General features: G+C 67.5%; 46 protein-coding genes and 1 pseudogene (1 of these 47 running past the window's edge). 15 read left to right on the top strand and 32 right to left on the bottom strand.

What is annotated here, in order from left to right; all coding sequences use genetic code 11:
- Both BGO47_RS10070 and BGO47_RS10065 read left to right on the top strand, forming a co-directional pair.
- Window positions 1-438: the 3' portion of an acetylxylan esterase gene (locus BGO47_RS10070; RefSeq protein ID WP_292711497.1), read on the top strand. It extends 537 nt beyond the left edge of the window; the window shows 438 of its 975 coding nt (coding positions 538-975); its start codon lies beyond the left edge, outside the window; the stop codon is at window positions 436-438.
- Window positions 435-1355, top strand: coding sequence for a BadF/BadG/BcrA/BcrD ATPase family protein (locus BGO47_RS10065; RefSeq protein ID WP_292711494.1), 921 nt, complete (start codon window positions 435-437; stop codon window positions 1353-1355). Before BGO47_RS10070 ends, BGO47_RS10065 begins: the two co-directional genes overlap by 4 nt.
- Window positions 1356-1612: 257 nt before the next feature.
- Here the strand turns inward: BGO47_RS10065 and BGO47_RS10060 are convergent, their stop codons facing one another.
- The gene (locus BGO47_RS10060) at window positions 1613-3832 is read right to left on the bottom strand and encodes an NADP-dependent isocitrate dehydrogenase (RefSeq protein ID WP_292711492.1); all 2220 of its coding nucleotides are present in this window, start codon (window positions 3830-3832) and stop codon (window positions 1613-1615) included.
- A gap of 132 nt (window positions 3833-3964) precedes the next feature.
- Between BGO47_RS10060 and BGO47_RS10055 the strand changes: the two genes are divergently transcribed.
- Window positions 3965-4417, top strand: a complete 453-nt coding sequence (locus tag BGO47_RS10055; protein ID WP_292711489.1) for a GNAT family N-acetyltransferase — start codon at window positions 3965-3967, stop codon at window positions 4415-4417.
- Between the two features lie 218 nt (window positions 4418-4635).
- Here BGO47_RS10055 and BGO47_RS10050 read toward each other — a convergent pair whose 3' ends face one another.
- The 4 genes from BGO47_RS10050 to BGO47_RS10035 all read right to left on the bottom strand — a co-directional run bounded on the left by BGO47_RS10050 (window position 4636) and on the right by BGO47_RS10035 (window position 10608).
- Complete coding sequence (locus BGO47_RS10050; protein ID WP_292711486.1) at window positions 4636-6450, bottom strand: ABC transporter ATP-binding protein; 1815 nt, start codon at window positions 6448-6450, stop codon at window positions 4636-4638.
- The gene (locus tag BGO47_RS10045; RefSeq protein WP_292711484.1) at window positions 6447-8270 is read right to left on the bottom strand and encodes an ABC transporter ATP-binding protein; all 1824 of its coding nucleotides are present in this window, start codon (window positions 8268-8270) and stop codon (window positions 6447-6449) included. Before BGO47_RS10045 ends, BGO47_RS10050 begins: the two co-directional genes overlap by 4 nt.
- Window positions 8271-8563: 293 nt before the next feature.
- Complete coding sequence (locus BGO47_RS10040; protein WP_292711481.1) at window positions 8564-9088, bottom strand: methylated-DNA--[protein]-cysteine S-methyltransferase; 525 nt, start codon at window positions 9086-9088, stop codon at window positions 8564-8566.
- The gene (locus tag BGO47_RS10035) at window positions 9085-10608 is read right to left on the bottom strand and encodes an AlkA N-terminal domain-containing protein (protein WP_292712141.1); all 1524 of its coding nucleotides are present in this window, start codon (window positions 10606-10608) and stop codon (window positions 9085-9087) included. Before BGO47_RS10035 ends, BGO47_RS10040 begins: the two co-directional genes overlap by 4 nt.
- A 252-nt stretch (window positions 10609-10860) precedes the next feature.
- Here BGO47_RS10035 and BGO47_RS10030 point away from each other — a divergent pair, with 252 nt between their 5' ends.
- On the top strand, window positions 10861-12279 hold the full coding sequence (locus BGO47_RS10030; RefSeq protein WP_292711478.1) for an NAD(P)/FAD-dependent oxidoreductase: 1419 nt from the start codon (window positions 10861-10863) through the stop codon (window positions 12277-12279).
- On the opposite strand, the pseudogene BGO47_RS15125 reads toward BGO47_RS10030, so the two are convergent.
- The 3 genes and pseudogenes from BGO47_RS15125 to BGO47_RS10010 form a co-directional block, all read right to left on the bottom strand.
- Window positions 12264-13198, bottom strand: a pseudogene (locus tag BGO47_RS15125) (alpha/beta hydrolase). The gene BGO47_RS10030 and the pseudogene BGO47_RS15125 sit on opposite strands and share 16 nt — an antisense overlap.
- An 89-nt stretch (window positions 13199-13287) precedes the next feature.
- A complete protein-coding gene (locus tag BGO47_RS10015; protein ID WP_292711473.1) occupies window positions 13288-13617 on the bottom strand; it encodes an antibiotic biosynthesis monooxygenase in 330 nt (109 codons plus the stop codon).
- 89 nt (window positions 13618-13706) lie between these two features.
- On the bottom strand, window positions 13707-14627 hold the full coding sequence (locus BGO47_RS10010) for an AraC family transcriptional regulator (protein WP_292711471.1): 921 nt from the start codon (window positions 14625-14627) through the stop codon (window positions 13707-13709).
- Between the two features lie 123 nt (window positions 14628-14750).
- Between BGO47_RS10010 and BGO47_RS10005 the strand changes: the two genes are divergently transcribed.
- Genes BGO47_RS10005 through nhaA form a run of 4 tightly spaced genes read left to right on the top strand, consistent with a single transcriptional unit; the run spans window position 14751 to window position 18965 of the window.
- On the top strand, window positions 14751-15545 hold the full coding sequence (locus tag BGO47_RS10005; RefSeq protein ID WP_292711469.1) for an SDR family oxidoreductase: 795 nt from the start codon (window positions 14751-14753) through the stop codon (window positions 15543-15545).
- Entirely contained in the window at window positions 15542-16375 is an 834-nt protein-coding gene (locus BGO47_RS10000) for an SDR family NAD(P)-dependent oxidoreductase (protein WP_292711466.1), read from the top strand. Before BGO47_RS10005 ends, BGO47_RS10000 begins: the two co-directional genes overlap by 4 nt.
- Window positions 16372-17118: an SDR family NAD(P)-dependent oxidoreductase gene (locus BGO47_RS09995; protein ID WP_292711463.1), complete on the top strand. Its 747-nt coding sequence runs from the start codon at window positions 16372-16374 to the stop codon at window positions 17116-17118. The genes BGO47_RS10000 and BGO47_RS09995 overlap by 4 nt, the downstream gene beginning before the upstream one ends.
- Window positions 17115-18965: a Na+/H+ antiporter NhaA gene (gene nhaA / locus BGO47_RS09990; RefSeq protein WP_292711461.1), complete on the top strand. Its 1851-nt coding sequence runs from the start codon at window positions 17115-17117 to the stop codon at window positions 18963-18965. The genes BGO47_RS09995 and nhaA overlap by 4 nt, the downstream gene beginning before the upstream one ends.
- A 6-nt stretch (window positions 18966-18971) precedes the next feature.
- On the opposite strand, the gene purH is transcribed toward nhaA, so the two are convergent.
- From purH to BGO47_RS09950, 8 genes are all read right to left on the bottom strand, one after another.
- Window positions 18972-20579 (bottom strand): bifunctional phosphoribosylaminoimidazolecarboxamide formyltransferase/IMP cyclohydrolase, encoded by a 1608-nt coding sequence (gene purH, locus BGO47_RS09985; protein WP_292711458.1) that lies wholly within the window; start codon window positions 20577-20579, stop codon window positions 18972-18974.
- A gap of 85 nt (window positions 20580-20664) precedes the next feature.
- Window positions 20665-21249, bottom strand: coding sequence for a phosphoribosylglycinamide formyltransferase (gene purN / locus BGO47_RS09980; protein ID WP_292711455.1), 585 nt, complete (start codon window positions 21247-21249; stop codon window positions 20665-20667).
- A gap of 4 nt (window positions 21250-21253) precedes the next feature.
- Window positions 21254-22510, bottom strand: a complete 1257-nt coding sequence (locus tag BGO47_RS09975) for a DUF6350 family protein (RefSeq protein WP_292711452.1) — start codon at window positions 22508-22510, stop codon at window positions 21254-21256.
- Window positions 22511-22553: 43 nt separating this feature from the next.
- On the bottom strand, window positions 22554-24143 hold the full coding sequence (locus tag BGO47_RS09970) for a polysaccharide deacetylase family protein (protein WP_292711450.1): 1590 nt from the start codon (window positions 24141-24143) through the stop codon (window positions 22554-22556).
- On the bottom strand, window positions 24140-24679 hold the full coding sequence (locus BGO47_RS09965; RefSeq protein WP_292711448.1) for a hypothetical protein: 540 nt from the start codon (window positions 24677-24679) through the stop codon (window positions 24140-24142). Before BGO47_RS09965 ends, BGO47_RS09970 begins: the two co-directional genes overlap by 4 nt.
- A gap of 229 nt (window positions 24680-24908) precedes the next feature.
- On the bottom strand, window positions 24909-25694 hold the full coding sequence (locus BGO47_RS09960; protein ID WP_292711445.1) for a glucose 1-dehydrogenase: 786 nt from the start codon (window positions 25692-25694) through the stop codon (window positions 24909-24911).
- Window positions 25695-25834: 140 nt separating this feature from the next.
- On the bottom strand, window positions 25835-26401 hold the full coding sequence (locus BGO47_RS09955; RefSeq protein ID WP_292711442.1) for an SDR family NAD(P)-dependent oxidoreductase: 567 nt from the start codon (window positions 26399-26401) through the stop codon (window positions 25835-25837).
- Window positions 26402-26434: 33 nt separating this feature from the next.
- Window positions 26435-27814 (bottom strand): NtaA/DmoA family FMN-dependent monooxygenase, encoded by a 1380-nt coding sequence (locus tag BGO47_RS09950; protein ID WP_292711439.1) that lies wholly within the window; start codon window positions 27812-27814, stop codon window positions 26435-26437.
- Window positions 27815-27981: 167 nt separating this feature from the next.
- Here BGO47_RS09950 and BGO47_RS09945 point away from each other — a divergent pair, with 167 nt between their 5' ends.
- The 3 genes from BGO47_RS09945 to BGO47_RS09935 all read left to right on the top strand — a co-directional run bounded on the left by BGO47_RS09945 (window position 27982) and on the right by BGO47_RS09935 (window position 30445).
- The gene (locus tag BGO47_RS09945) at window positions 27982-28560 is read left to right on the top strand and encodes a MarR family winged helix-turn-helix transcriptional regulator (RefSeq protein WP_292711436.1); all 579 of its coding nucleotides are present in this window, start codon (window positions 27982-27984) and stop codon (window positions 28558-28560) included.
- 150 nt (window positions 28561-28710) lie between these two features.
- Window positions 28711-29784: a sugar ABC transporter substrate-binding protein gene (locus BGO47_RS09940; RefSeq protein ID WP_292711433.1), complete on the top strand. Its 1074-nt coding sequence runs from the start codon at window positions 28711-28713 to the stop codon at window positions 29782-29784.
- Window positions 29785-29875: 91 nt separating this feature from the next.
- Entirely contained in the window at window positions 29876-30445 is a 570-nt protein-coding gene (locus tag BGO47_RS09935) for a flavin reductase family protein (RefSeq protein WP_292711430.1), read from the top strand.
- Between the two features lie 88 nt (window positions 30446-30533).
- Here the strand turns inward: BGO47_RS09935 and BGO47_RS09930 are convergent, their stop codons facing one another.
- The 5 genes from BGO47_RS09930 to BGO47_RS09910 all read right to left on the bottom strand — a co-directional run bounded on the left by BGO47_RS09930 (window position 30534) and on the right by BGO47_RS09910 (window position 38378).
- The gene (locus BGO47_RS09930) at window positions 30534-30968 is read right to left on the bottom strand and encodes a nitroreductase family deazaflavin-dependent oxidoreductase (protein ID WP_292711427.1); all 435 of its coding nucleotides are present in this window, start codon (window positions 30966-30968) and stop codon (window positions 30534-30536) included.
- A 68-nt stretch (window positions 30969-31036) separates the two neighbouring features.
- Complete coding sequence (sucD, locus tag BGO47_RS09925) at window positions 31037-31939, bottom strand: succinate--CoA ligase subunit alpha (protein WP_292711424.1); 903 nt, start codon at window positions 31937-31939, stop codon at window positions 31037-31039.
- A gap of 27 nt (window positions 31940-31966) precedes the next feature.
- Window positions 31967-33133: an ADP-forming succinate--CoA ligase subunit beta gene (sucC, locus tag BGO47_RS09920; RefSeq protein WP_292711421.1), complete on the bottom strand. Its 1167-nt coding sequence runs from the start codon at window positions 33131-33133 to the stop codon at window positions 31967-31969.
- Between the two features lie 116 nt (window positions 33134-33249).
- Window positions 33250-34830 carry a carbohydrate-binding protein gene (locus tag BGO47_RS09915; protein ID WP_292711418.1) on the bottom strand — a complete coding sequence of 527 codons (1581 nt, stop codon included), beginning with the start codon at window positions 34828-34830 and terminating at the stop codon, window positions 33250-33252.
- On the bottom strand, window positions 34827-38378 hold the full coding sequence (locus tag BGO47_RS09910; RefSeq protein WP_292711415.1) for a glycosyltransferase family 2 protein: 3552 nt from the start codon (window positions 38376-38378) through the stop codon (window positions 34827-34829). Before BGO47_RS09910 ends, BGO47_RS09915 begins: the two co-directional genes overlap by 4 nt.
- A gap of 209 nt (window positions 38379-38587) precedes the next feature.
- On the opposite strand from BGO47_RS09910, the gene BGO47_RS09905 reads away from it, so the two are divergent.
- Window positions 38588-39265: a TetR family transcriptional regulator gene (locus BGO47_RS09905; RefSeq protein WP_292711413.1), complete on the top strand. Its 678-nt coding sequence runs from the start codon at window positions 38588-38590 to the stop codon at window positions 39263-39265.
- Window positions 39266-39346: 81 nt separating this feature from the next.
- Here BGO47_RS09905 and BGO47_RS09900 read toward each other — a convergent pair whose 3' ends face one another.
- Window positions 39347-40426, bottom strand: a complete 1080-nt coding sequence (locus tag BGO47_RS09900; RefSeq protein WP_292711410.1) for a linear amide C-N hydrolase — start codon at window positions 40424-40426, stop codon at window positions 39347-39349.
- A 339-nt stretch (window positions 40427-40765) separates the two neighbouring features.
- On the opposite strand from BGO47_RS09900, the gene BGO47_RS09895 reads away from it, so the two are divergent.
- The 3 genes from BGO47_RS09895 to BGO47_RS09885 all read left to right on the top strand — a co-directional run bounded on the left by BGO47_RS09895 (window position 40766) and on the right by BGO47_RS09885 (window position 44577).
- Window positions 40766-42229: an NAD(P)/FAD-dependent oxidoreductase gene (locus tag BGO47_RS09895; RefSeq protein ID WP_292711407.1), complete on the top strand. Its 1464-nt coding sequence runs from the start codon at window positions 40766-40768 to the stop codon at window positions 42227-42229.
- 97 nt (window positions 42230-42326) lie between these two features.
- The gene (locus tag BGO47_RS09890; protein WP_292711405.1) at window positions 42327-43484 is read left to right on the top strand and encodes an AI-2E family transporter; all 1158 of its coding nucleotides are present in this window, start codon (window positions 42327-42329) and stop codon (window positions 43482-43484) included.
- A 46-nt stretch (window positions 43485-43530) separates the two neighbouring features.
- Window positions 43531-44577: an ATP-dependent DNA ligase gene (locus tag BGO47_RS09885; RefSeq protein ID WP_292711403.1), complete on the top strand. Its 1047-nt coding sequence runs from the start codon at window positions 43531-43533 to the stop codon at window positions 44575-44577.
- 16 nt (window positions 44578-44593) lie between these two features.
- Here the strand turns inward: BGO47_RS09885 and BGO47_RS09880 are convergent, their stop codons facing one another.
- From BGO47_RS09880 to BGO47_RS09835, 10 genes are all read right to left on the bottom strand, one after another.
- On the bottom strand, window positions 44594-45088 hold the full coding sequence (locus BGO47_RS09880) for a nitroreductase family deazaflavin-dependent oxidoreductase (protein ID WP_292711400.1): 495 nt from the start codon (window positions 45086-45088) through the stop codon (window positions 44594-44596).
- A complete protein-coding gene (gene ligD / locus BGO47_RS09875) occupies window positions 45085-46149 on the bottom strand; it encodes a non-homologous end-joining DNA ligase (protein ID WP_292712139.1) in 1065 nt (354 codons plus the stop codon). Before ligD ends, BGO47_RS09880 begins: the two co-directional genes overlap by 4 nt.
- Window positions 46139-47221 carry an SseB family protein gene (locus BGO47_RS09870; protein WP_292711397.1) on the bottom strand — a complete coding sequence of 361 codons (1083 nt, stop codon included), beginning with the start codon at window positions 47219-47221 and terminating at the stop codon, window positions 46139-46141. The genes ligD and BGO47_RS09870 overlap by 11 nt, the downstream gene beginning before the upstream one ends.
- 103 nt (window positions 47222-47324) lie before the next feature.
- A complete protein-coding gene (locus tag BGO47_RS09865; RefSeq protein ID WP_292711393.1) occupies window positions 47325-48908 on the bottom strand; it encodes a TrkA C-terminal domain-containing protein in 1584 nt (527 codons plus the stop codon).
- Window positions 48909-49033: 125 nt separating this feature from the next.
- The gene (locus BGO47_RS09860) at window positions 49034-51421 is read right to left on the bottom strand and encodes a UvrD-helicase domain-containing protein (protein WP_292711390.1); all 2388 of its coding nucleotides are present in this window, start codon (window positions 51419-51421) and stop codon (window positions 49034-49036) included.
- 147 nt (window positions 51422-51568) lie between these two features.
- Window positions 51569-52657 (bottom strand): peptidase C39 family protein, encoded by a 1089-nt coding sequence (locus BGO47_RS09855; protein WP_292711388.1) that lies wholly within the window; start codon window positions 52655-52657, stop codon window positions 51569-51571.
- Window position 52658: 1 nt separating this feature from the next.
- Window positions 52659-54227, bottom strand: a complete 1569-nt coding sequence (locus tag BGO47_RS09850) for an ABC transporter ATP-binding protein (protein WP_292711386.1) — start codon at window positions 54225-54227, stop codon at window positions 52659-52661.
- A complete protein-coding gene (locus BGO47_RS09845) occupies window positions 54224-55081 on the bottom strand; it encodes an ABC transporter permease (protein WP_292711383.1) in 858 nt (285 codons plus the stop codon). Before BGO47_RS09845 ends, BGO47_RS09850 begins: the two co-directional genes overlap by 4 nt.
- Window positions 55078-56016, bottom strand: a complete 939-nt coding sequence (locus tag BGO47_RS09840; RefSeq protein ID WP_292711380.1) for an ABC transporter permease — start codon at window positions 56014-56016, stop codon at window positions 55078-55080. Before BGO47_RS09840 ends, BGO47_RS09845 begins: the two co-directional genes overlap by 4 nt.
- Window positions 56017-56092: 76 nt before the next feature.
- Window positions 56093-57671: ABC transporter substrate-binding protein (locus BGO47_RS09835; protein ID WP_292711376.1), on the bottom strand; the 1579-nt coding region annotated here is incomplete at its 5' end.

The raw sequence follows: 57671 nt of genomic DNA, 5'->3' as shown, positions 1-57671 counted from the left end.
CGTGTGGCAGTCACCGGGGGAAGCCAGGGCGGCGGCATCGCCCTGGCCGCGGGCGCACTCTCGGAGGGGCTCGTCGCCGTCATGCCCGACGTGCCCTTCCTCTGCCACTTCTCCCGCGCCGTCGGGCTGACCGATCGCGAGCCCTATCAGGAGCTCGTCCGGTACCTGAGCGTGCACCGGAACGCCCGCGAACGCACCTTCGCGACGCTCAGCTACTTCGACGGCGTCTCGATGGCACGCCGTGCGAGTGCACCGGGGCTCTTCTCGGTCGCACTCATGGACTTCACCTGCCCACCCTCGACGGTGTATGCGGCCTTCAACGCGTTCGCTCACGAAACCAAGCGCATCGTGGCCTACGAGTTCAACGACCACGAGGGCGGCGGTGCGCACCAGTGGACCCAGCAGGCCGCGTTCCTCGCTGAACTGGGCATCCAGTGAGCTCTCGCACCGCTGCCGTCGTCGCGATCGACGCCGGCCAGACCGGCATGAAGGTGCGCGTGCGCACTGACCAATCCGTCGGTGAGGCCCTGCTGCCCGGCGTTCGCACCGACCAGCCGGTGCTCCCGCAGATCAGCGTGGCAGCACGACAGATCGCCGACGAGTTCGAACTCGACATCCGTCACCTTGCCGCGGGGATCTCCGGGCTCACCGACGGGGAGACGACTCCGGACGCCCTCGCAGCGCTGGCGCGCAGCGCCGGGGCCGCGCACGCGGTCATCGCGCACGATGCGACAACCTCGTACCTCGGGGCCCGCGGCATCGCCCACGGTGCCGTTGTGGCCGCCGGGACGGGTGTCGTGACTCTGGGAGTCGGCCCGAGCGGCGCCGCGCGCGTCGACGGCTGGGGTTACCTCATGGGCGACGCCGGCAGCGGCTTCTGGCTCGGCCGTGAAGCGCTGGTCGCCGCGATGCGCGACCACGACGGCCGGGGCGCCGCGACCGCGCTCACCGGTGTGGTGCGGGATCGTTGGCCAGACCTTGAACAGGCCTACATCGACCTGCAGGCCGATCCCGCTCGGGTGAGCATCGTTGCATCCTTCGCGGCTGAGGTCGCACGGGCGGGCGACGCCGGCGATGCCGTGGCTCTCGACATCCTGAGGCGCGCCGGCGATCTGCTGGCGGAGAGTGCACTGACCGCACTGCGTCGCGTCGACGCGGAGCCGGCCGTGTGCACGATCGGCGGGGTCTTCCGGTCCGAGGCTCTGCGCGACGAGTTCACGCGGGCACTGGTGGCCGAGCGGCCCGATGCCCGGGTCGTCGAGCCCGCCGGGATCGGCATCGACGGCGTCGAGGCGCTCATCGACCTCCCCGCCGATCACCCGCTCGCACCCCTGACCTGGTCAGCCCGCGCCTAGCTCCCAGCCCCATCGCGTCCAAACCCTTTCGTTCGGTCGCGCCCTGATGCGGGTGTGATGCACCTCGCCCCGCAAAACAGCGCGACCGAAATCTGTGAGACCGAAGCCTGCCAGACGCGGCGGATGCCTGCAAGGAATGCGTGCGACGCACCCGAAGAAGTGCTTCGGTCGCGAGCGCGGATGCCGCGACGGATACCGGAAACGACTCGGGCCACCCCGCGAGAGCGGAAGCGGCCCGGGTCGAGATGGAGTCCGGCTCAGCGCAGCGCGTCGATGACGGCGTTGAAGGTCGCTGACGGTCGCATGACCTCGTTGACCAGTTCGCCGTTCGGGCGGTAGTAGCCACCGATCTCGACCGGCGACCCCTGCGCTCCGTTGAGCTCCGCGACGATCGTCGCCTCCTCAGCAGTGAGCTTCTCGGCAACCGGCGCGAAGATCGCCGCAAGTTCGGCATCCTCTGTCTGCTTGGCCAGCTCCTGCACCCAGTAGAGGGCGAGGTAGAAGTGGCTGCCGCGGTTGTCGATGGTGCCCAGCGCACGACCCGGAGACTTGTCGTTCTCGAGGAAGGTGCCCGTGGCGGCATCCAGTGTGTCGGCGAGGATCTTGGCCCGCGCGTTGCCGGTCGTGTCGGCGAGGTGCTCGAGGGATGCCGCGAGCGCGAAGAACTCGCCGAGCGAATCCCAGCGCAGGTAGTTCTCGCTCAGCAGCTGCTGCACGTGCTTCGGGGCAGAACCACCCGCACCCGTCTCGAACAGCCCACCGCCGGCAAGCAGCGGCACGATCGAGAGCATCTTGGCGCTCGTGCCAACCTCGAGGATCGGGAACAGGTCGGTGAGGTAATCGCGCAGCACGTTGCCGGTGACCGAGATCGTGTCCAGGCCGTGGCGCATGCGCGCGAGGGTGTACCGGGTGGCTTCCTCGGGCGAGAGGATGCTGATCTGCACGCCCTTGGTATCAAGCAGCGCGAGCCCCTGGTGCACCTTGGCGATCAGCTGCGCGTCGTGCGAGCGGTTGACATCGAGCCAGAACACAGCGGGAACCCCGGTCGCTCGGGCGCGGGTGACGGCGAGCTTCACCCAATCCATGACCGCGATGTGCTTGGTCTGCGTCGCGCGCCAGATGTCGCCCGCGCCGACCTGGTGCTCGAGCAGCACCTCACCCGACGAGTCCAGCACCTGAACCACGCCCGGTGCGGCGATCTCGAACGTCTTGTCGTGGCTGCCGTACTCTTCGGCGGCCTGGGCCATGAGGCCGACGTTGGGAACCGTGCCGATGGTCGTGGGGTCGAGCGGGCCGTTCGCGATGACGTCATCGATCACGGCCTGGTAGACGCCGGCGTAGGAGGAGTCCGGGATCACGGCGAGCGTGTCATCCTCACCGCCGTCGACTCCCCAGAGCTTGCCGCCGTTGCGGACCAGGGCAGGCATGGATGCATCGACGATGACGTCCGAGGGAACGTGCAGGTTCGTGATGCCCTTGTCGGAGTTGACGTACGAGAGCCGGGGGCCGCGCTCCAGGTCGGCGTCGATCGCCGCAGCGATCTCATCGCCACCCTCGACCGACGGCAGACCCGCGAGGATCGACCCGAGTCCGTTGTTCGGTGTGAGGCCCGCTGCCGCGAGCTTGTCGCCGTAGCGCTCGAAGACATCCGCGAAGTACGTCTTCACGACATGACCGAAGATGATCGGGTCGCTGACCTTCATCATCGTGGCCTTCAGGTGCACGGAGTACAGCACGTCCTCCGCGGATGCCTCGGCCAACGTTTCGGCAAGGAAGGCATCGAGGGCGGATGCCGAAAGGAAGGTCGCATCGATGATCTCGCGCGGAAGGACCTTCAGTCCCTCCTTGAGCACCGTGACGGTGCCGTCGGTGGCGACGTGACGGATGGAGAGCACGTCGTCGTGTGCTGCGACCCACGACTTCTCGTTGCTCTTGAAGTCGTCGTGACCCATCGTCGCGACCCGGGTCTTCGAGCCCTCGGGGAAGGGCTTGTTGCGGTGCGGGTGCTTGCGCGCATAGTTCTTGACCGACAGCGGCGCTCGGCGGTCGCTGTTACCCTCGCGCAGGACGGGGTTGACAGCCGACCCCTTGATGCGGTCGTAGCGAGCGCGGACATCCTTCTGCTCGATCGTCTGCGGCTCGTCCGGGTAGTCGGGGATGTCGTAGCCCTGCGACTGCAGCTCGGCAATGGCGGCCTTCAGCTGCGGAATGGATGCCGAGATGTTCGGCAGCTTGATGATGTTGGCCTCGGGGAGGGTGGCCAACCCACCGAGCTCGGCGAGGGCGTCACCGACCGCCTGCTCGGGCGTGAGCTGCTGCGGAAAAGCGGCAAGGATGCGGCCCGCGAGAGAGATATCACGCGTCTCGACATCCACACCGGCCTGATGCGTGATCGCCTGCACGATGGGAAGGAAGGAAGCTGTGGCCAGGGCCGGGGCTTCATCGGTGTACGTGTAGATGATCGTGGATTCGCTCACTCGCCTGTCTTTCCGCTCGGGTCGCCGGGCAAGCCTACCGCACCCCGATAACTATCTCGATATCAAGATAAATTCCCCCGAAGAGAATGCCTCGGGATGCTGAACTGCAGCATCCCGGCTAGCCTGTGTGACATGGCCGAACTGCGACTTGCTGAACTGTCCGCCGCCACGGTGGAAGCTGTCAACAATATGTCGCTCAAGCCCGGGCAGGCAGAGTTTCTCGCCCCCGAGAGCTATGAGGTAGCGGCAGGAGATGTGGATCCGCAGACCATGTGGCAGCGGGTCGTTCTCGACGGCGACGACGTGGTCGGGTTCATCAGCGCGAACTTCGACGGCGACAGCGTCTCGGAGTACTTCCGCTCGGTGCTGTGGCGTATCAACGTCGACGCCGACGACCAGGGGCGAGGGATCGGTCGATTCGCCGTAGAGAGCCTGCTCGCCGAAGCCCGTGAGCACGGGGTCGATCACGTGAACGTCATCTATGGTGCGGGCCAAGAGGGCCCTCAGGCATTCTTCGAGCGTGTGGGCTTCACACCGGTCGGAGAAACCGAGTACGGTGAGGTTATCGCCGAGATCCGGCTCTGATCCGGCGAGTCCCACCTTAGTATTCAGCCCCCACCCGAGGGGCTTGTCGGCTGGCGGCGGGGCCTCGGATTCCCCTCCCCCACCGAGGCCCCGTCGCCTTTTTCGACGGCCGCAGGTTCGCTTCGGAGGGGCTGGCCGCTCGGGAGGGCCGGGCGCGGCATCCATCCCCTCCCGAACGGACATCTCCTCCCGGGTGGTCAGGCCCGGCGTCGCTGCCGTCAGACGAGCGACTCCCGCCACGCCGCATGGAGCTGGGCGAACTTGCCCGTGCCCGCGATCAGTGTCTCGGGGGTGTCGTCCTCGATGATCCGCCCGTGCTCCATGACCAGCACCCGGTCCGCGATGGCCACCGTAGACAGGCGGTGCGCGATGATGATCGCCGTCCGGTCTGCCAGCAGCGTCTGCAGGGCATCCTGAATCGCGCGCTCTGACGGGATGTCGAGCGACGCCGTTGCTTCGTCGAGGATCAGCACCGCCGGGTTTGCCAGGAATGCCCGCGCGAACGAGATCAGCTGACGCTGCCCCGCCGAGACCCGGCCGCCGCGCTTGTTGACGTCGGTGTCGTACCCGTCGGGCAGGGCGCGGATAAAGGCGTCAGCACCCACAGCCTTCGCCGCAGCCTCGATCTCGTCGAGCGTGGCATCGGGCTTCCCGAGCGCGATGTTGTCTGCGACCGTGCCGCTGAACAGGTAAGCCTCCTGCGTGACCATGACGATCGCGCGCCGAAGGTCCTTCGGGTGCAGGCGCCGCAGGTCGACGCCGTCGAGGGTCACGGCGCCGCGGGTCGGATCGTAGAAGCGTGAGACGAGCTTCGCGAGCGTCGACTTGCCGGCTCCCGTCGTCCCCACCAGGGCAATGGTCTGCCCTGCGGGGATGTCGAGCGAGAAGTGCGGCAGGATGACGCGGTCATCCGCGTACCCGAAGGTGACGTCCTCGAACGCGACGTGTCCGCGCGCGGTCCACAGGTCGACGGCATCCGTTGGGTCGGGAACCGTCGGCTCCTCCTCCAGCACCCCCGAGACCTTCTCGAGCGCCGCGGTGGCAGCCTGGTACGAGTTCAGGAACATCGCGACCTCCTGCAGAGGTGCGAAGAAGTTCCGCACGTACAGGACGCTTGCCAGCAGGATGCCGATGGCGATCGCCCCGTCGGCAACCCGCAGGCCTCCCCACAGCACGACGAGCGCGATCGATACCGAGGCGACTGCCATGAGGCCGGGCTCGAACGTGCCGAACAGGCGGATCGAGCGCATATTCACGTCGCGGTAGTCCTCGGCGACGTCACCGAACTCGTCGTCGTTGCGCGGTTCCTTGCGGAAGGCCTTGACGGCACGGATGCCGGTCATGGTCTCGACGAACTTCACGATGAGCTTCGCGCTGATGACCCGCGACTCGCGGTAGACGACCTGCGAGCGCCGGTAGAACCAGCGCATCAGCAGAAACAGCGGCACGCCCATGACGGCGAGGATGACTCCCGACTGCCAATCCAGCAGCAGCAGCGCGATGAGGGTGAACCCGCCGTACAGCAGTCCCGACACGAGCTGGTTGAGCCCACCGTCAAGGAGTTCCCGGATGGATTCGAGGTCGCTCGTCTGGCGCGAGATGATGCGCCCCGACGTGTAGGACTCGTGGAACTCGAGGCTGAGCCGCTGCGTGTGCAGGAAGATGCGCTTGCGAAGATCCAGCATCACGGCCTGCGTGAGGCGAGCCGCAACGACCGCGAACCATCCCACGAGGCCCGCGCCGCCGAGCCCCGCGGCGAGGTACACGGCGACGACACCGATGGTCGGCATCCAGTTCGCCTCGTCGAGCACTGCCGGAAGCGCCGTGTCGATGCCGAACGCGATCAGCGCGGGCCCGGCGACCTGCAGCGCGGTCGAGATCACGAGCACGACACCGGCGAGCACGACCTGCCACCGCAGCGGCGAGATCAGCGAACCGAGCAGGCGGAGCGACCGGCGACGGATGGCGCGACTCTCGTCCTTGGTGTAATCCGACCGGTCTTCACCGGCTGTTCCCACGACGGTGGCGCTCACAGGGTCACCTCCCTCTCCCGCATACGGGCTTGTTCGTCTTCGAGGCTCGAAATGACGTACCGGTAATGCTCGCTCTCGCGGAGCAGATCGGAGTGCGTCCCCACCGCCGTCACCTTCCCGTCCTCGAGCAGGGCGACGCGGTCGGCGAGGGTGACAGTCGACGGACGATGCGCGATGACCAGGGCCGTCGTGTCGGCGAGGACCCGCCGCAGGGCATCCTCGACGAGAGCCTCGGTGTCGACATCCAGCGCCGACAGCGGATCATCAAGAACGAGGACGGCGGGCTTTGCCGCGACCGCGCGGGCAAGCGCCAGACGCTGACGCTGGCCGCCCGACAGACTGAGACCCTCTTCGCCGATGACGGTGTCGACACCGTCGGGCAGGTCGTCGACGAAGCTCGCTTGCGCGACCTCGAGCGCTTCCCGCAGCGCCGCTTCGGCCTCCGGCGACCCGGGGACGAGATCCTCACGGCCCAGCAGCACGTTCTCGCGCACGGTCTGCGAGAACAGCGTCGCATCCTCGAACGCCATGCCGATGTGGGTACGCAGCTCAGCGAGGGCCAGGTCACGAATGTCGACCCCATCCAAGGTGACCCGGCCGCCGGTGACGTCGTACAGACGCGTCGGCAGGGTCGTGAGGGTCGTCTTTCCCGACCCGGTGAGACCGACCAGGGCCATCGTCTCGCCGGGATGCAGCACGAGATCGACCCCGTCGAGCAGGTCGCGCTGGCTCTCCGGCGCGTCCTGATAGCGGAAGTGGACGCCCTCGAACGCCAGCTCGCCGCGAGGAGACGCAATGGTCTTGGGCTGCTCGGGGTCGGTGATGGTGTCGACCTCATCGAACACCTCGAAGATGCGGTCGGTGGCCGTGCGGGCATCCAGCAGGAACGAGAAGAGGAACCCGATCGACTCCATGGGCCAGCGCAGCACCGTCGCCATCGCGAAGAATGCGATCAGTTCAGCGGCGTTCAGCTGGCCCATCTGGATGAGCGCGATACCCGCACCGAGTGCGAGAGCGAATGCGATGTCGGGAAGCAGGATCAGCCAGAACCAGATCAGCCCGACAGCGCGCGCCTTGTGGATCTCGGTCTCGCGCAGGGTCTCAGCCTGCCGAGCGAACTTCTGCAGGGCATGCGATCCGCGACCGAAAGCCTTGAGCACGCGGATGCCGTGCACGCTCTCCTCGACGGAGGTGGCGAGGTCACCGGCCTGGTCCTGCGACTGGCGAGCGAGAGTTCCGTATCGCTTCTCGAAGCGGTATCCGGCATACCAGAGTGGCGCGGAGGTGACCAGAAAGATCGCCCCGAGCAACCAGTGCCACTGGAACAGCAGGACCGCGCCGACGATGATCGTGAGGACGTTGACCACCAGCAGCACGAGACCGAACGCGAGCCAGCGACGGATGATGCTGATGTCTTGCATCATCCGCGAGAGCAGCTGACCGGACTGCCAGCGGTCGTGGAACGCGACGGGCAGTCGCTGCAGGCGCTGGTAGAACGTCGTCCGCAGCTCGTACTCGACGCGTGTCGAGGGAGCGAGCACGAACCAGCGGCGTGCCCACACCATTGCCGCCTCGGCAAGGCCCAGGGCGAGGATCGCCGCTGCCCCCCAAGCGATCTGGCCGGGGTCTCCGGAGGCGATCGGGCCGCCGACGATCACCTCGAGAACGAGCGGGAACATGAGGGCCAGCACCGAGGCGAGCATGGCGCTTGCCGCGCCGAGGACGAGGCGAGGCAGCACCGGCCGGGCGAACGGGAGCAGCCGGCCCAGGGCGCGAAGGGTCGACAGGTGGTGCGTGGGAGAAGAAGGCGTAACGGTCATGGTCCTTGTGGGAGGGCGAAGCGAAGCCGCGGGTGTGCAGGCGGGGAGGGCAGCTCCGGGTCAGGGGAGCGCTGATGCGAAGCGTGCGATGCCGTTGTCGACAACGCAGGCGGCGCCGAGAGTATGCCGCGACCGGTGAGGTCGGCGACGGGCGAGCTAGTGCGCCGTTGCGGGGCCCCGGTGACGCAGCGGCGCCGCGGCGATGAGGACGACAGTGCTCGCGACGACAGCGATCTGATACATGGCATCCTCCTTGGCATACGGGCGGCCGCACGACGCGGCAGCCCTCCAGACTATGCCTGGGAGTCGGCTGAAAGCAAGGACGGATTCTCCCGATCCAGCAGAGATCGCTTGACCTCCAGACCCCACGCGAAGCCACCGAGGCTTCCGTCGGCCCGCAGCACGCGGTGGCACGGTACGAACAGCGCGGGGGCATTGCGAGCACAGACGGATGCCGCTGCGCGCACCGCCGTGGGATGACCGAGCGCCGCGGCGAACGTCGCGTACGACAGCGGCGCTCCAGGTACGATTCGGCGAAGCGCGGCCCATCCGGCGACCTGCCCCGGTGTACCGAATTGCCGGACCGGCACGTCATCGATCGCCGCAAGGTCCCCTGCGTAATACGCGCGGACAGCGGCTGCGGCATCCGTCGTTCCCCGCCGCACCTGCGCGGGACGGCGGTCCGGGCGGATGCGCTCGACGATCCGCTCCGGCGAGTCCGTCCAGCCGGAGGACAGCACCGCACCGTCATCCGCGACGAGGATCGCGAACGGGCCGTCGGGGGTGTCGATGAACTCGAGAACGGCGGTGTCGGTCATGTCGGGATCTCCTCGGCGAGCGCGGGCAGGACGGCGGGGTCAGGCGGGATTGGGGCGGTCGGGCGGGTGCGCGGCGTCGATGCTCGGCTGAGACGCGGTGGCACGGCGCGCCACAGGTGCGCGCTCAGGTAGCTGCGCCACGGCGCCGCAGTGGCAGCCCACGCCTCGAGCCGGTCCGCGGGGATGCCGAGGGCCTGAGCTCCGGTGCGCAGCGCGACATCCCCGGGGAGGAACACATCGGGATCGCCGAGGACCCGCATACGAACGTAGTCGGCAGTCCAGGGCCCAACGCCCGGCAGAGCCAGCAGGGCGCGGCGCTGCTCGGTGCCGTCATCGGCGATCGTGAGAGTCAGACTCCCGTCGGCGAGGGCTGCCGCGGCGCCGGTGATCGACCGGATGCGGGCCCCCGGCCCCCGCAGCACCTCGCCGCCGTGATCGGCGATCGCCGTCATCGTCGGGAACAGCCGGGTCAGCCCATCGGGCCCCGGCACCTCTTCGCCCAGAGCGTCGGCGAGCGCCGTCAAGGCCGTGCGCGCGGCGGCGACGCTGATCTGCTGGCCGACCATCGCGCGGATCAGCATCTCGTGCGGGTCAGCGGCGCCGGGAACACGGATGCCGGGAATGGCCCGCACCCGCGGCGCGAGGTGCGGATCACGCGAGAGCGCGGTGTCGATCGCGAGAGGGTCGGCATCGAGGTCGAAGATTCGACGCACGCGAGCAACGAGGGAGGCAAGGTCGGGCAGAGCGGCCACCGCGGCGCGCAGGCGCACAGTTCCGGCATCCGCTCGCACCTCGAACCATGCCGGGCCCGAAGCCAATCGCACCGTGCGCGCGAAGGATCTTTCCCCCGATACCTCCACGCCCGGCAGCGCCCGCGCGCTCATCCACGCGAACACACCGTCGGCGTCGAAGGGTCCTCGCACGGGGAGAGCGAGGTCGATCACTCCCCCGGCTGACTCGGTGCCTGGGCGGCGAGCGCGCACCTCGAGCGGGGTGAGGCCGAAGACCTCGCGGATCGTGTCGTTGAACTGCCTCACACTCGCAAACCCCGACGCGAACGCGATGTCGGATGCCGGCATCGCGGTGCCCACGAGCAGCATCCGTGCCGTATGTGCTCGCTGCGCACGACTGAGCGCGAGCGGGCCGGCGCCGAGTTCTGCCGTCAGCAGCCTCGTGAGGTGCCGCGGCGAGTAGCCCAGGCGACGAGCGAGCCCTGGAACACCCTCGCGCTCGATGACCCCGTCGGCGATCAGTCGCATGGCCCGCGCCGCGACGTCGCCACGCACGTCCCAGTCCGGGGAGCCGGGAGCTGCCTCGGGCAGGCACCGCTTGCAGGCGCGAAAACCTGCCTCGTGGGCAGCGGCGCTGGTCGGGTAGAAGGTGACGTTGGCAGGCTTGGGCGTGCGGGCCGGACAACTGGGCCGGCAGTAGATCCCCGTCGAGCTGACCGCGGTGACGAACTGACCGTCGAAGCGGGCATCGCGCGACTGGATCGCGGCATACCGTTCGTCGAAGGTCATCGAGAGCACGCGTCAAGCCTGTCACGCCGCTCCCCCGCGCTCTAGCGGAAATCAGACACGGCAGCAGAGGCATCCGGGCCATCCCCTTGAGGCTCCTCCCACGCTGCTGCGGCCACCGCGCGCGCGAACAGTGGGCGCATCTTGTCGCCTTGCGGGGCGGATGCGGCAATTCGCGCCCACTTTCTCGCCTGTGCACGACAATTCGGGCCCACTCTCTGGCGCGGTGCCCGGGCCCGCGGGTTACCGTGGCATATGAGCGCACGCGAGTACGACCTTGTGGTGATCGGGGCAGGGCCCGTCGGGGAGAACGTTGCCGACCGGGCGGTGCAGGGGGGCCTGCGGGTCGCCATCGTCGAGAGCGAACTCGTCGGCGGCGAATGTTCGTACTGGGCGTGCATGCCCTCGAAAGCCCTACTGCGAAGCGGTGCGGTGCTGCGGGCTGCTCGAGCGGTGGATGGCGCAAAGCAGGCAGTTACCGGCGGCGTCGATGTGGCAGCAGCCCTGGCCCGCCGCACCCGGATGACGCACGACTGGAACGACGCGTCACAGGTCGAGTGGCTCGAGGGCGCGGGGATCGACCTCGTGCGGGGGCACGCCCGGATCGCGGGCCGCAAGCGGGTCGAGGTCACCGGGTCCGGCGGCGAGGTCGTGGACCTCATCGCCACCCACGCCGTCGCGGTCTGCACCGGGTCGGCTGCACTGCTGCCGAGCACCCCGGGGCTGCGCGAGATCGAACCCTGGACGAGCCGCGAGGCGACCAGCGCCCGCTCGGCGCCGACCTCGCTCGCGATCATCGGCGGCGGAGTCGTCGGGTGCGAGATGGCCACGGCCTACGCGAGTTTCGGCACCGCAGTGACCCTCATCGCGCGGTCCGGGCTGCTGGGCGGTATGGAGCCGTTCGCGGGCGAGATGGTCGCCGAGTCGCTCACGGCGCAGGGCGCCCGGGTCATCACGGGGGTTGACGTTGTTTCGGCATCCCGAGACGCGAACGGTTGCGCCCTCGCCCTGTCAGACGGGACGTCCGTCACGGCGGACGAGGTGCTCGTGGCCACCGGAAGGGCGCCGCGCACCGCTGACCTCGGCCTTGACACCGTCGATCTGAAGCCGGGCGGCTGGCTCGACGTGGACGACACGATGCTCGTCCAGGGCACCGACTGGCTGTACGCGGTCGGCGACGTCAATCACCGCGCGCTCCTCACGCATCAGGGCAAGTACCAGGCGCGCGCCGCGGGCGATGTCATCGCCGCTCGCGCGCGCGGTTCCCACGTCGACACGTCCCGCTGGGGCACCCATGTCGCCACCGCCGATCACCACCACGTCCCCCAGGTGACCTTCACCGACCCCGAGGTCGCCTCGGTCGGCCTCACCGCCGAACGCGCGGAAGCGGCGGGGATCAACATCCGCGTGCTGGACTACGACCTCTCCTGGATCGCCGGCGCCTCCACGGCCTCGGATGACTACCGCGGCCGGGCACGCGCAGTCATCGACCGCGAGCGCGAGGTGCTGGTCGGTGCGACCTTTGTGGGGCCGGATGTCGCTGAGCTGCTGCACTCGGCCACGATCGCGATCGTCGGTGAGGTGCCGCTGAGCAGGCTCTGGCACGCGGTGCCTTCCTACCCGACAGTGAGCGAAGTGTGGCTTCGCTGGCTGGAGGCCTACGGCCGGCCCTGAGCGAGCGCTTCCCGGCGGGGGTCTAGCGCCGCGCCCCGCGATGCCGTGTCCCCTGTCGTTCGCTCGGTCTGGCGCTCGACCGCCCGACGGAGCCACTCCGTGCGGGTGCTGCGCGCGGCTCGCGAGAGCGCGGCATCCGGATAGAGCGCATCGAACCCGTGGAACCCGCCCGACCAGACGTGCAGCTCCGCGGTGCCTCCCGCAGCCCAGAGGCGACTCGCGTAGTTCACGCACTCATCACGAAACACCTCGGCAGATCCCGCGTCGACGTAGGTCTGCGGCAGCCCCGAGAGTTCTGGTGCGATTGCGGGCGAGGTGTAGAACGACACGTCACCGGACGAGTCCTCGCCCCGCACGGCGCCCCATGCGAACGCGTTCGATTCACGCGACCACACGCTTGGGTCGTGAACTGGTGCGACGAGACCGTCTCGTTGCGGTGATCCAGCATGGGGCAGATGAGCACCTGCGCGGCGACCGCGGGGGCTTTGCGGTCGCGGGCGAGCAACACGACTCCCGCCGCGACGCCGCCGCCGGCGCTCGTCCCGGCGACCACGACGCGGTCCACGTCGATGCCCAGCTCAGCGGCATGGGCGACCATCCAGGTCAGCGCGGCATAGCCGTCCTCCACGATCGTGGTTCCTGATGCCTCGGGCGCCAGGCGGTAGTCGACCGACACGACGACGGCGCCCAGTTCATCAAGCCACTCCAGCGGGATGTCGAGCTGCGAGAAGCGGTCACCCATCACCATCCCGCCGCCGTGGAGCCAGAGCACACCGGGCGCCGCGTTCGTCGGACGCCGGGGGGAGATCACGGTGAGGGGAAGGGATGCGCCGTCCTGGCCGACGATGACCTCTTCACGGCGCTCGACATCGCGCGTCGCAAGCAACGGTTCGACCGGCGCACTCGCGTATGGCCGCATCAGCGGAAGCGTTTCGGCGCTGAGCGGGGCGAACTCGGGCAGCGACGCGAGAAGCTCGGCGAGCTCCGGGTCGAGTGCGGGCCGGGCGCTCACGCGAAGACCGCCTTGCCGCCGACCGGAACCAGATCGCCGTACGAGGACTCTCCCTCGAGCAACTCGGAGAATCGGGCGACGAGCGCCTTCGCGGCTTCGCTTGCGAAGAGCCGGTGGTGGTCTTCTTCGCTGGTCCATCCTTCGATCAGGTGGATCACATCGGGATTCGTGGCAGAGCGGCTCACCAGGTAAACGAGGCAGTACTCGCTCGCGGCGGGGTTCCCCTCGTCGAGACCCGACAGGACGAGCGCGATGAGCTCGTCGCCAAGCCCCGCCCGAGCGGTCATGGTTGCCGAGAATCCGTAGGTAACAGGTGGTTGTGTCATGCCTCCATCCAGCCACCACGACGCCTCCAGACTGTAGAGGATTCCCGTCCGGATCTTGCCTGATCCTCGACGCACCGCCGACCGCGGCCTCAGATGACCGGCGCGAGATTGACCGACGACCCCGCTGACTGGAGCAGCCGCGAGACGTCGAGGCTCGGGGGTGCGCCGAACTGGCGGCGATACTCGCGGCTGAACTGCGACGGGCTCTCGTAGCCGACCGCATAGGCGGTCCCCGCGATGTCTGCGGGGTGGGCGAGCAGACGTAGGCGCGCCTCTTGCAGCCGGATGCTCTTTTGGTACTGGATCGGACTCATCGCGGTGACGGCGTGGAACGCGCGGTGGAAGGCAGAGGTGCTCATGCTCGCCCGGTGCGCGAGCTCTTCCACCCGCACGGGTTCGCTGTAGCGCTCACGCATCCACCGCACCACGTGCCGCACGCGATTGAGGCTGCTGTCAGCCAAGCCGAGCTGGCGAACACTGTCGCCGTTCTCGCCCGACATGACAAGCCAGAGCAGCTCGCGTTCGATCAGCGGAGCCAGGACGGGGATGTCTCGAGGATGATCGAGCAGGCGAAGCATCCGAACCACGGCATCGAGAATCCGATTGTCGGCGACACCGACGGCCACGGCGGGCGGCGCTTTGTCTCCCCGACTGGGCCTCGCGAAGCTCGCCGACGCAGGATCGAGCAGCAGCTCGGCGATGACATCCGGACGCAGCTCGAGACCGAATCCAAGGGCGGGATGCTCGGGAGTCGCATCGCGATACCGCCCCGACACGGGCAGCTCCATCGAGGTGACCAGATAGTCTCCGGGGCCGTAGTCGTGCACGGCGTCCCCCACCGAGAGGCGCTTGCTTCCCTGCGCAACGACGGCGAGGATGCTCCCGGTCGACGTGTCTTCCTGCGCCTCGGACGAGTCGACTCGGGCGACGAGGACTCCGGGGATCGCCGTGGTCGTCACACCGCGGTCGGCGTGGCGTGAGATGAGCGTGCGCAATTCGGCCAGTGACATGGCCCGATCTAAGCACGCGCAGCCTTTCCTGGGCGCACGATCATGTCCCATTGTGCAGGAATAGGCAAGAGCGCGATGGGATTCCCCTCACGCCCTGCGGGGTCGCGGCGGTTGGCTGGAAGCATGAACACGGAGCAGACCAATCAACCGACCGACGCGTTGCCCGTCGCGATCGTCACCGGCGCGAGCGCGGGTATCGGTCGCAGCGCCGCCGTCGAAATCGCGCGTCGCGGATTCGGTGTCATTGCGACCTACCATTCCCGCCCCGAGGGTGCGGAAGACACCGTCCGCCTGATCGAAGACCTCGGCGGAACTGCTCGAGCGATCCGACTCGATGTCGGCGATACCGAGACCTTCCCCGCTTTCCGCGAGCAGGTCGAGGCGGCGTTGGCAAACGAATGGGGAACCGATCGCATCGATGCCCTCGTCAACAACGCCGGTTTCGGCGGCGGACGCGCCTTCGAGGACATGAGGGAGGCAGACTTCGACGAGTACTATCGCGTGCTGCTACGGGGCCCTTACTTCCTCACGCAGACGCTCCTGCCGCTTCTGCGACGCGGTGCGGCCGTCGTCAACGTGTCCAGCAGCTCGGTGCGCCCCGGTGAGTCTGAACCCGGATACTCGGGGTACGCAGGCATGAAGGCGGCACTTGTGACCGCGTCCCGCTATCTCGCTCGCGAACTGGGCGAGCGAGGCATCCGCGTCAACACCATCGCCCCCGGCCCCACGCGGACGCGCATCGGCGGCGACGCGTTCGAGAAGTACCCCGACATCATCCCCGCCATCGCCGCCAAGACGGCGCTCGGTCGCCTCGGCGAGCCCGACGACATCGGCCGCGTCATCGCGTTCCTCGTCTCGGCGGACGCGCAGTGGATCACGGGCGAAGACATCCAGGTCGCCGGAGGGTACGGACTATGACCACGCAGGAACCCCGGTTCGGCACCGTCGTGCTCACCGGCGCGACGAGTGGCATCGGGGCCGCAACGGCTGCCCTGCTGGCGATGTGCGCCGACACCCTCGTCCTCCACGGACCTGAACGAGCGGAGGACGTCGCGGACCAGCTCCACGAACTCGGCGCCCGGGGCAGCGCGCTGATCCGATACGTCAGCTGCGACTTCGCCCGCCTCGACGCCGTAGCCCGGGCGGCGGTGCAGATCAGGGAGCTGGTTCCCGATGGGATCGACCTGTTGATCAACAATGCGGCGGTTCCGGGTGCCCCCGAGCGCATCGTGACAGTTCACGGCTTCGAGCGCTCCCTGCAGGTGAACGCACTCGCCCCGGCGCTTTTCACGCGCCTGCTCGTGCCGTCCTTGAATGACAACGCCCGCATCGTCAACGTGGGTTCGTCGGCGCATCACGTCGAGCGGTTCCACTTCGACGACATCGACCTCGAACACGACTATTCGCCCGTCGCCGCATACGCGCGGGCGAAGCTCGCCATGGTTACGTGGTCGTCCCTGCTCGCCCAGGAAGAGGCGGGAACGTCCACGACCGTCGTCGCGCTCTGCCCGGGACTCAACGACACCCCGCTGAGCGCGGCGATGATGGGTCACATCGGTGGCCCCGCCGAGCACGGGGCCGAACGCGTGCTGTTCGCGGCAACCGCGGCGGTCCGCTCCGGGTCGTACCTCGAGAACGACGTGGTGGTCGACCCGAACCCCGAGGTGGGGCGGTGGCGTAACCGAGAACTCCTCGCCGAGCTCTACATCGATCGACTGCCGCGGTTTGCGGCCCTGGGCCGGCGATGAGCGTCCCGGGCTCACCGGCCGCCGTACTCACCGGTCGGGTCGCCGTTGTGCTGGGCGCGACCGGGTGGATCGGCACGGGGATATCGCGTTATCTGCTGCAGGCGGGCGCGAACGTCGTGATTGTCTCTCGCGACCGGGAACGGCTCGCCAGGCTCGAGCAGTCTCTCGGCGACGAACACCGCGTGCTCGCGACGACTGCCGACGTCACCTCGCAGTTGGATGTCGACGACGTGCGGGCAGCAGCCCTGGAGCGTTTCGGTCACATCGATCTAGTCCTCGTGCTGGCCGGTGTCATCACCGGCTCCGCGTTCGAAGACGGGGTTCCCGCCGACTGGGCTGAGATGACCGATGTTAACCTGCGGGGAGTCCTCCACTCGGCGCAGACGTTCGCGATGCCGCTGCTCGATGCTGCGGAACAGGGGCGCCCCGCCGACCTGGTGCTGCTGGGCGCGGTCACCGAGGAGTCGCATGAACCCCGCTTCGCGGTGTTCAACGCCGTCTCGGCTGCGATCACCCAACTGGGCCGAACCCTTCGTGACGAGTACGGCGGGCGCGGTCTTCGCGTTCACGTTCTTGCACCCGAGTTCCCCCGTGTCGCCGACAGCGACCCGCGCCGCGGCCGTGAGGATGCGCCGGTGACCCCGGAGTCCTTGGCCGCGGTGGTCACCCTCGCCGCGTCGCTGCCGGTCGGCGTCAACCTCGCCGAGGCCGTGCTCCGTCCGACCCGGGTGGCGCACTCATGACCGGGTGGATGGCGCGCTTTCGAGGCGCCCCGGAGGCCCTGCGCGGGGCGACCGTCCTTCTCGCTGCGACGCTCGTCGCCCTGGTCTGGGCGAACCTTCCCGGCGACACCTACGACATGGTCTGGCATCTGCCGCTCGGATTCGAGATCGGAGACTTCTCGTTCGAACTCGATCTGCGGCACTGGGTCAACGATGCCGCGATGGCGCTGTTCTTCGCATCCGTGACCCTCGAGGTCAGGCGCGAACTCGAGCTCGGGGAACTCCGGGATTGGCGGCGCGCAAGCGCCGCTCTGATCGCCGCCGTCGCCGGACTGGTCGTTCCCGCCATCCTGTTCATCGCGGTAAACGGGGGAACGGATGCCGTCGGCGGGTGGGGTGTCGTGATCTCCACCGACACGGCGTTCGTGCTCGGGATGCTGGCGCTCGTCGGACGCTCGATGCCGCCACAACTGCGCGTCTTCCTCGTGACCCTGGCGGTCGCCGATGACGTCGGCGCGCTCGCCGTCATCGCGTTCGCCTACACCGACGACTTCACACCGGCGCCGCTCATTCTCGTCGCCGTGGGGCTCGCCATCATCCTGGCGATGCGACGGGCCGGTGTCTGGCGCGGAGCGCTCTACCTCGCGCCCTCCGTCGTCGTGTGGGCGGGCTTCCTGATGTCCGGGGTGCACGCCACGCTCGCGGGTGTCGCGATCGCGCTCCTGCTGCCGGTCTTCTCCACTCGACCGGCCGACATGCGACGCGCTAACGATCACGTTCGCGCCTTCCAGCAGTCGCCGAGCGCCCATGCCGCGCGCGCGGCGGAACAGGCCGTCGCCCGGGCCATCTCGGTCAATGAGCGGGCCTACCGGGCCCTCAACCCCTCCGTGACCTGGTTCATCCTGCCCCTGTTCGCCCTCGCCAACGCGGGCGTGAGCGTGGCCGGCCCGACGCTCAGCGACGCCTTCGGATCACGACTCACCTGGGGCGTCGTCATCGGCCTGGTCGTCGGCAACGCGGTAGCCATCACGCTCTCCACCCTGATCGTCCGGCGCGTCAGTCCTCACTCGGTGAGCCCGAACCTGCGGATCGAGCACATCTTCGGGTTGAGTCTGCTTGCCGGGATGGGATTCACGATCTCGCTGTTCGTCGCCGAGCTCGCCTTCACCGACCCCGTCGATCTCAGCCGCGCGCAGATCGGCATCCTGACGGGGACGCTCACCGCGGCGTTGCTCGGCGCACTGGCTTTCGGCGTGCTGGGCGTGCGCGAACGGCGACGTGTGCCCGACCGCGATCGGCTGTTGCGCTCAGCACGAGCGAACCGCGACCCGATGCTCGGTGACGCCGAACGCGCGCTCGTCACCGTCGTGGAGTACGGCGACTTCACGTCGCCCTTCTCCCCCACATCCGATGAGATGCGGCGTGAGATGACCACGCGATTCGGAACGGATGTCGCCTTCACCTTCAGGCATCTGCCGACGGTGAACTCGGCCAGCAGAACTGCGGCACTGGCCAACGAGGCAGCGCGTGCGCAGGGCCGATTCTGGGAGATGCGTGACGCACTGCTTCGCGAGGCGCCCGTGGAATCCGAACGGCAGATCCTTCGCGCCGCATCCGCCGCGGGAGTGAACCTCCGCCGACTCCAGGTGGACCGCGACCGGGGCTTGGGCGCGTGGCGTGTCGAGCAGGATGCCAGCGACGCCGAGTCGATGTCGATCTCGACCGCGCCGACATTCTTCATCGGCGGTGTCCGCTACAACGGTCCGATCGACGCCGACTCGATCAACGCCGCAGTTGCCGATGCCGTTTCGACGGCAGGCCGATCGGCCTCTCTCTTGCCACGGCCGAACGCGCTCACTCGGGCATAGCCCGCCTTAATGGAAGAAATGGCGCTCGCGCGTGAAGAACATCGTGACGCCGGCGTCGCGCGCCGCCTTCACGACCTCCTCATCGCGAACAGACCCTCCCGGCTGGACGATCGCCGACACACCGGCATCGATGAGCACCTGCGGTCCGTCGGCGAACGGGAAGAACGCGTCGGATGCGGCGACCGCACCCTGCACGCGATCCCCGGCGCGCTCGACCGCGAGGCGGCACGAGTCGACCCGGTTCACCTGGCCCATGCCGATACCGACGGTGGCCGAGTCCTTCGCGAGGACGATCGCGTTGGACTTCACGGCACGGCAGGTCTTCCACGCGAAGATGAGGTTGGTCATCGCGTCGGCATCGGGACGCTCACCCGAGACGAGCTCCCAGTCGGTGGCGACGGACTCGATGTCGTCGGGAAAACGGTCGGCATCCTGCAGAAGGAGGCCACCCGAGATGAGCCGCACATCCATCGGCTCCTGCTTCCAGTCGTCGGGCAGCTTCAGCACGCGCAGGTTGTTCTTCAGTCGGAAGACCTCCAGAGCCTCCGGTTCGAAGTCCGGTGCGACGATCACCTCGGTGAAGATGTCGCGCAGGTTCTCGGCCATCTTCAGCGTCACCTTGCGGTTGGCTGCGATAACGCCACCGAAGGCCGAGACCGGGTCGCAGGCGTGGGCGCGCAGGTGCGCGCTGGCGATCGGGTCGAGCGCGTTCGGCGCTGATACCGCGATGCCGCAGGGGTTCGCATGCTTGATGATCGCCACGGCGGGCTTGACCAGGTCGAATGCCGCGCGCAGGGCAGCGTCAGCATCGACGTAGTTGTTGTACGACATCTCCTTGCCCTGCAACTGGGTGGCCTGGGCGATGCCGTGGCCGCCCGTGCGCGTATAGATCGCGGCGCGCTGGTGCATGTTCTCGCCGTAGCGCAGGGTCGACAGACGCTCGGCGCGAATCGTCAGGTGCGAGGGAAGGTCGACATCCTCCCCCAGCGTCTCGTCAGCGAACCAGGTGGCGACTGCCCGGTCGTACTCCGCGGTGTGCGCGAACGCCCGCGCGGCAAGCTCGCGCCGCTGCGCGAGAGAGGTGCCGCCCGCTCGGATTGCTTCGATGACCGACCCGTAGGATTCCGGCGAGACCACGATGGCGACGTTCGCGTAGTTCTTCGCTGACGCCCGGACCATGGCGGGACCGCCGATGTCGATCTGCTCGACGACATCGTCGCCCTGCGCACCGGAGGCAACGGTCTCGACGAAGGGGTAGAGGTTCACGACCACCAGCTCGAAGGGCTGGATGCCGAGATCGCTGAGCTGATCCTCGTGGTGTGCGAGGCGAAGGTCGGCAAGAAGGCCGGCGTGCACGGCGGGGTGCAGAGTCTTGACCCGCCCGTCGAGCGACTCGGGGAACCCGGTCACGGCGGCGACATCGGTCACGGCGAAGCCTGCATCCCGGATCGTTGCTGCCGTCGACCCCGTGGAGACGATCTCGACGCCAGCCTCAGCAAGGGCCTCGGCAAGGCTCAAGAGATCGGTCTTGTCGCTGACCGACACCAGTGCCCGCCGGACGGGCACGACGTCGCGGTCGCGGTACAGGGACGGGTCGTGACTCGGGCCTGCCATCAGGTCTCCTTGCTGTTGGGCTCTGGGCTGTCGGGTGGTCATCGGCCGCGCAAGCTGCGTCGTCGCGGCCCTGGCCAGGGAATTGTCAGGGGGTTGAGAGGTCGATCTCGCCGGTTGCGATGCGCCTCACGACGTCGATCAGGAGTCGGCGTTCGACCGGCTTGATCCTCTCATGAAGGCTCGCCTCGTCGTCGCCCGGAAGCACCGCGATGCGCTCCTGCGCGAGGATCGGTCCGGTATCGACTCCGGCGTCGACGACGATGACACTCGCACCGGTCTGACTGACACCGGCAGCGAGCGCGTCTCGCACACCGTGGGCGCCGGGGAACTCGGGAAGATACGCCGGATGGGTGTTGATGATGCGCGGCACCCAGGGTTCCAGGACCGACGCGGGGAGCAACCGCATCAGGCCGCTGAGAACGATGAGGTCGGGCTGCCACACCGCGAGTTGGTCGCGAAGCGCCTCGCCCCAGGCCGCTCGGCTCGCATACTCGGCGAAGGGCACGAAGAACCACGGAATGCCGAAGGCTTCGGCATGGGCGAGGCCCTCAGCCTCGCGGTCGGCACCGACGACAACGATCCGCGCCGGATAGTCGGGCTCGTTCGCTGCCTCGAGCAGCGCCCGAAGGTTGGATCCGGCGCCGGAGATGAGAACGGCGACGGTGAGCACCGACTCAGTCTACCGAGGGCTCCAGGAGCGCCGTGGGCACCGCCTCGGTCGCGTCGTCGTCACGGGCTCGACGTCGCGGTGAGAGCAACAGGATGCCGGCACCGACGCCGACCTCGATGCCGATCGCCAGCGCGACGGGGCCCGGTTCTGGTCCCAGCTGGGCGAGCACACCAGGGCCGAGCGAGCCGGAGGCGAGGGCCGCCAGCAGCGCCGCTGAACCGGCCGAGACAACCGCGATCCCGAGCGTCACGACGATACGGGCGGCAACGCGCTCGGCATCCGCGGCGAAGAACGACCGAGCGACCCACCCGGCGAAGGCGCCGACCGCGACGGGCAGGAGCGCAAGCAGCAGCAACCATGGCGAGGTCGACTCGGGGAGGACGCCCAGCAGCGGCAGGCCGGGCAGGACGCCGGTCGTGGTTCCGGATGCCGCGACCGTCGCCCCTGCTCCGAGGGACACACCGGGACCGGCAACGAAGGCGAGCGCCCACACGACGAGGGTGGGAAGGTAGAGAAGCTGGCCGAGCGTCAGGAGCACTGCGCCCAGGACATCGACGTGGGATGCCTCGTAGAGGCCGACGATCTGGGAGCCGCGCGCGAAGATCGCGACAGCGGTGACCAGTGCCGCGACGCCGAGGAGTCCGACTGCCGCGATCGCCCCCGCGCGCGCGATGACCGTCGGGGTGAGGGCCCAGTCCTCGGGCAGGTCTTCGGTCCATTCGCGTAGCGCCGCGATGACGCCGCTGTCGGCATCCTGCCACTCCCCGACGAGCGCGCCGAGCAGCGCCGGGATGCCGAAGATGAGGGCCGGGAAGAGGATCGCTTCCGTGAGCGAGGTGTGTGCAATGGGGTTTCCCGCGGTCAACGCGATGCCGGCGGCTGCAGCGGCGAAGACCACGGTCCCCGCGAGTGCGCCCGTGAACGCCGCTCCCGAGCGTGAGGCCCGCCGACCCGAGCGCGTCGCCGAGATGGCGGTGAATCCCACGAAGGCCAGCGGGGCGAGCGAGAGCACGAAGGATGCTGCGCCTGGATCAATGCCGGCAGTTGCCATGTAGTCGGCGGGAAGCGTGATCTCCAGCGGGACGACGTGCCCCAGTTGCCAGACGCGGGCGGCGGTGGGCCACAGCGCTTCCCACGGGGCAAGCCCGCCGAACTCAACAATCCACAGGAGCGTCGCTGGGGCGAGCACGACGACGAGGCCCGCGGCGACGGTGACGAGCGCGTCGAAGGCCGCGAGAAGGAAGACGATGACCCGGTTCATGCGGGTTCGACCTTACCCACCCCGGGGCCGCTCACCGGCCGACTCACCGAGCGCTGCGCCACGCTCCTGAGTTCGGAACTGAGCCCTGGAACAGTTGGGTGATCGTTGCCATCGTGAACCCCCGATCGAGAAGCCCGTCGCAAATGGCTCCCACGGTGCGCGCGGTGTTCCCGTGGATGTCGTGCTGCAGCACGATCGAGCCGGGCTTCGATCGTGTCACGACCCGCTCGGTCAGGACGTCGTCGGCCGGGCCTTCCCAGTCCTCGGTGTCGACATCCCAGAGGATCGCGGGCATCTGCGCCACCGCGAGCACCCGCGCGTTGTAGTCGCCATAGGGGGGCCGGAACATCGTGATCTTCTGGCCGGATGCCGCCTCCAACGCGGCTGTCGTGTCGCGCAATTGCGACGCGATCTGCGCATCGGTCAGCTTCGTGAGCGACGGATGGTTCCAGCTGTGGTTTCCGATGAGGTGTCCCTCGGCGACCATCCGCTGCAGTGTGGCTGCGTATCTGTTCGCCTTCTCACCCATCGCGAAGAACGTCGCACTGGCGCGGTGCGTCGCGAGGGCATCCAGCATGCTCGGAGTGAGATCGCTCGGACCATCGTCGTAGGTCAGCGCAACGCAGGGCGTCAACGAACAGTCGACGGGCACGTCCCCGGGCCTCGTCACACTCGGGCCTGAGTACGGCTGACCGACCGAGGCGAGCAGCCGTCGTCCGAAGTCGGTGAGCAGGGGTTCGGCAACAGCCGTGGGCACCAGAATGGTACGGGCCGCATCGGTCGGCGGGATGCCGAGCGCCGTGAGCCCATCGGTGGTGAAGCCAGCGGGGATCGTGAACTGCATGCCGCCGGCAGCCGCAGGGATCGTGGTCGCGAAGGCCCCGGCAAGGCGCTCCGCCGCCGATGGGTCCGCGACGGGTGCCAGCGAGAGCGAGCCAGCGGCACGGCGCAAACCGTCAACGACCTCGGCAGCGAGCGTTCCGAGGGCGTCCGGCCCCCAAAGCTGTGCTCCGGACGCCACATCGCCCACTGACGCATCAGCGAAGAGTGTCTCGGCGGTGTCGGCTGTGACGGCATCCGCGTTCGACATCACGGTGCGCAGGCGCTCACCGAACAGGGTCCCCGCCGCCCACACGACATCACACACGACCGTAGCCGCACCGCCGCCAACGACGGGTCCGGCCACAGCTGAATCGACCAGCAGCTGGGCGGCCGGGGTCGTGGTGGAGCCGGGAGTGCAGGTCCGGTCGTCCAGGCCCGCACCGACGTCTCCAGCCTGAGGCCGGTAGGCCGCGCCGGTGACCTCTTGCCGGGCAGCGATCGCGGCACGGATGTAGGCCCTCACCGCGTCATTAAAGGCGGGGACCTGCGGCAGAAGCAGGTAGCGAGCCTGGATACCGACACCATCCTGGCGGATGCGCTCGGGTGAAACGTTGGAGGCGAGCGGTTGCCCGGGCTGCGCGCTCAGCGGCGCCGCCTCGCCCTCGACGACGGTCAGACTCGTCGTCGGCCACGTCGGCGGGTTCCAGTTCTCGTCGACCGCAGGGGCGCAGCCGGAGGCGACGACGGATGCCGCCGCAAGAACGGCTGCGACGGCGAGTGCACGCGCAGAACGCGGGGCCGAAGCGCTCACGGCTGCACCCCCTCGACCAGCGACGCCATCGCCGCGCGGTAGCGCTCGAGGTCGCCGCTGGAGGCGACGAAGACCACGGAACCTCCCGCGACCGGCCCCACCGCAGCGACAAGGTCGGGCCCGGCGGCGGCGCCCTCGCTCGACCCGGACGGAGACCCGTGCGCGACGGTCAGCCCCGATGCCAAGGTCTCGACCATGGGTGCCGCCACGCCGGCATCCGTTGCGGCCTGCTCAGGTGCCGTGTCGGTGAGCATCGCCTCGATCGTCATTCCCCGGTCGGGCGTCGCAATGAGGGCATGCGTTTCATCCTGGGACGTGATCAGCCAACCCGCTGGAACCGCAACCGCAACGGATGCGTCCTTCGGCCCGAGCACGAGAGGAGTCTCGGCGCTGGCAACCTGAGTACGCGCGTTGGCAAGAAGGGGCGGGAAAGCGACCAGGCCGGCCACGATCGCGAACACTAGCAGGCCCGCGGCGCCGACGGCGGCGAGGACCCAGATCCACCACGACCTCTCGGATCGCGTGCTGTCGTTCATGTCGGGCTCCACAGCGCACGGAAGGCGCTATCAGGATCATCTCGTGGCGCGATCGATCGCGTGTGGAGACAAGCCGGAGAAATCCTGAGAATCAACCGCGATGGCAAATCTCTCGCCGGACATATGTCCGGGCGGCCCGGGGCATACGAGCGCGACGATGCCTGCTGTTCTCGCCGCGCGAGTACAGCCGCAGCCCCGTTCGCACGCCGGCGTCGGTTTCACTGCACGATCAGCTGCCGTTTCCCATGATCGACAGCAACCCGCCCTCGATCGGAATCGCGGCTCCAGTGATGTAGTTCGCGTGGTCGCTGAGCAGAAAGGCCACAACACTGCCGACCTCGTCAGGAGATCCGAGTCTGCCAAGGGGAACTGCGCTTCTCAGCTGTTCCATCGCGGCATCCCCCTTCCCACCGGACTGCTGCTCGGCGAGAGTCCGAAGCATCCGCGTATTCATGAATCCGGGCTCGATGGCATTGACCCGCACACCGTGAGGCGCCATTGTGGCCGCAGCGTCGCGCGTTAGCCCCAAGACTGCATGTTTGGACGTCGCGTACGCTACACCGTTCTGCGAGCCCCTCTCGCTCGCGATCGACCCGCTGTTCACGATCGCCCCGGAACGCTGTGTTTTCATGACGCGCATGACGTGCTTCAGGCCGAGGAAGACGCCTCGGACGTTCACGGCCATGACACGGTCGAACTCGGCCGTGTCATACTCCTCGAACGATGCACTCTTTCCTTCGATGCCCGCGTTGTTGTGGAAGGCGTCGATGCGACCGAACCGTCTGAGCGTGGCCGCCACATAGCCTTCGACGTCGTCCTCAGAGGACACGTCTGCGACGACACTTAGCACTTCGGTCGTGTTCATGAGCTCCGCGGCGTTTCGCTCGAGGGCCGGAGCAGACTTGTCCACCAGCGCGATGCGTGCGCCTTCGCCTGCCAGCGCGCGCGCGGCAGCAAACCCAAGTTCGCCGCCTCCACCCGTGACGATCGCAACCCTGTCCTGCATGATTCCCATCGCTCGTCCTCGTTCCTTGGTTGTGGTTCAGAATCCCGTGTTCGAGAGCGCGAGAGCACCGCCATCGACAGTGATGACGGCACCCGCGACGACCTCGGATGCGGGCGACATGAAAGACAGCATCGGGCCCTGAATCTCCCTCATCGTCCCCGTGGGCTGCGACAGGACCGCATGGACCCAGAGGCGCTCGGCTGTCGGGGAGATATCGGTCTTGCCGTCGCCCAATCGGGGTGCCGGTGAATGGTCCCGGTGCAATCGTCGACGCGGATGCCGCGGGAAGCCAGTTCGAGAGCGACCTGGAGCACAAAGTTGAAGATTGCGGCCTTTGTGACCACGTACGCGTACGAAACCGCCGATCGGCGCGCGACCCCGCGGTCGATGCTGGGCCCGCCCGCGATGCCGGCATTCGCGACCACGACCGCCAAGGTGCCCACTTCGGCGATCACCCGATCGATGATCTGGTCGATCATTCCGCGGTCCGCGACATCGACAACGTCGCCATAGGGACCGTGGCTCGCCGCGCGGATCCCGTCGACGACGGCGCACGCCTGCTCTCCGTCTCGGCCCGCCACGACGACGGTCGCGCCAACTGCCGCGCACACCTCTGCCCCAGCCTGACGGGCCCCACTGGAGCCCCCGGCGACCAGGACGATGTTTCCGGTCAGGCCAGCGAGTCCGGCAACCTGACACGGCGTGACGACATCCATGTCCATAGCAGGCGCCTGCGGTGACGCCTGCACTTAGCCGAGACCGATGGCGCGCGCACGGTGCGCCGCCGGCAGCCGGTCACCCTGGCGGAAGAGCTTCTGGCGCAGTGTTCCGGGTTCATACTCTGTTTGAGCGAGCCCGCGTCGCTGCAGCACCGGCACCACCTGATCCACCCAGTCATCCCAATAGCCAAGGGTAGTTGTCGGAATCACGTTGAAACCCTCAACGCCAGCCTCTACCCATTCCTGGATGTCATCTGCGATCCGCTCGGGAGTTGCGGCGATCCGGCCAGGCAGCAGAGCGTGATCCAGCAGATATTCGCGCCAGGTGAGTTGTTCGCCATCACCCACGTTCGCGTCTATGGCTGCCTGCAGGATTGAGCGCATGTGGTCACCGGTCGTTGCCATCTTGTTGATCTCCGCGAGCGGTGTCTCAGGGTCGACGGCGTTGAAGTCGATACCGTAGGCGCCGCTCGAGAACGCCTGGAGCGCGGTGATGTCAATGTTTTCCCGGTAGTACTCACGCTTGCGCGTAGCTTCTTCCTCCGTTGATCCCACGATGTATGACAGCTGCACGATCTTTTTCAGCGATCGAGGGTCGCGTCCGGCCGCCCGGGACTGCTCATCGAGCGCGGCGATGTCTGCCTTCGCCGCTTGGGGTGTCACCGACGCCAGGAAGGTGACCTCCGCGTTCTTGACCGCGAAGGATCGACCATCTGGCGACATACCGGCTTGGAACAGGACAGGTGTACGTAGCGGACCCGGCTCAACCAGGTGTGGCCCCTGCACCGTATAGCGCTCACCCTTGTGGTCGATGGTGTGAATCTTCGAGGCATCCAGGAAGGAATCGAGCTCAGCGTCATGGAGGACGGCTCCGTCCTCCCATGAGTGTTCCAACAGCTTGTAGACGACATCGACATACTCCTGCGCCCACGCGTATCGGTCAGCGTGGGCGGCAATGTCGCCGTAGCCATAGTTGCGGAAGCCATTGCTGAGATAGGAGGTGACGATGTTCCACGCCACCCGTCCACCCGTGAAAGTATCCAGAGTCCCGATCTGCCGGGCAAAACTGAATGGATGAGTCTGGATGATGTTGCTCGTGACTGCGAATCCCAGATTCTCCGTCGCGTATCCGAGAGCCGAGATCGCAGACAGCGGGTCCGGGCCGGGAAACTCCGAGCCGGCGCGGATCGCGACGCTCGGGTGCGAATAGTCCAGGTCGTAGACGCCGACAACATCTGCCAGGAACATCGCGTCGACGAATCCACGCTCGAGAGTCTTGGCGACATCGATGTACGCCTGCAGCTCGTTGTACCTGTACTGAATCGAACCTTCCGGGGTGCGCCAATAGCCGTGACTGTGATGGTTCGGAGTCATTCGCATGAACGCGTTGTAGATCGGGGGCCGAGACATGCGCTGTCCTCTCTGCGGGGAAACACCCGGGGTCACTCGATGAACTCCGGGAGTGTCGAGAGCTTCCCTGCTCGCAACGTCAACGACCATAACACAAGTAGTTGTTCGCGCAACTCGTTTCTGCGCGAACATAGTGACGGCGGCGACCTCACACGCCGACCTCCGCGATGATCGCCGAAGTCAGTAAGAACCGAGAGAATGCACACATGGACGCAGCACATCAACGGAATAGCCGACTCGCCGAGTTCGAGTTCGTTGCAGAAAACCGCCGAGATGATGACCACGCTCTGCCGGACGCGCTTGATCTGTCACGCTTCACCCCACGACTGCTCGCGATCCTGTCCAACATCTTCTCTCTCTACGAGTCGCAGTCCCTCCGCGACCAGTTCGGCCTCGGCACGACAGAGTGGCGCATCCTTTCCGCCGTGGCACTGGAGCCGGCCCTCACGGCGACCGAGATCTCGAAATCCACAGTCATGAGCAAGGCGGTGATATCGAGAGCTCTCACCGACCTCGTCCAGGACGGTCTACTCAGCCTGGGCGACGGCCCTCGCGGTTCTCGCCCGATCCGGATTACTGAGGAGGGGGCGCAGATGTACCGCAAGATGCTCCCGATCTCGTACCGAGCGCAGGAGATCATCAACCGCACGCTCGGTGAGGAAAAGCTCGAGCAACTTCACGACCTTCTTACGACGTTGATTTCGGCGGCCATCGAGGACGAAGCGTGGCGCGATGGCAATGAATAGGGAGAACGAGGCCTCCTCCTTCACCATGTAGTTGCATTTGCAACTCGTTTTGCGCGAATCTGGTTTACGTAGAGACAAATCAGTGTTAGCGTCGCTGCGTCGCACCACCGAGGTGTGACGCCCCGCCGGGGTCAACGAAGACCTTGCCGGATGCGCTGTGGTGAGTCCGTCGACGCATCCCGATCGTCATCTTCGTCATCAAGAGTGAACACAGTCGTACAGAGGAGTAGAACCGTGCGCTCACGAATCTCAATAACCATTGCCCTCACCGCATCAGCGGCCCTGGCTCTCACCGGGTGCGCGTCAGGAGGCGCCGATTCGAGTGAGAGCAACTCCGAACAGGGCTTCAAGGTCGCCGCCTTCACCTCGGGGAATCAGACGCCCGTGGGCGCGTGGTGGGTTAAGGCAACCGAGGCGCAGGCGACGCAGTCTGGATGGGACATGACTATGATCCAGGGCGACTTCGACTTTCAGAAGATGAATCCCGCCGTCGAGAGCGCGATCGGCCAGGGGGTGGACGTTGTCATCGACGGCTACACCGACTTTGCCTCGATCGGCTCGATCTGCACGGCGGCGCAGGATGCTGGCGTTCCGATCTTCGCGATCGATAGCGGCACAGAACCGTCGGATTGCTTCGCGGTCAACATGATCACCGACCAGGAGCTGATCGTCGACCAGACCACCGGCGCCCTCGGCGACGCCCTCGGGGGGCTGGACGGCAAGAACATAATGATCATCGGGCACGACCCGCACGCCGGCATTCGCAAGCGCGCAGCTCTCGCCGAAGAGGTCTTTCGTGCCGCAGGCGCGAATGTCGTCGGTGGCGGTATCCAGAAGGTGACGAGCCCCGCTACCGGCCGCATCGAGGCGCTCGCATTGGTCGCTGACTATCTGTCGGCAAACCCCGGAGGGCTCGACGGAGTCTGGGTGGGCTGGGACGATGCCGCGCTCGGCGCGGTACAAGCGATCGAGGAGGCGGGCACCTCCACACGGGTTGTCGCTGTGGATGCCAGCGCCGAGGCACTCAGGGCGATCGAGTCCGGCGGAGCGTTCCTTGCCACCGCTGTGCAGCCATGGCCGGAGATCAATGCCCGGCTGATGAAGGCGGTGCTCGCATACGAGGAAGACGGGACCCTGCCCACCGAGAACTACATAGAGTTCCCGACCGTGCTGGCAACCCGGGAGAACGCAGCGGATATCACCCCGACCGACGAACTCCCCTGAATCGCACCCGCTCGGCGGGCACGACAGCTCACAGTGTCGTGCCCGCCGGGCATCCATTGCCTGGCGCCAAGACCTCCGGAGGTAACGAACCATGACACCCCAGCGACTGACGTGCACTGCCGCCGCCGACTCCCTCCCCTTGCACGACAACGCGACGAACAGGGTATCGGTCGAGCAGTTCAAGGCCGCGTTCCGCCATCACCCCGGCGGGGTTGCCGTGATCACCGCGGACGACGGTACAAGACCTGTTGCGATGACGGCGACGTCGGTGTCGTCCGTCAGCGCGGATCCACCGCTGCTGTTGTTCTCCGTCTCCGAGCTCTCCTCGAGTGCACCGACCCTGCTCGCTTCCCAGAGTGTTGTCGTCCACCTCATCGACGCAACTACCAGTGATATCGCCAAGCTCGGCGCGACCAGCAAGATCGACCGGTTCGCTGACACCTCAATGTGGCACCGCCTCCCAACGGGCGAGCCGGTGTTCCACGACGTCTCGGTGTGGCTCAGATGTCGGCCGGTTCGCCGATTTCGCGCCGGCAACGCGACTATTGTCATCGCCGAAGCAATCGAGGCCCACGCTCAAGTCGACGACCCACGCGACGGGCTTGCCTATGTGAATCGCACGTGGCACAGGCTCAGCGAGCATTCCCAGCTCGCGGACTAGAAGCCGCTACCCGGCAAGCCGACTGTTATGCAGCGCGTCCACACGTCGACACCGGTTGACCGTATTGGTCCGATGGATGCGGGTGCGGTCAGGCGGGGTCGAGCACGAAAACAGCGATGAGCCGGTCGGTCTTCTTCTGGTACTCGGCATAGTCGGGCCACACCTCGACAGCACGCGCCCACCACTGATCGCGCTCCTCGCCCTCAACTTCCCTGGCGAGGTAGTCGCGCTTGGTCGCGCCATCCTGCAACTCGACGGCGGCATGCTTTCGCATGTTCCCCGCCCACTTGGGTTCGTCGGGCGCGCCGCCCTTCGAGGCGATCACGGCATAGCTTCCGTCGTGTTCGACGCGCATGAGGGCGGTCTTGCGCAGCCCTCCGGTCTTGGCGCCCAGCGTGGTCAGGACGATGACGGGCTTGCCTCGCAGCACCGATCCCTCGGCACCCCCCGTGGCTTCGTAGGTTTCGGCCTGGGTGCGGGCCCACTCCGATGTGGACGGCTTGTACTCTCCGGTCAGTGGCATGCCCTCAGGCTACCGCCCACCTGCGACCACGGGCTGCCCGGAGCGAGACACCGCGTACACAGCGAGACTCAGAGCTGCTCGATGATCTCGCGCATCAGGGCGGCGGTCTCGGACGGCGTCTTGCCGACCTTCACGCCCGCAGCCTCGAGGGCTTCCTTCTTGGCCTGGGCGGTACCCGCAGAGCCCGACACGATCGCGCCGGCGTGACCCATCGTCTTGCCCTCGGGAGCGGTGAAGCCCGCGACATAGCCGACGACCGGCTTGGTCACGTTCGCCTTGATGAAGTCGGCGGCGCGCTCTTCGGCATCCCCACCGATCTCACCGATCATGACGATCGCCTTGGTCTCGGGGTCTGCCTCGAACGCGGCGAGCGCGTCGATGTGGGTGGTGCCGATGATCGGGTCGCCACCGATACCGATAGCGGTCGAGAAGCCCAGGTCACGCAACTCGAACATCATCTGGTAGGTGAGCGTGCCCGACTTCGAGACGAGGCCGATCGGACCCTTGCCCGTGATGTTGGCCGGGGTGATACCCACGAGCGACTCACCGGGGGTGATGATGCCGGGGCAGTTCGGGCCGATGATGCGCGTCTTGTTTCCCTTGGACTGGGTGTAGGCCCAGGCCTCGGCAGTGTCACCGACGGGGACACCTTCGGTGATGACCACGAGCAGCGGGATCTCGGCGTCGATGGCCTCGATCATGGCATCCTTCGTGAAGGCGGGCGGCACGAAGGCGATCGAGACGTCAGCGCCGGTCTTCTCCATCGCTTCGGCGACGGATGCGAAAACGGGCAGCTCGACGGCGTTACCGTCCTTGTCGGCGTGCGAGACGGTGGTCCCGGCCTTGCGGGCGTTCACGCCGCCGACGACCTGGGTGCCGGCCTTGAGCATGAGAGCGGTGTGCTTCGTGCCCTCACCGCCGGTGATGCCCTGGACGATGACCTTGGAGTCCTTGTTGAGGTAGATCGACATGTCAGAAGTCCTTATCCGGTTTCGCGATCAGGCGGCGGCCAGCTCGGCTGCCTTGTCAGCGCCCTCGTCCATACCGGCGGCGAGGGTGACCAGCGGGTGGTTCGCGGCGGCGAGGATTGCGCGACCCTCTTCCACCTGGTTGCCGTCGAGGCGAACAACGAGCGGCTTGGTGGCGGTGTCGCCGAGGATCTCGAGAGCCTTGACGATGCCGTCGGCAACCGCAACGCACGAGGTGATGCCGCCGAAGACGTTGACGAACACACTCTTGACCTGCGGGTCGCCGAGGATGACATCCAGGCCCGCGGCCATGACTGTCGCCGAGGCGCCGCCGCCGATGTCGAGGAAGTTGGCGGGCTTGACGCCGCCGTGGTTCTCGCCGGCGTAGGCGACCACATCGAGGGTCGACATGACCAGGCCCGCACCGTTGCCGATGATGCCGACTTCGCCGTCGAGCTTGACGTAGTTCAGGCCCGACTCCTTCGCCTTGGCCTCGAGCGGGTCAGCAGCACCCTTGTCTTCGAGCTCTTCGTGCTCGGGGTGGCGCACCTCGCTCGCGTTGTCGTCGAGCGTGACCTTGCCGTCCAGGGCAATGATGTTGCCGTTTCCGTCCAGGATCAGCGGGTTGACCTCGACGAGGGTCGCACCTTCACCCTGATAGACGTCGTAGAGCTTGACGAAGACGTCCGCGACCTTGTCGACAAGCTCAGCCGGGAACTTCGCAGCGGTAGCGATCTCGACAGCCTTGTCCTTGTCGATACCGGTCAGCGGGTTTACCTCGACGCGGGCCAGGGCCTCGGGCTTCTCGACGGCGAGCTGCTCGATTTCCATGCCGCCTTCAACGGAGCACAGCGACAGGTACGAACGGTTGGAGCGGTCCAGCAGCACGGAGAAGTAGAACTCCTGCTCGATGGATGCGCCGGCGGCGACCATCACGCGCTGCACGACGTGCCCCTTGATGTCCAGGCCCAGAATGGCCTTGGCCGCCTCGTACGCCTCGTCGGCATTCTTCGCGACCTTCACGCCGCCGGCCTTGCCGCGGCCTCCGGTCTTGACCTGAGCCTTGACGACGACGACACCGCCGATCTTCTCGGCAGCCGCCTTCGCCTCCTCAGGAGTGTCGGCGATGATGCCGGGGAGCACCGGCACCCCGTATTTCTCGAATAGGTCTCGTGCCTGGTACTCGTACAGATCCACGCTGGTGTCCTCCGCTGCGGCGTCGGGTGGGTGAGGGAATGTCTCGATGTCGAGATAGTTCGACCAAGTAGTCAGCCTACTACCCGGCACTGAACGGTTGCGAACGGGCAGGCGACTTACCCGCTGCCGGCGATCTGCTCGATCTGCGCGGCAGTCAGCGGGATCCAGGGCGAACCGTCGGGGTCATCGGATGCCGCGGCCGGGCTGTCACCCTGCGTCCACCACTTCGCTTCGAACGGAACGCCGTCGTAGAGGACGCGATCCCCCTCGCGGTAGACGGTATCGCCCGACCAGTCGGGGTAGGTTCCAGGCGGAAGCGTCGGCACGACGTAGGGGGTCTCGCCCGGAAGAACGGGACCGACCAGGTCCCACGGACTCTCGGCGCCGCTGACCATCGGATCGTCGGGAACGTCACCGCGTGTCCACCACTTGGCCTCGTAAACCATGCCGTGCCACACGATCTTCGACCCCGCGAGGTAGCGCGTGTCAGCGTTCCAGATCGGATACGGGCTCGTGGCCGGGTCGTCGGTGGCCGAGGCGCTCGGCAGTGGCACCGGTGTGTGACTGCCTGCAGTTCCGGTGTCGGTCAGGCCGTCTCCGAGCGTGACCGCGAAACTCTCCTGCCCTTGGTCGACACCGCTGCAGTAGTTGGACACGATGCGTACGTCGGCGTAGTTGTCGCCGCAGGAGCGGTCGCGGTTGGCCGACCACATCGAAACGCGACCGAGACCGACATCCAGCGCGAACTGATTGAGCTGCGCAGCATCATCCATCGTGAACACCTCGTCCACAACGTCGTTCTGACCGATCATGGGTGTCGCGCCGATGCGCGCCCACGCTGCCGCGGAGCTGAGCGGTTCATCGGAGTCGCGCAGGATGTCAACGAGCTGGTCACGAACGCCGGTAATCGCCGAGATCGCCACGTCGCCCATCGTTCGACCCTCGAGGTCGACGCCGTAGTCCATCGTCATCGCGTTGATCCCGCCCAGCTTCACACCGGCGTCGATCACCTGCACAGCGGCAGCCTCGCCGGTCGCATCGAGGCCCGACGGCGTGACGGGCAACGTCAGCCAGACCGTGAGCGGATCGTCCGCGTCCCGCTCGCTCTGCAGAATGCGCAGCGCCTCAGCCCTGCGCGCCCCGACCGCGGTGTCCTGCAACGCGTCGCCTTCGATGTCGAGATCGATGATCGTGAGGTCGTAGCGGTCTATGACGGCCTGGTAAGCAGCCGCCAGCGACTCGGCATCCGGGCATGCTGTCGCAAGCTCGGTGTTGTCTCGCCCGCCGAAGCTCACCACGACGTCGCCACCCTGCTGCCTGAGACGGGCGATGCGGCGGTCGAGGTCCAGGTCGCGGGCAGCCTGGTCCAGCGTGTAGGCGCCGCCCCACGACGGCTCACACGTGGTCTCCTCGGAAGCGACGACAAACCCCAGCACGACATCCTCGTCAGCGGCGGATGCCGGAGACTCGAATGCGTAGGCGGGGGTGAGGGTGGTATCGACGTACGCCGCGAACCAGGGCTGATTCGGGTCGATGACGACTCGATCGGTCACGGTGTGGAACCCGAACCAGATCGCAACGCCGGCGGCCGCGGCGATGAGGATGCCGAGCATGACCCGCCACGGCGACAAGCGCTTTCCGGCGTGCGGGCCGGTCGCCCGCCGTTCCTGAGCGCTGCTCGCCGTCTCGCCGGTCACCACCCGCGACCTCGGCCACGCACCGGGCGCGACACAGGAGCATTCGGTGACAGCGGAACCTCGTTGCGAAGCGGCATCCGCCCCGGGGGCACCCCGACCGGTACGGCGTCAGGAGAGGTCCGCGCGGCAGTCTGCGAAGGCACCTGCCACTCGCCCGGCGCAGGCGCCGGAGCCCAGTCAGCGCCAGCCGCTGCCGTGGCCGGGACGAGCTCCGGCGGATAGACGTCGGGCTGAGCCGGACTCTGCCACGACGGAGCCGCCCCGTACAGCTGGCCGTCGCTCGGAGAGGTCGGCGCGTACTCGGGGGCGACGACATAACCCTGCCACGCCGGTAGCGGTGACGCAGTGAAGGGCGCCCGGGGTTCGCCCGCGTACTGCTGTTGGGCAGGGTACGAGGGCGCCTGGTCGTTCCAGACCGGAGTCTGCCACGGGGAGGTGGGCACGGGTGCCGAAGCGTGCCACTGCGGGGCAGCCTGCTGCGCGGGCTCGACCGGCCACGGCTGGTCCCGCTGTGCCGGCGCAGGCTGCGTGTAGACATCCCGCTGTGCCGGCGCAGGCTGCGTGTAGACATACCGCTGCTGCGGCGCAGACTGCGTGTAGACATACTGCGCCGCGGGAGCCTGGACGGGAACATCGGGGAACACGGGCTCCGGCGCGGCGATCCACGCCGGAGCCGCCGAATCGACCCCAGCTGGCTCTGCCGACGAGAAGACCTGGATGGCGCGATCGCCGCTGTCGCCGGGGGCCCAGGCGCTGGCCGCGACCTCGACAGGATGATCGACGGCGTCCCCGAAGTCATCCCATTCGGCCGACACAACACGACCCTCCGGCCCCGGCATCCAGAGATCGGGCACGAGTTCCATCCCGTATGCCGGCGCGATGGCATACGTCGGGCGGAACACCTCGGGCTCGGCGCCGGGCTCAGATACCGACTCGGTCGGAGCACCAACGAGAACAGGCTCGGTCGCCGCATCGAGTTCGACGACGGCGGGCTCGGCCGCCGGCTCGGTGTGAGGCTCCGGCTCCGACTCAGCGACAACAGGCTCGGGCTCGGACATCGCCGGGGCGGCTGCCGGCACCGGATCGGGTTCCGGCTCGGCAGCCGCCTCGGCTGCGGCGACCTCGGGACGGGTCGCCGACACCGGATCGGGTTCCGGTGAGTCATCGACGTCGAGCAGGGAGAGGCTCGGCTGCTCGGATTCAGAGAGCATCGGCTGCTCGGGCTCGGCGAGGATCGGGGCCTCGAGAGTCTCGAGTTCGAGCATCACCGGGCGTGCAGGGATGGTCGGTGGAGGGAGGTAGTCGGGCGAGGTCTCTCCCGCAGCCGGGTGACCGTGGTACAGCGCGGCCCGCCAGTCCGGCTGCGCGCGCTCCCCCGCCTTCACGCGCGAACGCTTCTTCGGGGTCGCGTCGACCCACATCCAGTCGGTGAGCCCCAACCACGTGTCGGCGATGGACTCCAGGATGCCGATGTTCTCGACGATCGCCCAGGCCGCGAGGGTCGCATTGAAGGCGGCGAAGGCAGCTGTGCCCCAATTCTCGTGAAGGATGTTCCACCATGCGGTGAACACCGAGAAGATGACGATGGCATAGGGAGCCACGACGTAGAGCAGCTGTGTGGCGGTGCGGTTACGCACCTTCGGCGTGCGGGCGAACGGGATCTTCTTGCCGGTGAGCGCCTGTTCGATCGACTTGAGGACACCCGCGAGGTTCACCGGCAACAGGATCAGGTTGAAGCCGTAGATCCGGAAGATGTCGATCGTGCGATAGCCCGAGTACCGCAGGTCACTCGCCTGCGAGACGAAGTACGGCAGAGCAGCGAAAACGACCAGCGGGCTCAGCAGCCTGCTGTCGAAGGGGTAGGTCAGCAGCATGATCAGACCGAAGGATGCCCACGCCAGCGATGCCATGTAGTTGGTGCGCAGCATCCATTCGGCGATCGTGATCGGCCGGTGCGACTTGCGCCGCCGCTGCGCGTACTTCAAGAACTTGGGCATGATCAGCAGGCCGCCATTGGCCCACCGCCGGCGCTGCACGACGAGTGAGCCGAAGTCAGGCGGCGTTGCGCTGTAGCTGAGGCGCTCGGGGTAGTTCACCAGCGACCACCCCTGGTCGGCGAGGTCGATGCTTGACTCGGTGTCTTCGATGACCGTGCGGTCCTGCACGTACCGGCGCACCTCATAGCCGTTGACCGTCTCGACCTGCACGATGTCTTCGAGCGCACGCCGCCGGATGACGGCGTTTGCGCCCACCCAGAAGGTTGCGTCGTGCGCGGTCATCCCCTGGTGGAGGATGTGCTGGATGTCGGTCGTGGCGCCCGCAAGTCGCTCGATGCGGGTGGGAGCTCCCCGGAACGACGAGTACGGCGTCTGCGTCACCGCGACGCGTTCGTTCTCGGGCTGCTCCAGGAAGTGCACAAGCCGCAGGCAGTAGTCGCGAAGCAACAGCGAGTCGGCGTCGAGCGTGAGCAGGTACGGCGTATCCGGGATGACGATGTCGGCCTCGTCCGCGGGACCGACCTTCACGAGCACGGTTCCCTCGTCGGTCGGATGAGCGCGATAGCGCCCGCCGAGCAGGCCGATGTACGCGTTGAGGTTCATCGCCTTGTTCGGCTCATTCGACAGCGACGCGTAGCGCTTGCGTTCGAAGGTCGTCGCTTCGACTGTGAAGATCCGGACGAGGCGGCGGTGGAGTTCGAGCAGTCTCTCGCCCGTGGGCGCGGCATCGGCATCCATCGCGGCTTGCAGAGCCTGCGCCGTTGCGTCGAGGTCGTCGGCAAGGCCCCCGAGCACCTGATCGATGAAGAAGGTGTCGACGTGGTCTTCGTGCGGCCATTCGTCACCGACGGTGCGCAGCCACGTCACGGCGGCGACGTACTGGTCGCGGAGAGTCTCGACGGCGTCCGCCCCGACAGTGCCGCCCAGCAGCCACTCGTTCTCATACGCCAGCAGCGCCGCGGTGAACCGCTCGCCCGGCCCACTCAGAGCGTTCTCGATGTCGGAGGCGATCCGGCGGGTCTCGTCAAGACGCTCCTGCACCGCGGGGTCGGTGGGAAACGGGCTGTCATCCAGCAGCAGCACGACCCGCAGCGACGGGTACTCCTGTAGCGCCGCCGACCACATCGTCTTGCGCACGACTGCCGGCTCTTCCGCGTATGACGGGATGAGGACGGTCAGGCCCTCTTGGTGGCCGTCGGCGAAGTGGCGGTCGAGCTCTCCGCGCGGGGCCCGGACATGATCACGGAACCGGCGGAGGGCGCCGGCGCGGGCGACGAGGTACATCAGGGCAGAGAACGTGAGGAACGTCACCACCGCCGCGTAGACGATCACTTCGAGCGTGCGGAAGACTCCGTCGTTCGCAAACAGCTGCGGCAGGATCGTAAAGATCATGTAGCCGACCCAGGCCGCGATCGTCGCACCGATGGCGATCCGCGCCCACACCACCTTGGCCGCGGACGGGCGAGCGTGCACTGTCGAGAGCGGCGTCCGCCGCTTCTCGGATCCCCACTGCGGCCGTCTCGTCGACGGCAACGCTGTGCGTGTGCTCATCCCGCGTTTCCATCCGTGTCCGTGGCCAGAGGCCTCACACAACAAAGGCGGGGCGACGGATGCCGAGCACCCGGAGCGATCCCGCACCGCGACGCTATCGCGCGATACCGGAAAGCTGCGGCTTCCTGGGATGATCCTGGGCTCAGATGCTCTTTCCTTGAGGTAACACTGAGCCAAACTTGAGGTTCCCCCGGCGGTAGGCTCACGGCATGTCCGACACCACCGCCGCCACGTCGTCGTCGCGGACCGCAGTCGTCGCCGTCGCGCTCGACCTGTTCGATCGGAACGGCTTCGACGCGACATCCGTTGAGCAGATCGCCCAGGCTGCCGGCAGCTCCCGGTCAACGTTCTTCCGTCAGTTCGGCGGCAAGGACGACGTCGTGTTCGCCGACCACGAGCTCCTGCTCGCGCAGCTGCGTGAGAACCTGTCGCAGCCTCACGAGAACCCCTGGGTCGCGGTGTGCGATGCGGCGGTTACGGTGTTCGAACACTTCGCCGCCGACCCCGAGCTCGCACGGCGCCGCTACTCCGTGGTGCGGAAAGTTCCTGCGCTGCGAGAGCGCGAGATCGTCACGGTATTCCGGTACGAGCGACTCTTCGATGAGTACCTGCGCGGCGCTCTTCCGGGACTTGACCCGATCGATGCGGTCGGCTTCGCAGCATCCGTCGCCGCCGTACACAACCACGTGCTGCGCCAGCTGCTGCGTGATCGGGAGCCCGTACCGGTGTCGGTGCTGCGCGCCGCTCTTGATGACCTCATGCGCAAGTTCGGCGTCCACCCCGACCCCGAGCATCCGAATCCCGACGACGTCGTGCTGGCGGTCTTCCCCAAGCGGATGCCGCTGGCCGAGGTCACCCGCCGTCTGCACTCCTCTCTCGACCTCTGATCCGGGGTCGCCGCCCGGCCCGCGCCGGCCGCCACAAGGTGACTCGCGAGAAGCCGCGGAGACTTCTCCGAGCGAAACGCTCTAGTGCGAGGTGCCGACGAGTTCCTGAACGGCCTTCCTCACTGCGAGGAACGCGTCGCGCTTGCGTGCTACCCATTCGAGTGCCGTCACGCCCGCAGCGAGTACGTCTTCGGCGAGTTCACCCGGATCGGTGAACTTGTGGCTGGCGTCGCCTTCCAGGCCGCCCTCGAGCGCGAGGCGTCCCACCAGGTCGAGCTTGAGCACCTTCGTGCCCTTTGTGAAGCTCACCTCGTCGAGATCGACCCAGATAAGGTTCGGGCGGGTCGTGGATTCGAATGCGTAGCGCTTGTTCGTGAGATCGAGCACGACCTGCCAGATCGTCTGTGACGCGTCGGGCTTGCCAGGCTCGGGCTCCCGGAACGGCTGCGCGGCGTTGCGGATGATGCTGAACATGGCCGACATAGCGTCGATCTGCGTCTTCGGTTGCACCTGGCGCGCGACATAGTACGAGGCGCGCGCGAACCGGTCGCTGGCCAGCGTCGAGCCGGGCAGGTGCTCGTCACCGCCGAGCCCCTCGACCTTCTTGACGAGTTCGAGCTGCTTGTCGTATGTGGGGGAGTTCGTCATGACGAGGTAGTCGCGGCTGTGGTAGACCTTCGGCTTGCCGTCGGTGTACTCGATGATCGCCGAGTCGCCGGTCGCGTCGTTGATGGCGAGGTGAAGCGTCGGCACGAGGTGACCGGTCGGGTCGAACAGCTGCGCGATCTGGACCTGCGACTCATTCGTCCACTCGACGGCCTCAGCGACGGTGGCGAAGTTGTCGAGGTAGTACTGCAGCCACACCGCCTGACTCAACTGAACGGCATTCTCGTCAGGCTTACCGTAGTCGGACTCGGCAAGCCACAGGATGTGTCCGGCGAAGCCCTCCTCATTCATGCCATCGGTCGCAATCAGGTCGAACGCGGTAGCAACGATGCTGCCGTACCTGGCCTTCCAGGTGAGCTTTCCATTGGCGCCGTCCGTGCGTTCGATTCCCCTGGGGAGCTTCCATAGGTTGGTGAGGAGATCCATGTGGAAGTCCATATTGCGGCCGACGATGACCGATCCGTTGGCATCCGGCCAGATAACTCGTGTGCACATGCGGGATTCTCCTGTCTTCGGTTGAGGTGTTAGGCGATCAGCGCGCCAGTGGCGGAGTTGACACGTTGAGATTGAAGGCGAGCGCCGCGTTCAGCGCCGCGAGCATGTGGCCCCCGGACCCCCGGCGTCGATCACACCAGTCCGTGACGACGGCACTACTTTCTGGGATTCGGTGACCATCGCCGCGGACCCTTTCGTGAGGGAGACACTTCTCGAGTCGATGGTGTCGCGAGGCAACGTTCTCGATCACCTCACAATCCGGATTTCATCCCCCACGCCACCCGCTCCATCACCCGGGTGTGTGTCGACTGCATCTACGAGCGCTGGCAGACTGGCGGCATGGCGGTACACGCGACGGTCGTGGGCAGCGGACCGAACGGACTGACCGCCGCGGCGACACTCGCGCGGGCGGGACTGCGGGTGCGGGTCCTCGAGGCAGCCGACACCATCGGAGGTGGACTGCGCACCGAAGCACTGACCCTTCCCGGCTTCCGCCACGACGTGTGCTCGGCCGTGCACCCTGCTGCGCTGACCTCTCCCGTGTTCCGGGCGCTCGGGCTGGATCGGGACGTGTCGTGGCTCATCCCGGATGCCTCCTACGCGCACCCGCTCGATGATGCGCCCGCGGCGATCGCCTGGCGCGACCTCGACCGCACGGCACACGACCTTGGCCCCGACGGACGCGCCTGGCTGGCGACGGTCCGACCGCTCGCGCACCACATCGACGAGTTGGTGTCATTCACGGGCGATCAGCTGGTACGGATGCCGCGGCATCCGGTCACGGCGGCGCGATTCGGCTTTCGGGTGCTCGAGCAGGGCACGAGCCTTGGCGCGCTGGGTTTCCGAACGCCGCGGGCTGCAGCGCTTCTGGCGGGAGCGATGGCTCACGCGAACACCTGGATGCCGTCCCTGGCGTCGGCAGCGGCGGGCCTGTTGCTGACGGCGCAGGCCCACGCCGGTGGGTGGCCCGTCCCGCGCGGCGGCGCCCAGGTCATCGCCGAGGCGCTCGCCGCCGACATCCGCGCTCACGGCGGCGTGATCGAGACGGGACGACGGGTCACGTCGCTCGACGGCCTGGACTGGGGCGATCCGGCGGCGGGCGATCTGCTCATCCTCGACACCTCGCCGCGGTTGCTGCTGACAGACTCTGCGCTCCCGACCGGGTACGCGAGGGCGGTGCGCCGTTACCGGTACGGCCCCGGCGTTATGAAAGTGGACGTCGCGCTTGACGGGCCCATCCCCTGGCGCGATCCGAACGTGGGCCGAGCCCCGACCGTGCACCTGGGCGGAACGCGGGAGGAGATCATCGCCGCCGAGCAGGATGTCGCACGCGGCCGGATCCCCGCGAACCCGTACGTACTCGCGGTGCAGCCGTCGGTGATCGACCCGACCCGTGCCCCCGCGGGCAAGGCGGTCCTGTGGGCGTACACGCACGTCCCGCTCGGGTCGAGGGCGGATGCCACGGCTGCCGTTCTCGCGCAGATCGAGCGCTTCGCACCGGGCGCGCGGGACCTGGTCCTCGCGACGCACTCGACGACAGCAGCGTCCCGCGGGAGGAGGAACCCCGCCGAGATCGGTGGCGACATCTCCGGCGGCGCATTCACGATGGCGCAGGCGATCCGCAGACCCGTCGTGTCCCGGCATCCGTGGCGTACACCGCTGCCCGGGGTGTATCTCGCCTCGTCGTCGACCCCGCCCGGGCCTGGCGTTCACGGGATGAGCGGCTGGCACGCCGCGCGCACGGCGCTCAGCGACGCGGCAGGCGTGCCGATCACGCTCGCGGACGTCTTCGGCGGCGATTGACACACGACTGACCAACCGGGTGAGCGCCGGACTGCCGCATGCGGGCCGCGTCGTCAAGACCGTGCGCCCAGGTGCCCACGGCAGCTACGGTCGACGCATGGGATTGTTCGGCATCGGCTCGTCCACAGACAGCAACAGCGCTCCTGCGGTACCGGATGACGGCATCGTGCCACCCCGCAAGCTCTGGGGCGACAAGTTCGGGGTGCTCGCGACGCGGGGCCTACAGATCATCGTCGTCGTCGCCCTGGCGGCAGGCGTCATCTGGGGGCTCAGGCAACTCACGCTCGTGGTCATCCCGGTGCTGCTCGCCCTGATCTTCGCGTCGGCGTTCGCGCCGGTCATGGGTTGGATGCGCCGTCGTGGAGTTCCCTCGATCCTTGCCACCCTCGTCGCGCTGCTTGCCATCGTGTTGATTCTCGGGGGCGTCGGCTGGCTCATCGTCTGGGCGGTGCGCGACCAGTGGGATTCGCTCTACAGCCAAGCGCAGGCTGGCGCACAGCAGCTGTGGCAGTGGGTGCAGACCTTGCCGTTCGGTATCGATCAGCAGCAGATCGACCAGTGGATCGCCTCCATCCAGGACTTCATCACGAGTGCTCAGTTCGGCACCGGAGCCATCGCCGGCGTCAGTGTCGTCGCCAACTTCGCCACCGGTTTCGTCCTGCTGGTCGTCGTGCTCTTCTTCTTCCTGAAGGACGGCCCGCGGATGTGGGAGTTTCTGCTCCGCCCGTTCCGCGGTTCTGCCGAAGCGCGGGCGCGCCGCATCGGTGACAAGACAGTGTCGACGCTCGGCGCCTACGTCCGTGGCACGGCATCCGTCGCTTTCGTCGATGCTGTCGGGATCGGCATCGGCCTCTGGATCCTCGGCGTCCCGCTCGCCCTGCCCCTGGCCGTCCTCGTCTTCCTCCTCGCCTTCATCCCGATCGTCGGGGCGACTCTCGCCGGCATCCTCGCTGCGCTCGTCGCGCTCGTTGCCAACGGCTGGGTGAACGCCCTGTTCGTCGTGGGTCTGGTCGTGCTCGTCAACCAGCTCGAAGGGAACTTCCTGCAACCGGTGCTGATGGGCCGCTCGATGAAGCTGCATTCGTTCGTCATCCTGATCGCTCTGACAATCGGCACGGTGCTCGGCGGAATCGTCGGCGCGGTCCTGGCGGTGCCGATCACTGCCGTGGCGTGGGGAATCGTGCAGGTCTGGGACGGTCCGAACACGCCGGCCCGGTGGGCGCGACGCAAGAGCACCGAACCGGCGCCGTCCTGACGCCGGGGCTCGACAACGACCCCCCAACAGACAGGATGCTGACCGCATGCCTCACACGATTCCCGAGCCGATGCTCGCGAAGTCCGTCGACAGCATCCCCGCGCCTGACGCGGTAGCCGGTGGCCTGAGCTTCGAACCGAAGTGGGACGGCTTCCGCGCGCTCATCTCGTGGGACGGGACAGATCTCGAGATCGGTAGTCGCGGCGCGAAACCGCTCACGCGCTACTTTCCCGAGCTCGTCGAGGCGTTCACGCGGCTTCTGCCCGAGCCGTGCCTGCTCGACGGCGAGATCGTCATCGCGCTGGGCGTGCCGGGCTCCCAGCGCCTGGACTGGGACGCGCTGACGCAACGCATCCACCCCGCCGAGTCGAGGGTGCGGATGCTGAGCGATCAGACGCCGGCGATGTTCATCGCGTTCGACATCCTGGCCCGCGGGGAGCGCGATCTTGCCAGCGAGCCGTTTCAAGCCCGGCGGGCCGAGCTCCTCGACCTCCTGCGCGCGGTGCCGCATCCGGTGCACGTCACGCGCACGACGCACGACCCGGACCAGGCTGCCCGCTGGCTCGATGAGTTCGAGGGCGCGGGTCTGGACGGCGTCGTTGCCAAGCCCCTCGCGCAGCCCTACGCACCGGGGAAGCGCATGATGTTCAAGATCAAACACGCACGCACGGCGGATGTCGTCGCACTCGGCTACCGCGTACACAAGAGCGGTCGCGGCGTCGGTTCACTGCTCGTCGGTCTCTACACCGACGAGGGCCAGCTCGTTCAGGTCGGCGGCGTGGCAGCGTGGTCAGACAAGCGCAGGCTCGAGCTCGTCGACGAGCTCGAGCCCTTCGTCGAGCGCGACGAGTCCGGCGCCGCGGTGACCGGTGAAGGCGAGCGGTCTCGCTTCGCCTCTGGCAAGGATGTGTCGTTCGTGCAGCTGCGTCCCGAGCTTGTGCTCGAGGTGCGCTACGACCAGCTCGAGAAGTGGCGATTTCGCCATACCGTGCAGTTCGTGCGGTGGCGAGAAGACCGCGATCCCCGCTCCTGCACCTATGAGCAGCTCGAGACGGTGCGAGCGTACGACGTGGGGGCGGTGCTCGAGAGCTGAGTGCTGAGCGGCGGGATCAGCGCGAAGGCGGGGTGAACTCAACCACCGGGATGATCGCCTCTCCCCCGTTCAGCTCGTCCATCGCCCCTTTCAGGTGGTCCCAGGCATCCGGGTGCACCCGGGCATAGCGGGCAAGCGCCGCCGCAGCGTCAATCTCGGGCAGGACGCGGGCCATAGCGGGAACGCCCTTGGATCGACCCACCCAGAGCCGTGCGGCGGGGTTAGCGGCCAGGTTCTTGAGCCACTGCGCCCGCGGGCCGTGGCCGGAAGCGACGCGGAGCGCGTTGGTCTCACGCTCGATCACTTCGAGAACGACATAGCGCGGCTCGCCGCTCTTGCGTCCGGTGTGCTCGACCATCACGAATCTGCCACCGAACAGCCAGCCAAGCCCTGCGCGAAACAGCGGAATCGGGGCGCGGACGATCCAGCGCGTCTGCAGCAGGCGCGCTGCCCACTGGTCGAGCGCCGCCGGCGTCGCGGCGCCCGCCGCGTCGGTGGTCTTCTGGGTCACGCGGTCTCCGTTCCAGGCTCGTTCGTTTCGGGGTCGCTCGTGTCGGGTCTGCGTGCCCGGCTCGGTTGTACCCGCGGGGGTTCGCCGGGCATCTTCGGGAACTCGGGCGGGAACGGCAGCTCACCGAGTCCGTTGGAAAGGTCTCGCTCCCACCACTCCAGCAGCGTGTCGATCCGTCCGGGCGCGCCACCGAAGTCGGCCCACGGGTCGCCGAGCTCGGCAAGGCGCTGGGGCACCGTGCGCACCGTGAAGGATGCCGGATCGACGGAGGCCAGCTCATCCCACGTGATCGGGGTGGCAACGGTTGCGGTCGGGAGGGCGCGCGGGCTGTAGGCCCCGGCCATCGTGCGATCGCGATTTGCCTGATTGAAGTCGATGAACACGCGCTCTCCGCGTTCCTCTTTCCACCAGTTCGTCGTGACCCGCTCCGGCATCCGTCGCTCCAGTTCGCGACCGGCAGCGATGACCGCGTGCCGAACGTCGAGGAACTCCCACTCCGGCTCGATCGGGCAGAACAGGTGGATGCCGCGATTGCCGCTCGTCTTGATCCACGCTTCGAGGCCCGCCTCGGCGAGGACGTCACGTAGCGCAGGGGCAACGGCGGCGGCATCCGGGAAGTCAGTCCCGGGCTGCGGGTCGAGGTCGATTCGCAGCTCAACGGGGTTGTCGGTGTTCTCGAGGCGTGAAGCCCAGGGGTGGAAAACCACGGTATTCATCTGCGCCGCCCAGACCACGGCGGCGGGCTCGGTGAGCACGATCTGGGGATGCCGACGCCCGCTGTTGTAGGTCACCGTGACGGTGTCGACGAACGACGGCGCACCCTTGGGTGGGTTCTTCGAGAAGAACATCTCGCCCTCGATCGAGTCGGGGTAGCGCTCGAGCGAGACGGGGCGATGGCCATTGGCGGCGAGAAAAGGCTCGGCGACGGCGAGCAGGTACTCAGCCAGCTCGCGCTTGGTGATCCCGACCGCCGGCCACAGCACGCGATCGGGGCTCGACAGCCCGACCTCCCGGTCACCATCGGGGCCGGGGATATCGAGGATGAGACGGTCAGTCGCCATCGCCATCGCCATCGCCATCGCCAGGAGCCTCGACCATCAACGGGGCGAGGTCCTCACGGTCGAGGCGAATCCACGGACCGGCGGGGTCGATGAGGATGCCGGCGAGCCCGGGATCAGCCCGAAGTGCAGCGCCCAGCTGCGCGCCGGTGACAGGCGCGGGCCGATCGCCACGCCCGAGGGCGGCGATCTCGATGGGGTGCGTGAACACCTCGATGAGACGGTCACCGTCGACAGTGCGGGCCTCGGCGACACCGACCTGATCGGACCCGTCGGGCTTGTTGACCGCGATCCACAGACGCGATGAGGGGATGGCTGCCACGACATCGTCGGGCGTGGACTCGGTGCGGCGAGCGGCGAGCAGCTTCTTGATGCTGAACTCGGGATCGGCTTGCTCCATCATCTGCGCGATGAGTTCTCGCGAAAGCATCGCTCTGGCAGGGGCGGACGCCGGGTCGACGATGAGTCCGGCATACGTTCCCGACAGCAGGAACCGCAGCACTGCTTGCGCCGGCTGGGCCATCGCCGAGGTGTCGGTAGCGCCGTCGGCGGCGAGGCTCGCGCGCAGAGCGGCGACACCGCTGTAGACGAGGACGTACTGCTTCTCACCGATTGTCGTGATCGCCAGCGGAATGTTCTCGCCTTCGGCCAGCATCCGCTTCGCGTTTCCCTTGACGCGCAAGAAGAGGTGTCCCTGCAAAAGCTGGCGCGCGACCTGCAGCAGTTCCGCGGGTTCGGGTCGCTCCGGAAGCTTCGCGAGGGCGGTGACGAGCGGGCCGTTATCTTGCAACCCCGGGCGCGGAGGGGTGTCGACCCCATCGTTACCTGACGGTTCTGCGGAGCCGTTCGCCGCGGGCGCTGGCGCCCCCAGGCCCTGGAACGAGGACATCGAGATGCCGACCACCGCGTCGAAATCTGGTTCGTCGTCAGCGACCTCCGAGGGCTGCGAAGCTGCCGCGTCGACGTCGGATGTGGCGTCGGCGACGACCGCGTCGTCAACGGATGTCGCATCGACAGAGGCGCCCTCGGGCGTCTCGGCAGGCGTCGCTGCGGGGCGTCGAGAGAACAGAGCCATGTTTCGAGGCTACAGACGTCGAGCGCCCGACGGCACCAGGGTTATCACAGGTGGGGAAAGACAGGAGGCGTGGATGCCGCTCTCTCGACGACTGCCCGGCGTTTCACAGCAGCGTCAGCAGCTGTGCCAGCAGGATCTTCACGACCAGCGCGGTCGGGTAGACGAGGCTGTAGCCGAGGGCGACACGCACGTCGTGGCCGGTCCGTTCTTGGGCGAACGCGAGGATCGCGGTGTTCGTCTGCGCTCCGGCGATGACACCGGAGAGCTTCGTGCCGCCCAGGTGCAGGATGTGTCGCACGAGCAGATAGGTGCCGAACATCGCGAAGGATGTCACGACCAGGCCGATGCCGACCAGAGCGACGATCTCGCCCGATGCGATCGCCTGCAGTATCTGTGACCCCGCCTTCGATCCGGCGTAGGCGAGGAAGATCAGGAGGCCGAGCTCGCCCAGGGCGGTGGCCGCAGCGTTCGGAATCGTCGTCACGAAGCGCCCGATGCGCCCGATCCTGCCCATCACGAGGCCCACGATGAGAGCGCCGGCAGCGGCTCCGAGCGACAGGTGGGATCCGCCCGGCAGCGGCACCTCGACGAGGCCGAGCAGCATGCCCGCCGCGATGCCGAGGCCCAGAGCCACGGGATTGAGGTCGGCCATGCCGCGTTCGGAATCCCCGAGAAAGGCGGTGACCGCGGGCAACTGATCGCGCGGAGCGACCACCCGCAACCGGTCACCCTGGTGCAGCACGAAGTCGGGTGTGCCGAGGAACTCGACATCCCCGCGCCGCACCCGCACGATCGTCGCTCCGAATCGCTCGGCGACACCGAGCTGGGCGATCGTGCGCCCCGACCAGCGCGAGTCCGACAGGATGATCCGCCGGTAGTCGAGCCGACTGCGGTCGTGGGTGATGTTCACCGTGGACGGATGCCCGAGCTCATCGGTGACAGCTGCCACGACCCGCTCGGGGCCGACCACATTGATGATCGCGCCCTTTTCGAGCACCGTGTCGGGACCCACGACGATGACCTCCCCGTTGGGGCGACGCAGCCGCGAGACCAGCACCCGACCGCCGTGCCGCCGCGTGAGATCGGTCATCGTGGGGGTGCTGTCGGTGTCGATGCGGATCACGAGGTCGACGATCCGCGGTGGCGCATCAGCGTCAGTGCGACTGTGGCGAAGCGCAAGCGCGACGGCGCCCATCGCCCCGACGACGCCGAAGATGTACGTGCTCGCATACCCGACCGTGGCTGCCGGGCTGCCCCCGGTAGCAGCAAGGGCAGGGGTGCTCGTAACCGAGCCGGCGTAGGCACCGGCGATCGTCTCCGGCGACAGATCCAGCAGTGTCCCCAGGCCCAGCGTCAGTGCTGCCGCGACGATCATGATGGCCGAGACGAGCAGCAGCATCCAGTACGAGGTGCGGAGGGCATTCACGAACCCAGGCCCCGCGATGACGCCGATACTGAACGCGAACAGCACCAAGCCGAAATCGCCGACGTACGAGGGCACCTCGATCGTGACTCCCTGGGAGACACCCCACGCCGTCAGCGCGATCATCGTGAAGAGCACGGCTACCGCGCCGAGCGACATCCCCCACAGCTGGATGCGGCCGATAGCCGCGCCGACGCCCGTGACCAGGAACAGCACGAGCACCGGGTGATCGGCAAGCACCGTGAGCACTGACGCGAGGGTCATGAGCCTCCTTCTGCCAGCGGACCTGACCTGCCCTGGGCGCTGGTGCGCCCTCGCTCACGCCGTCATCGCGATCGTACGCTCGGCCGCCGTCGCCGCTCAGGGGCGAAAGTCCTGGCGCGCGACTCTCAGAGCTTCTCGATCGGGGCGATCTTGATCAGGAGCTTCTTGGCTCCGGCGGTATCGAACCGAACATGCGCGACGCGCTTCGCACCCTCGCCGGTGACGGCATCCACTCGACCCTCGCCGAAGTCATCGTGACGGATGCGGTCGCCTGGCGCGAGCTCCATGTCGCCGTTGTCGCGGACCTTCGCGGGGATGCGGTTGGCGAACTTGTCGATCGAGGTCGACTTCGGCACGAGCGCGTCGCCGTAACGGCCCGATCCCCCGAAGCCTCCCCCCGCGCCAGACCGCCCGGGCCGCGCGTTGAGGGCGCGGGACTGCGAACCCCCGCGGGAGTTCACATCGCCGGGAGACTGGCGCCAGTCGATGAGTGTCGCGGGGATCTCTTGCAGGAAGCGGCTGGGCATCGCGACCGACACCTCACCGAACTGCGCACGGGTCATGGCGAGCGTGAGGTAGAGCCGCGCTCGAGCACGCGTGACGCCGACGTAGAACAGACGCCGCTCTTCCTGCGGCCCGCCCGGTTCCCCGGCCGAGATGCGGTGCGGGATGAGGTCTTCTTCAACACCCGTGATGAACACGGTGTCGTACTCCAGGCCCTTCGCGGTGTGCATCGTCATGAGCGACACCGACCCGCTGGCATCGTCGAGGTCGTCGGCATCCGCGACGAGGGCGACCTCGGTCAGAAAGTCGATGATCGTGCCGTCAGGGTTGTTGCGGGCGAACTCACGAGTGACGGCGACGAGTTCGTCGAGGTTCTCGACGCGCGCTTCGTCCTGCGGATCGCGGGAGGCGCGCAGGACGTCGAGGTAGCCCGACTTGTTCAGAAGCAGCTGCAGGCCCTCGGCCACGGTGGTCGGCGGCGGGAGCTCGCCCGAGGATGGAAGCATCAGCGCGCTGGCCTCGGCGAGCACGGCATCCAGCTGCACGATCGCGGCTTGGATCTTCGGTCCGACGCCGAGGGCCGAGGCGTTGGCGAGGGCATCGCGGAACGTGATCTGCTGGTCTGCCGCGTACCGGGCGATCGCCGTTTCGGTCACGTCGCCGATGCCGCGCCGCGGCTTGTTCAGGATGCGGCGCACCGCCATTTCGTCGGCGGGGTTGGCGACAGCGACCAGGTACGCAAGGGCATCTTTGATCTCGGCGCGCTCGTAGAACTTGGTGCCGCCCATGATCTTGTAGGGCACAGCCGAGCGGATGAAGATCTCTTCCAGCGCACGGGACTGGGAGTTGGTGCGGTAGAAGACTGCCATCTGGCCGTACTCGACGCCGCGACGGTGGAGGGCCTCGATCTCATCGGCGACGAATTGGGCCTCGTCGTGTTGGGAGTAGCCGGTGAAACCGACGATCGGATCGCCGGCTCCGACATCGGTCCACAGCTTCTTGTCTTTGCGGTCGAAGTTGTTGCCGATGACGGCGTTCGCCGCCGAGAGGATGTTCTGTGTCGACCGGTAGTTCTGTTCCAGGAGCACGACCTTTGCCCCCGGGAAGTCGCGCTCGAACTCGCTGATGTTACGGATGTCGGCGCCGCGGAACGCGTAGATCGACTGGTCTGAGTCACCGACGACCGTGAGGGAGGCTCCCTCGAGTTCGGGAGCCTCCTCGGGCTCGAAGATCATCATTCCGCCGACGGAATACGGCTCGGCAGCAGCTCCCGTGACGGGACGTGTGAGCTCGTGGATCAGCGCGTACTGGGCGTGGTTGGTGTCCTGGTACTCATCGACGAGGACATGCCGAAAGCGGCGGCGGTAGACATCCGCCACCTGGGGGAACGCCCGGAACAGATAGACGGTCTGGGCGATCAAGTCGTCGAAGTCGAACGCATTGGCGCGCTGCAAGGCTCGCTGATAGTCGCCGAAGATCTCGACGAAGAGGCGCTCGGCGGGATCGCTCATGTTCGCCTGTCGCGCAAAGGACTCGGCATCCGCGAGCTCGTTCTTGAGCTTGGAGATCCGTCCCTGCACACCGGCGGGGGTCAGCCCGAGTGCGTCGGCTTCGTGCTCTTTGACGAGGCGCTTGATGAGCGCGCGGGAGTCGCCGGAGTCGTAGATCGTGAACGCCTTCGTGAACCCGAACTGCTCGGCCTCGCGCCGCAGGATCCGCACGCATGCGGAGTGGAAGGTCGAGATCCACATGCCGCGTCCGCGTTCCCCGACGAGCTGCTCGACGCGTTCGCGCATCTCACCGGCAGCCTTGTTAGTGAACGTGATCGCGAGGATCTGACTCGGGTAGGCCTCGCCGCCGCGCAGCAGCGACGCGATCCGGTGAGTGAGCACCCGGGTCTTGCCAGACCCCGCGCCCGCGACGATCAACAGCGCCGGACCCCGGTACAGAACCGCCTCACGCTGCGGCGGATTCAGGCCGGTCAGAAGCTCGTCATCCACCACATTCATAACCCCGCAAGTCTATTCGCGACCCCGGACATCCGCCCCGGCTCCGCGCAGCCCCGCGGGTGACGGTCCCGATTGCAGGATCAGATGGCTTTCGACGCCGCTCGCGGCGGCGAAAGTCGCCATCCCTCCTGCAATCGGGCCGTCGACTCAGCGCGGCGACAGGAAGATGACGCCGCGATAACCCTCCGGGCCCCAGGCGACCAGGCGCTCCAGGTCATCGACGTGGATCGGAAGGTCATGCGTGTCGACCCAGGTCTCCCCCGTCGCCGTGTTCACCCACGGGTCCTCGACGATTACGTAGGGCCCGGCAGCACCGTGGGCAACGATCCAGTGAGGGCCGGGGTCGGCGTGCATCGGCGCCTCGTCGATGAGAAGCAGGGCCTGCTCGCCCGCGGCCACCCGCGCCGCAACCTCGGTCATCGCGATGCGTGTGGTGTCGACCCGGATGCCGAGATCTGCCGCGCGCTTGCGCGACTCCTGCTGCAACTCCGCACGAAAGTCGTAGTCGAAGCCGGCGAACTCCTCGAGCAGAACGGGGCCCGGGTGGTCCAGTGTCACCTCAACCGCGCCGCGAGGGCCGACATGCTCCTGCACCGTGACGGCCAGCCCGATCGGTTCGCACGCCGGATAGTTGCTGGCACGACGCCAGAAGTCGATCTCGAGATCACGATCGGACACACCCTGGCCCGCGAACCCGGGACTGCCGAAGCGCTCGGTGGCGATGAGGCCAGCCACCGCCCCACAGGTGAAGAGCGTCGTCTGCCCGTAGTACCCGGGCTCCGCGTGCTCGATCGGGACCAGCCACCGCACGAGGCCGTTGGCACCCTCGGTCCCCACGGCGCCCCACGGGGCGCGCAGGGGCGTGAAGCCGTGTGCCGAAGCCGACTCGGGCACGGCAGCGCCCTCAGGAACCTCCCACTTCACGGCGGCATCGCCGCGCTCTGCCGCAGCGGTGATCACGCGCGTGAGGAGGCGATCGGCGGCGTCATCCGGGGCGTCCGGCGAGGTCCAGAGGTCGATGATCTTCGTCGCGGCCGTTGCGGGACGACCCGAGGTGAGGGCGGCAGCCAGGATGCCGGAACCGTGCCCGAGCGTGTGCACAGTCGGGCGGTACCCGGCGCGCTCGATGCGCCAGTGCGCGGCGCGCTCATCACCCAGAGCGTCAGCGAGGCCGGCATCCAGGACCGCGGCTACAGCGTCTGCGCCTTCCGCGAGCACCGGTTCGATCGATTGCACGTCAGTCTTCTCTCTCGCCGGCACTCACCGACGTGTTTTCGCGGTGCGCGGCAGCAACCAGCATCCGGGTGTATTCGTGGCGAGGCTCGGTGAGCACCTGTTCGCACGGTCCGCTCTCGATCACGCGGCCGTCCCAGAGCACAGTGACCGAGTCGGCGAGCAGTCGCACGACTGCCAGGTCGTGCGAGATGAACAGCAGCGAAATGCCGAGGTCGTCGCGGAGCGCCGTCAACAGCGTCAGGATCTGGGCTTGCACCGAGACATCGAGCGCTGAGACCGACTCGTCGCAAATGAGCAGCCTCGGCCTCGGCGCCAGGGCGCGCGCGATGGCGACGCGTTGCCGCTGGCCGCCCGACAGCTCGGCCGGTCGCTTGCCGGCGAAGTCGGTGGGAAGCCCGACGGTCTCGAGCAGCACGGCGACATCGGATGCCGGGCGGTGTGCGACCGCGAGCGCCTCTCGAAGGATCGACCCGATCGACATCATGGGGTTCAGCGACGAGTACGGGTCTTGGAACACGATCTGCATCTGCGCGGGTGTGCGCGAGCGGCGTCCTGGGGTTAGGTCTGTGCCGCCAAAGGAGATGACTCCGCCGTCTTCGCGCTCGAGCCCCGCGATGCAGCGAGCGAGCGTCGACTTGCCCGACCCGGACTCTCCGACCACGCCGACGATTTCGCCTTCGCCGATGCGCAGGTCGACACCATCCAGCACGGTGCGCTGCCCGAAGTGCTTCGTCACGCCCGTTGCCTGCACGAGGGTCGGGGTCTCCTCGACGGCAGGTGCCGGAGCTTCACGCGGCGGGGCGAGGACGGGGTCCGCGTCGATGAGCGCGCGAGTGTACGGATGCTTCGGAGCAGAGAGCACATCGCCGGTCGCGCCACGCTCGACGATGACGCCATGCTGCATGACCAGGACGTCGTCGGTACGTCCGCGCACGAGCCCAAGGTCGTGCGAGATCAGGATCACCGACAGGTCCCGACGCGACTGCACTGCGCGCAGCAGGTCGAGGATCTCGGCCTGGTTCGATGCGTCAAGCGCAGTGGTCGGCTCATCGGCGATGAGGAGCTTGGGGTCAGCGGCCAGCGCCGCCGCGATGGCGACCCGCTGCCGCATCCCGCCCGAGAGCTGATGCGGGAAGGCCCGCGCGACACGTTCGGGAAGCTTCACCTCAGCCAGCCGCGCGGCCACCTCGCGGGCGAGGTCGGATGCCGCGATCCGCCGATCGGATGCCGCCCGCAGCGTCCACGCGATCTGATCGCCGCACCGGTGGACGGGCGAGAGGCTCGTGAACGGGTCCTGTAGCAGAAGCGCGACGGTCGACCCGCGCACCGACGTCCACGCCGCCGGTGCGGCATCCAGGGCAAGCGTGCTGTCACCGACGACGGCCGTTCCCGCGGCGCGGAAGCCACGGGGCAGGAGGCCGATGAGACTCTTCGCGCTGAGGGTCTTGCCCGATCCGGACTCTCCGATGATGGCCAGGGTCCGGCCCGGAGCGATGGTCGCGTCGAACGGCTCGACCATGACGCCCTGTGGTCCACGCACGGTGAGCCCGTGAATCTGCACGCCGGTCATGCCTCTTCTCCTACCTGCGAGAGGCGCTGCCCGACCCAGTCACCGACGAGGTTCACGGCGCACGCGACGAGGATGATCAACGCCGCAGGCACGAGGACGGCCGCGGGATTGTCGAACATGATCGCCCGGTTGTCGGTGAGCTGCCGGCCCCAGTCGGCCGTCCCGGGCGGGACGCCGACGCCGAGGAACGACAGCGACGAGAACGCGACGATCGCGAAGGCGACGTTGAGCATCGCGTTCGTGATCACCAGGGTCGACACGTTCGGCAGGATGTGGCGGAACATCACGCGCCACCGTGAGAGTGAGAGCATCTGGGCCGCTTCGATGTAGGGCCGGGCCGACTGCTCGAGCACGCCGGCACGCACGATCCGGATGTCGGAGGGCGAGAACAGCGCGATCAGCAACACCACCGTGACCCAGTACCCGCCCCCGAACACACCGGCGACGACGATCGCGGCCAGCAGCACCGGAAGTGCCAGCAGCAGGTCGGTCCAGCGGCTGATGAAGAAGTCGAGCCAGCCGCGTTCGTAACCCGCGAGAGTGCCGAGCAGGATGCCCAGCAACATCGATCCGAGGGCGACACACACCGGTCCGACCAGGGCCGACGCGGTGCCCGCGACTGTCATGGCGAACACGTCGCGGCCGAGCTCGTCGGTGCCGAGGAGATGCCCGTCCTGACCCGGCGCCAGGAGCGCGGAGAGGATGTCTTGGCGCATCGCATCGGGGAACAGCAGCGGGCCGAGGACGGCCGCCAGCACGACGAGAGCAATGAGCCCCACCGACAGGAGGATGAGAATCGGCATCCGCCTGCGCCGACGGGTCGGCGATGTCATGAGTTCGATGGCCGCGGTCATGCGGGCACCCCCCGTTCGCGTACCCGCGGGTCGAGCAGGATGTAGGCGATGTCGGCCAGGAGCGCGATGACCGCGATGACGATCGCGACCAGGAGTGTGAGCGACTGTACGACGGCGATGTCCTTGAACAGCACGGAGTCCTGCAGCAGGGTGCCCAGGCCCGGCAGCGCGAAGGTTGTCTCGGCCAGCACCGTTCCGCCGACCAGGAAGGTCAGCACCAGGCTCGCGCCGGTCACGATCGGGATCGCCGCGTTGCGCAGCGCGATGCGCTGGACGCTGCGTTCCGACAGGCCGCGAGCGCGCGCCGAGGTGACGTAGTCGGCCTCGAGTTCGCGCAGCATCGCGGTGCGCGTCAGTTTCAGGATGATGGCACCGAGGCCCAGGGCGAGGGTTATCGCGGGGAGCACGAGGTGCCAGAGTGTGTCGAGCCCGCCCGAGCCTGCCCCGTAGACCGGGAAGACCGGAAGGTAGTAAGCGAAGACGTAGAGGAGCAGCAGACCGACGGCGAACGTGGGTGCGCTGAGTCCGACGACCGCGAGGGCGCTGGCTGTGCGGTCGGATGCCCCGCCTGCCCGCACGGCGCTGCGCACCCCAAGCGGGATGGCCACCACGAGGGCGATGACGAACGCTATCCCGCAGAGTGCCGCGGTGAGCCCCACGCGGGAAGAGATCGCGTCGGCAACCGACGTCTGCAACCGGATCGACTCGCCGAGGTCCCCGGTGACGAAACCCCCCAACCATCGCACATACTGCACGAGGAACGGGTCATCGAGGTGGTACTGGGCGCGGATGGCTGCCACCGCATCCGGCGAAGACGGCCGATTGCCGAGCAGGTTCTTCACGATGTCGCCCGGCGCCAAATACATCAGCGAGAAGACGATGAAGGAGAGAACCAGCAGCACGCCGAGCATGCCGAGCACGCGCACCGCGAGCATGCGGCCAAGCGGCCGTGATCGCGGGGCGCGTGCCCGGAGGGGTGAACCTGTTGTCACAGTGGTGGTTCCGTCGGTGTTACTGCGCCGCGCGGTAGAGCTGCGTCGGCCACGACGAGATGAACGCAAACGAGCTGTAGTCGTTCATCCCGAGGTCGTTGGCGAACGCGGTGGCGGACTGACCCCACCAGAGCGGGATGTTCACGGCATCCTCGGCCTGCAGCGTTTCAGCCTCGATGAGCAGGTCGATGCGGGCGCTGGGGTCGGATTCTGCGCCCACCTCCGACAGGAGCGACATGATCTCGGGATTGTCGTACGCGGCGGGGTTGCCGGCGCCCAGCAGGTAGCTGGGGATCTCGGCGGGGTCGCCGAGCGTCGAGAAGTACCACATCATGTTCAGGCCGTAGTCGCTGGAGGCATCCAGGCTCGCAAGCCACTCCTCGATCGGCACTTCGCGAACGTTCAGTGTGATGCCGATCTCGGCGAGGTTCTGCGACAGCGCCTGCGCCGCAGTGCCCAGCTGCGGGCCGGTGTTCGGGGTGAGGATCTCGGTCTCGAACCCGTCGGGGTAGCCCGACTCTGCGAGTGCCGCCTTGGCAGCATCCAGATCGAAGTCCCACTGCGGGATCTCGGCAAGCTTCTCGCGCGCGACATCCGGGGAGTACACGGCTGCGAGCGACTCGGGGGTCATGATCGCGGTGGCGGCTTCGCCGTGCCCCCGCAGCAGCTTGTCGACGTACGCATCGCGGTCGACGGCGTGCGCAATGGCCTCGCGCACCTTGGGGTCATCGAACGGGGCGACCGACGTATTGAAGTAGAGCCCCACATACGACAGGTCGTTGATGTAGTCGACCCGCATGGTGTCGAGGTTCTCCCACTGCGTGGACTGCGCGAGGGGAACGTTGAACGCCACGTCGATGTCGCCGGACTGGGCTGCGAGGAGCCTGGTCGACTCGTCGGGAATGAAGTTGACCGTGATGCTCTTGACCTTGGGCTCCTCACCCCACCACGTGTCGGTGCGCTCGAAGGTGACGTGGGAGTCGGGTGCGAACTCGGTGACCTTGTACGGGCCGGTTCCCATCAGGAGCGAGGATGCCGTGCCGACGTTTCCATCGTTGGCTTCCCAGAACGCCTTCGACGTGATGAAAGCGGCGCCACCGGTGCTCATGTTCTTCGCGAAAGCGGCATCCGGCTCGGCGAGGGTGACCGTCACCTCACTGTCTCCGGTCTTTTCGACCGACTCGACGTTGGTCATGTAATACGCAAGGCCCGGCGAGGTCGTTTCGTCGCGAGCCTCGTTGAGGCTGAAGACGACGTCATCGGCGGTGACCGGGGTGCCGTCTTGGAACGTCGCGTCATCACGGAGTTCGTAGACGTACGTCACGTCATCCGGCTGCGACCATGACTCAGCGAGCGCCGGCTGGATGGCGCCGTCGGCGTCGATCGCGACGAGACCTTCCTGCGCGATCGAGGCGATGTAGTAGTTCAGGATGCCGGACTCCTGCCCGACGTACAGGTTGGAGAGCGAGCCGGGCAGGGCGACCGTGATGCTGTCGATCTGCCTGGAGTCCCGCGGGGTGGTGGTCTTTCGGGCCCGCGGCGTCGTGACCGCGACGGGGTGAGCCATCGTGCGATGGTCAGTGAGAACGACCAAGAAC

Origin of the sequence: Microbacterium sp. 67-17 (assembly GCF_001898325.1) — a bacterium.
Taxonomy (GTDB): Bacteria; Actinomycetota; Actinomycetes; order Actinomycetales; family Microbacteriaceae; genus Microbacterium; species Microbacterium schleiferi.
Note: the sequence above shows the minus strand (reverse complement) of the source record. Positions and strands in the feature narration are given on the sequence as shown.

Bases quoted from the DNA above. Each gene is read 5' to 3' on its own strand.
- BGO47_RS10055 (WP_292711489.1), top strand. From the start codon at position 3,965: ATGGCCGAACTGCGACTTGCTGAACTGTCCGCCGCCACGGTGGAAGCT.
- BGO47_RS10045 (WP_292711484.1), bottom strand. From the start codon at position 8,270: ATGACCGTTACGCCTTCTTCTCCCACGCACCACCTGTCGACCCTTCGC.
- BGO47_RS10040 (WP_292711481.1), bottom strand. From the start codon at position 9,088: ATGACCGACACCGCCGTTCTCGAGTTCATCGACACCCCCGACGGCCCG.
- BGO47_RS10035 (WP_292712141.1), bottom strand. From the start codon at position 10,608: ATGACCTTCGACGAACGGTATGCCGCGATCCAGTCGCGCGATGCCCGC.
- BGO47_RS10030 (WP_292711478.1), top strand. From the start codon at position 10,861: ATGAGCGCACGCGAGTACGACCTTGTGGTGATCGGGGCAGGGCCCGTC.
- BGO47_RS10015 (WP_292711473.1), bottom strand. From the start codon at position 13,617: ATGACACAACCACCTGTTACCTACGGATTCTCGGCAACCATGACCGCT.
- BGO47_RS10010 (WP_292711471.1), bottom strand. From the start codon at position 14,627: ATGTCACTGGCCGAATTGCGCACGCTCATCTCACGCCACGCCGACCGC.
- BGO47_RS10005 (WP_292711469.1), top strand. From the start codon at position 14,751: ATGAACACGGAGCAGACCAATCAACCGACCGACGCGTTGCCCGTCGCG.
- BGO47_RS10000 (WP_292711466.1), top strand. From the start codon at position 15,542: ATGACCACGCAGGAACCCCGGTTCGGCACCGTCGTGCTCACCGGCGCG.
- BGO47_RS09995 (WP_292711463.1), top strand. From the start codon at position 16,372: ATGAGCGTCCCGGGCTCACCGGCCGCCGTACTCACCGGTCGGGTCGCC.
- nhaA (WP_292711461.1), top strand. From the start codon at position 17,115: ATGACCGGGTGGATGGCGCGCTTTCGAGGCGCCCCGGAGGCCCTGCGC.
- purH (WP_292711458.1), bottom strand. From the start codon at position 20,579: ATGGCAGGCCCGAGTCACGACCCGTCCCTGTACCGCGACCGCGACGTC.
- BGO47_RS09975 (WP_292711452.1), bottom strand. From the start codon at position 22,510: ATGAACCGGGTCATCGTCTTCCTTCTCGCGGCCTTCGACGCGCTCGTC.
- BGO47_RS09965 (WP_292711448.1), bottom strand. From the start codon at position 24,679: ATGAACGACAGCACGCGATCCGAGAGGTCGTGGTGGATCTGGGTCCTC.
- BGO47_RS09960 (WP_292711445.1), bottom strand. From the start codon at position 25,694: ATGGGAATCATGCAGGACAGGGTTGCGATCGTCACGGGTGGAGGCGGC.
- BGO47_RS09955 (WP_292711442.1), bottom strand. From the start codon at position 26,401: ATGGATGTCGTCACGCCGTGTCAGGTTGCCGGACTCGCTGGCCTGACC.
- BGO47_RS09950 (WP_292711439.1), bottom strand. From the start codon at position 27,814: ATGTCTCGGCCCCCGATCTACAACGCGTTCATGCGAATGACTCCGAAC.
- BGO47_RS09945 (WP_292711436.1), top strand. From the start codon at position 27,982: ATGATCGCCGAAGTCAGTAAGAACCGAGAGAATGCACACATGGACGCA.
- BGO47_RS09940 (WP_292711433.1), top strand. From the start codon at position 28,711: ATGCGCTGTGGTGAGTCCGTCGACGCATCCCGATCGTCATCTTCGTCA.
- BGO47_RS09935 (WP_292711430.1), top strand. From the start codon at position 29,876: ATGACACCCCAGCGACTGACGTGCACTGCCGCCGCCGACTCCCTCCCC.
- BGO47_RS09930 (WP_292711427.1), bottom strand. From the start codon at position 30,968: ATGCCACTGACCGGAGAGTACAAGCCGTCCACATCGGAGTGGGCCCGC.
- sucD (WP_292711424.1), bottom strand. From the start codon at position 31,939: ATGTCGATCTACCTCAACAAGGACTCCAAGGTCATCGTCCAGGGCATC.
- BGO47_RS09910 (WP_292711415.1), bottom strand. From the start codon at position 38,378: ATGAGCACACGCACAGCGTTGCCGTCGACGAGACGGCCGCAGTGGGGA.
- BGO47_RS09905 (WP_292711413.1), top strand. From the start codon at position 38,588: ATGTCCGACACCACCGCCGCCACGTCGTCGTCGCGGACCGCAGTCGTC.
- BGO47_RS09900 (WP_292711410.1), bottom strand. From the start codon at position 40,426: ATGTGCACACGAGTTATCTGGCCGGATGCCAACGGATCGGTCATCGTC.
- BGO47_RS09895 (WP_292711407.1), top strand. From the start codon at position 40,766: ATGGCGGTACACGCGACGGTCGTGGGCAGCGGACCGAACGGACTGACC.
- BGO47_RS09890 (WP_292711405.1), top strand. From the start codon at position 42,327: ATGGGATTGTTCGGCATCGGCTCGTCCACAGACAGCAACAGCGCTCCT.
- BGO47_RS09885 (WP_292711403.1), top strand. From the start codon at position 43,531: ATGCCTCACACGATTCCCGAGCCGATGCTCGCGAAGTCCGTCGACAGC.
- ligD (WP_292712139.1), bottom strand. From the start codon at position 46,149: ATGGCGACTGACCGTCTCATCCTCGATATCCCCGGCCCCGATGGTGAC.
- BGO47_RS09870 (WP_292711397.1), bottom strand. From the start codon at position 47,221: ATGGCTCTGTTCTCTCGACGCCCCGCAGCGACGCCTGCCGAGACGCCC.
- BGO47_RS09865 (WP_292711393.1), bottom strand. From the start codon at position 48,908: ATGACCCTCGCGTCAGTGCTCACGGTGCTTGCCGATCACCCGGTGCTC.
- BGO47_RS09860 (WP_292711390.1), bottom strand. From the start codon at position 51,421: ATGAATGTGGTGGATGACGAGCTTCTGACCGGCCTGAATCCGCCGCAG.
- BGO47_RS09850 (WP_292711386.1), bottom strand. From the start codon at position 54,227: ATGACCGGCGTGCAGATTCACGGGCTCACCGTGCGTGGACCACAGGGC.
- BGO47_RS09845 (WP_292711383.1), bottom strand. From the start codon at position 55,081: ATGACCGCGGCCATCGAACTCATGACATCGCCGACCCGTCGGCGCAGG.
- BGO47_RS09840 (WP_292711380.1), bottom strand. From the start codon at position 56,016: ATGCTCGCGGTGCGCGTGCTCGGCATGCTCGGCGTGCTGCTGGTTCTC.